Source organism: Streptomyces durhamensis, from assembly GCF_000725475.1.
Lineage (GTDB): Bacteria > Actinomycetota > Actinomycetes > Streptomycetales > Streptomycetaceae > Streptomyces > Streptomyces filipinensis.
In genome coordinates this window covers 395297-452967 of record NZ_JNXR01000003.1, presented here as the reverse complement: position 1 = coordinate 452967, position 57671 = coordinate 395297, and the positions used below count along the sequence as shown (strand labels likewise).

Genomic DNA, 57671 nt, shown 5'->3' with positions numbered 1-57671 from the left:
AACTCCCGCTTGAAGCCGACGTCCTCCGGTCCGTTCTCCTGGACGATGTCGGCATCGCGCACCGCGTCGGTGAGATCGTCGGCGATGTGCACCCGCTCGGCGAGGCCGTGGGTGTCCAGGCCCTGCGCGGCCAGCTGCCCGGCTGCTCGGTCGAGCGCCTCGGCGACCGCCTCGGCCAGGTCCGGCCGCGGGTCGGTGACGCGTACCCGCATGCCGTGGCCGGCGAAGAGCGCGGCCCAGGACAGGCCGATCGTCCCGGCGCCGACCACCGCGGCGGTGGTGAATGGCTCGGTCATCACATGTCTTCCTTCTGGCTGTGCGGCGGTGTTCACCGCAGGGGTCCGGCGGGGTGGGCCAGGTAGTCGTGGACGGGCTTGACCGGCGCCAGCGTCAGGTCGGTCACGATGTGGCTGGCGGAGACGATCTCGCGCACCGGAAGACCGGCCAGCGGCGCCAGCACGTGCTCGAACAGCTGCAGCCGGGCGGGGCCGGTCCAGGCGCCCTTCACCGAGATGTCGGTGGTCTCGGTGCGCACCAACTGCGCCACCTGCGGCGCCCCGTCGAAGCCGGGGACCAGCTTCAGCATGTAGGTCGGCACACCGACCTGGGCCACGGCCTCCTCGACGGACAGTTCGTGGTGCTTGTAGCCCATCGTGGCGGTCGCCACCCTCAGCGTGCCCACGTCGAGGACACCGACCAGCGCTCCGTGGTCGATGTAGAGGGCGGGCGATCCGGCGGTCTTGGGATAGGCCCCGGCCTCGCGGCCGGACGTGATGGCCGGAAGGTTGTCCAGGTACATCGCGTGCAGGTACTCGCCCCGCTCCCCCTCGTAGCGCACCGGGACCGCCTGGCCGGACTCGGTGTACGGTCCGTAGCCGCTGACGTCGCCCATGCGCATGACCTCGAAGCGCACCAGCGGCTCGTCGATCTCCAGCGGTTCGGGCACGACGGCGCGCAGTGCCTCGTGGTCGGTGCGGTAGACGATGTTGAGGTACTCGCGGTGGGTGAAGCGCGGTACGACCGGCGGATAGGCCGGGTTGGTGAGCGGCGTCGCGATGTGCCGGGGTACGTCGTACTGATGCATCGTGTGTTCTCCCTCGGGGGCTACCGGCCCTGCCAGACCGGGGAGCGGCGCTCGGTGAAGGCGGTCATGCCTTCGCGTACGTCGGCGGAGGCGGCGAGGCGGGCCATCTGCCGCGCCTGCACGGCGAACGCCTCCTCCTCGGGCGCGCCGTCGGCGGCGCGGACGAGTTCCTTGACGGCGGCCAGTGCCAGCGGGGCGTTCTGCGCGATCCGCTCGGCCAGTCGCAGGGCGGCGGCGACGGTTTCCCCGGCCGGCACGACCCGGTTGGCGATGCCCAGCAGGCCGGCCCGTTCGCCGGTGATTGGTTCGCCGGTCAGCAGCAGTTCCATGGCCAGGTGGTACGGGATGCGCTTGGGCAGCCGGATCACTCCGCCGCCCGCCGCGATCAGCCCGCGGCCGACCTCGGGAAGGCCGAACCGGGCGTCGGCCGCGGCGACGATCAGATCGCAGCCCAGGGCCAGTTCGAAGCCGCCTCCCACGGCCCAGCCCTCGACGGCGGCGATCAGCGGCTTGGCCGTACGCGCCCGGGTCAGGCCGCCGAAGCCGCGGCCCGGGATCTCGGGCGATTCACCGGCCAGCGCGGCCTTGAGGTCCATTCCGGCGCTGAACGTGCCGCCGGCACCGGTGAGCACGCCGGCCCGCAGGCCGGGGTCGGCCTCCAGCTGGTCGAGGGCCGTGGACAGTCCGGCGGCGACGGCCGCGTCGACCGCGTTGCGCGCCTTCGGCCGGTCGATGGTGATGAGCAGGCAGGAACCGATGATCTCGGTCCGCACCTCGGTGGTGCTGTGCATGGTGTGTGTCCTTGTTCGACGGCCGGTCAGCGGCCGGCGGCCAGTTCCTGGAAGACCTCTTCGGTGTGCTGTCCGGGCAGCGGGGCCGGCCGGCGGACCGAGCCCGGAGTGGCGGAGAACCGCACCGGGATACCGACCGAGCGGATGGCGCCCTCGCTGGGGTGTTCCACCACGTCGAGCAGCCGGCCGCCGCGCACGTACGGGTCCTCGGCGGCCCGGTCGAGTTCGAGCACGGGAGCCATCGGGATGCTGTGCTTGGCGCAGACCCGCTCCCACTCCTCGGTGGTCAGGCTCGGCGAGCACTGCCCCACCAGCTCCATCAGGGCGTCGACGTCGTCATCGGCGATGGACTCGCCGTTCACCCGCCGGTCCGCGGCGAGATCGGCGCGGTCGGCGGCGAGGAAGAAGTCCCGGAAGTTCCGCGGGTTGTACGGGATGACGCAGGCGAGGCCGTCCTTGGTGGGCACCGCGCGGTGGCCCCTCTTCATCGACAGCGGGAACCCGGTCGGCCCCTGCGGCGGTTCGAAGACATGGCCCGCCAGGTGCTCGACGAGGTTGAACGCGATGAGCGTGTCGGTCATCGGGATCTCGACGTGCTGGCCGACGCCGGTGCGGTCACGGTGGACCAGCGCGGCGAGCACCGAGTAGACGATGGTCAGCGCGCACACCTTGTCGCCGATGATCGTCGGCAGGTACGCCGGGGTGCCCAGCGCCCGGTTGGTCACGTCCACCAGACCGGAGGCGGCCTGTACGGTCTCGTCGTAGGCCGCGTTGCCGGCCCGGTCGGAATCGCTGCGGAATCCCTGGGCGTGGGCGTAGACCAGGCCGGGGTTGCGGGCGGCGACGTCGGCGTGGCCGAGGCCGAGGCGGGCGAGCGCGCCCGGGCGCATGTTGGTGACCAGCACGTCGGCGCTGTCGATCAGTTCGAAGGCCCGTGCGCGGTCGGCGTCGTCCTTGAGGTTCAAGGCCACGCTGCGCTTGTTGCGGTTGACGTTGAGGTTGAGCGGGGTCATGCCGGGTGTGGTGCGGTACGGACCCACCCGGATCGTGTCGGAGGGGGACTCGATCTTGATGACGTCGGCCCCGAGGTCGCCCAGGATCTGCGCCGCGTAGGGTCCCATCACCACCGTGGACAGATCGATCACCCGCACGCCGTCCAGCGGACCTGTGGTACCGGCGGCCGTGATGTCCATCATCACTCCTGTTCACGCAGTAATTTCATCGCGAATGTTTCCACCGACGACGTTAGGCATGAACAGCCAGGAAGGGAACGATCAACTGGCGAACAAGGGTATGACCACAGCGGTCACACCCATTCAGAATTCCACTGGGAAGGCTGCGTGAAAATCAGTCAGACGGTGATGACCTCACCGAAGATCCGGCGGCCCAGGACAGCGACCTCACCCAGGTCCCCACCGGCGTTCGCCCGATCAGCCCGGAACAACAGGCCGGTGATCAGGGTGGGTTGGAAGTCCTCGACCGGCAGCACGGCCACGTTGTCCAACCGGTAGCGGTGCATGGGGCTCTCCGGCGAGAGCATGGTCATCGAGAACGCGATGCCGGAGGAGATCAGTTCCGAGCTTCCGGAATAGTCCGCCATTTTTATACGGATTCTCTTCTTCACGCCGACTGAATTGAGACGGGCGTCGATTTCCTCGAAATATGCCGGGGTGGCGTCGTTCGGCGTGGCCACATACGACAGGTCGGCCAACTCCTCCAGGGTGACGGACGCCCGCCCCGCGAACCGGTCGGCCGGCACCGCGGCACCCAGCACCTCGCGCATCACCTCGATGACCTCCAGCGCCGGGTCGGACACCGGCAGCCGGACCAGTGCCATGGCCAGCCTGCCGTCGCGCACCGCCTCCGCCAGGTCCGCCGACGTGCCGGGCCAGCGCTTGAGTTCGCACACCTCACGACAGGCGTCCTCCAGCAGCCGGACCCGCTCCCGCAGCAGCGGGTGGACTCCCGCGGGCATCCCGATGAACAGCCTGTCCAGCCGCGGCCGCACCGCCTCGCTCAGCCGCCACGGGATCGAGTTGACGCGCTCCAGGACGTCGCGCGCCATCGGCAGCAGCGCGGCACCCGCCGGGGTCAGATCGACGCGGTGGGTGGTGCGCTCGAAGAGCTCGTGCCCGAGTTCGCGTTCGAGGTCCTTGATCCGCTGACTGAGCGGGGAAGCCGCCATGTGGAGTCTGCGCGCCGCCTGCGAGAAGTTGAGTTCCTCGGCCACGGCGACGAAGTAGCGCAGATGCAGCATGTCCACGCCTGTCACCCTACGGCAGGGTGTCCGATCTGCTGATCTTCAGCCCGGTGGAGCGGTGAGTGCCGCGCAGCCGCGGCCTGCTGGTCACCCGCTGAGCGGACGGACACGGAACCCGCGGTCGGAATCACCGGGCGCCGGTCAGGGGTTCGTCCAGGCCTCGGGGTCCTTCGTGAGGCTCAGGACATCGTCGGGCAACGTGGCCGCGGCCACGTGGGCCAGGGTGACCTCGCCGAGGATCTTGCGGACGTTGGCGCGTACGGCGATCCACAGCGGCAGCAGCGACTCCGCGGGACCGCAGTACGAGAGCTCGGGCGGGCGCACTCCCCGCACCGAGACCAGGGGGCCGTCCGCCACGCGGATCACGTCCGCGATGGCGATGGAGTCCGCCGGCCGGGCGAGCCGGTAGCCGCCCCTGCCGCCCCGCTGGCTGACCACGAGACCGCCCCGGCGCAGGTCGCCGAGGATGCCTTCCAGGAACTTGTGCGGGATGCCCTGCGCCGAGGCGATCGCCTCCGCCTTGAGCGAGGTGCCGTCCCCTGCGGCGGCGAGCTCCAGCGCCGCCCGCACCGCGTAGTCCGCCCGCGCCGAGATCCGCATGCCCCGATTATCCATCACTGCCGTGTCCGCCCGTCACCTGTTGCGCCGTCAGGCGGGAAGGGTGAACGGCGGGTGCGCACCGTTCAGGAAGTAGTCCCCGACCTCGCGCAGCCGGTGGGCGACCGGCTCGCGCAGGGTGTGCGTCCGGGCGTTGCGCCAGAAGCGGTCGAAGCCGTGCCGCGCCGAGGCGGCGTCGGCGCCGATGACGTCCAGGGCACGAGTGGTGATCTCCTGTACGGCCCGGGAAGCGGCGCTCTCGGCCACGCTCGCGACGACGGTGATCTCCGCGCACTCCTCGTCGTCGAGATCCTTGCCCTGTACGAGGCCGTGCAACAGGGCATCCACCGCCTGGTCGGCGAGGGCGGACGCGGCACGTGCGACGACGGCGAGCTCGCCGTACACGGTGAGGACGTACGGATCCTGCGGCGGGCTGCCCGGCCAGGGCTGGGGCGAGAAGGGCTGCCAGGGGGACTTGGTGACCCTCGCGTACTCGCGGACCTCGGCCAGCAGGCCCTCGGCCACGCCGAGACAGAACTGGACGGAGACCAGACGCGCGGTCGGTGCGGCCAGCGAGGCGAAGGGTGACAGGACGCCCTCGTCCGGCGAGAGGGAGCTGAGCACATCGCCGGTCCCGACCGGCACGGAGTCGAACTCCACGCCGCCTCCGGCCGCCAGCCGCTGGCCGAAGGTGTCCCTGCCGCCGCCGCTCACGACGCCCGGGCGGGCGGGGTCGACCAGGACGGCCAACGGCTCACCGGTGCCGTACTCGGCGGCTCGGACCACCAGCCGGTCGGCGATCCCGGCCCCGGTGGCGTACCTCTGGTAGCCGTTCAGCAGATAGCCGCCCGACGTGGGGGTCAGGATGAGCGGTGGTTCATGTGAGCCTATTCCACCTCCCCAGCACCACTGCCCGGCCGCCGAATCCCGCTCGACGCCGACGGCACGGGCGGGATCGGCGAAGAACCGGGGGCTGAAAGAGAGGAAGTAGTGGTTGCCCAGCAGCTGGCCGACGGCGCCGTCGGCCGCGGCGACGGTCCGGACGACCGCGCAGGCCGTGCGCCAGTCGGCGCCCCCTCCCCCGTGTTCGGCCGGCACCAGCAGCGTCAACAGCCCCGACTCGCGCAGCTGTGCGACCTCGTCGAGCGGTGCCTTGCCGGCCTGTTCACGCTCGACCGCGTCCGTGGCCAGGTCGTCCGCCACCTCACGGGCGATGTGCAGCCAGTCGACCTGCCCGGCCCCCGCATCGGTCACCTCGTCCGCCGTCACCGTCATACCCGCGCCCGCTTCTTGCGACTGCGGCTGTCGCTGCAGCTCAGTGCTGTGGTCATGGCGTCTTCCTTCAGGGGACCGAGGACGACGCGGTGCCCGGCGAGGCGGCGTGGAAGTGCGGCGGTGCGCGGTGACGCGTCGGCTTCATCATCCTCACCCCCCGCTTCGACCACCGTCAACGTTTCCCTAGTAATTCGATAGGAAAACTAGGGAATACTGGCGGAGTCTGGCTGATTCACGCTCTCGTACGGCGAGTTCGCGATGGCGGCCGGCCGGGCGGTCGTCCCTGACCGGGGCCGCCGGCGGCAACGGTGCGGCCGGTTGCCCCGCCCCCGGACCGGTCCGGCAGGCGGAGCAGGGGGCCGGGCTCCCGCCGCTTCGGGAAGTGGATGCGGCAGGAGTGCCGAGCGGGTCGGGCAGGGGAAGCGGTCAGGCCCGGACAGCGGGCGCGGCCCCCCGCCCCTCACCCCGTCAGGCCCCGCAGCGCGGCGCCCTCGGTCCGGTCGGCTGGACAGACCAAGCGGTCAGGTGCACCAGGCGACCTTGCGTCTGGACCTGCCGCGGTTCACCTGCCGCGGCGTCGAGCAGCCGGCCGAGCCGGATGTGCGGCCGCCGCCCAGGCAGGCCTGGACATCCCGTATGCCCTCCCGCCCCGCCTTGGTGGTCGGGTCCGGACATTGATCGGGGTCTGACGTCCGGAGCTTCAGGAGGAGGCGGCTTTGAGGAGGGTTTCGGCGGCGGTGGTGCGGGCGTAGAGGACGGAACGGCCGGCGCGATGGGCGCTGACCAGGCCCGCGGTGCGCAGAGCCGTGAGGTGTTGGGATACCCCGGCTGACGACAGGCCTGTTCGCCGGGCCAGTTCGGTGGTGGAGGCCGGGGTCTCCAGTTCGCTCAGCAGCAGGGTTCGTGAGCGGCCGAGGACGGGGGCGAGGGCACAGGCGCCGGTGGCAGGCCGCGATTCCCATAGTTCCCCGACACCACGTGCCGGATAGGCGAGTTGCGGCGGGTCCGGCGGTCGCACCCGGGTGCGCAGGCCGGGGCCGGTGAACGCGGACGGGATCAGCAGCAGTCCCGCGCCCGCGGATCGGCGGGGCATGTTGCGCTTCCGGCGGACCAGTCTGAGCGCGTTGCCGTCCCAGCTCACCGAGGCGTGCAGGTCGTTGAAGAGACGGCCCGCGCCGTGCTCGGCGACCGTTCGGGCCCGGTGGAAGATGTCGGCGTCCAGTACGGCCCTGATCCGTGCCCAGTAAGGGGCGAGCGCCAGCTCCCAGTACGTTTCCATCTCTTGTACGAGCTTGGTCAGGCCGGAGGGCGGGTCGGCATGCAGGATACGCAGCCGGGGGCCGAGATGTCCTTGGTGGCGGGCGAGATGGTCGAGGTCCTGGCGTACCCGGTCGGCGGGCGACGCCCGGATCGCATCCCACTCCGCCACCGGTGCGGGGGCCGGTTGAGCGGGGGCCGGGTTGAGGAAGTCGGGCACGTAGCCGGCGGGGCCGATCAGCTCGGCAAGCCATCCTCTGTCCAGGCCCGCGGCCATCACGCGTGGCCGCACCTGCTCGGCCCAGGACCGGTGGACCGGATGCGCCGTGTTCGATGTCAGCAGCCGGAAGCTGGGCGCGACCTCCCACATCGGCGAGACGGCGAACCGCACTTTCGCGAGATCGTTCGCTGAGAACGCCAGCTCCGCCACGACAGTCGCCCCTCGATGGATTCAGCCATGCCTTAAACAATGGCCCGTCAGGCTACCGTGCACCGATCATCCCGCCATGACCTCACAGACGATCACCGCAGCGGCATCGGGCACCTGGAAGCTCGGCGACCGCACGGTCAACCGGGTCGGCTTCGGTGCCATGCGCCTGCCCCAGCACGGCGAGGCGCTCGCGCCCGACGCCGTCCCGCGCGACCGCGACCAGGCGATCAAGGTGCTGCGCCGGGCCGTCGAGCTCGGCGTGAACCACATCGACACCGCCGCGTTCTACTTCTCGCCGCTGCGCTCCGCCAACGAGCTGATCAACCGTGCCCTCGCGCCCTACCGGGACGACCTCGTCATCGTCACCAAGGTCGGACCCGGCCGAGATCCCTCAGGCAACTGGCTGCCGCACGCCACCCCCCAGCAGCTCCGGGGCCAGGTCGAGGAGAACCTGCGCCAGCTCGGACGCGACCACCTCGACGTGGTGAACCTGCGCATCGTCGGCACCGATTCCATCGCCGACCGCTTCGGCGCGCTCGCCGAACTGCGCGACGCCGGACTCATCCGCCACCTGGGCCTGTCCAACGTCCGCCCCCACCACCTCGCCGAGGCCCAGGCCATCGCACCGGTGGTCTGCGTCCAGAACATGTACGGCATCGGCGCCTCGCCCGAACAGGAGGAGTTCCTGCGACGTTGCGGTGAACAACGCGTCGCGTTCGTGCCGTTCTACTCGATCGCCGGCAGCGGGCGCACGGCCGGCGCGCCTGCCGACGACAGCAGCAGTGTCCACGCCGTCGCCCGCCTTCGCGGGGTGAGCACAGCCCAGGTCCGGCTGGCGTGGACGCTGCACCGCGGTCCTCACGTCCTGGCCATTCCCGGCACCGGCGACCTCGGCCACCTCGCCCAGAACGTGGCGGCCGGCTCTCTGCGCCTTTCCGAGGACGAACTGGCCGTCCTGGACCCCCTCCACCACACAACCGCATGACCTGGTCACGGGGGGCCACCAAGGCGCCGTCCACGAACAGAATGGAGTGCACGGCCTTCCCAGGCAGCCTCCGCGGCCGGCCCGCCGCTTCGGCTCTGCACCTTCGCGACGCAGCACGGTGGCGCTCTTGCCTCTACTCGCCGACGAATCCGTCGATCGCTTCGCGCAGCAGGTCGGCAGTTCATGGCGAGGGTCGCCCGGTCGCCGCCGTCAGAACGGGCGGATCTCGCCTTCGCCGCTGTGTACGACGACGGGGCGGCCGGCATAGCGCTCGGCGATCGTCTGCGCCGTCGGCCGGTCCCGGTCCAGGGAGACGACCACCACGCCATGGCCGTCCTCCTCACCGACACCGACGGCGACCACCCCGCCGCGACCGAGCCACTCGCGGCTGATCTCCGTCTTGAGGGCGTCCAGATCCTCCGGCACGGCCTTCCCTCCCATCCATGCAGGACGGCGTGACACGGACTTCGAGCGCACGAAGTTCGTCGGACAGGTGCACGGTGAACGTGTTCTCGGCACCTTCTTTCAACGGGTCGACACGGCTCAGGTGTGGGTGGGGTGGCCTGGTGTCGACGGGCCACCGCCGTGCCCACCATGTCCCGGGCCCCCGCCCCCGTGGCCGGGCCCGCCCCCCGGGTGCGGGCCCGGACCGGTCACGGGCCCCGACGTGAGGATCGACACGTCGAGCGCGGCCGTTACTTCGTCGATCGGGTTGGCGAAGGTCGTCGTGCTACCGCCCGCGAAGAGCAGTCCCACCGCTTTCCCCGTCGCACGGTCCATGATGAGAGAGCCGGAGTCGCCGGCAGCGCTGAAGGGATGCCCGCCATCGCCCGTGATGGCGATCTGACCGGTGAAGGTGAACGTCCCGGTCTCGTAGGCAACGGCGGCGTCTGTGTTGACGCTTGTCACCTTACCGGTGGTGAAACCCGTGGTACGCCCCGACTTCTCGACCGCCTGGTGCAGCACGGCCGTGGCGGTTCCGGTAGGCGGCCCCGCCACCAGCTCGGCGACTGCCGCGACGATCTTCGGATCAAGCTGAGCGATGGCACAGTCGACCGTGTTGTTCTCCGGCTTGAGCGGGATGAAGCGAGTCAGCTTCGCCACTTCGTCGTTCGCCGGGTTGCCGCCGTCCAACAGTCCGGGCTGGTAGATCGGAGTACCTGGGTCCAGGCGGCTCTCGTCCGCGAGGACATGGTTGTTGCTCAGGATGAAATAGCCGGCGTGGTTGCTCACGATGGCGCCGAGCGTGCCCGCCATCACCACCTGGCCCTCCGGGTCCTCGTAGCCGACGCTGCTTCCCGGGTGCAACGGACGGTAGCGAAGTTTGGGGTCCGGCCCGAACGCGACGATCGTTCCGACCTGTTCTACGTCGACGTCCAGCCCGTCGAGGCTCGTGGGCAGCTGGTGCTCCTCCGGCACGTGGTCGAGCGGGAACTTGTGCCGTACGAACACCTTGACGGCGAGCAGTCCCGTGCTTCGCCCGGCCACGATCTTCTCGCCGATGCCTACACCGACCACGTTCTGGACCGGCTGCGTAGTGGCGGGCTGCCGGAGGACCTGCGCACGCGTCTCGGAGGACGGCCTCAGGAGACTCTCCGAAAGCTGAGACTTGGCCAGATCGGCGTCCCTCGCCACAGCGGATTGTGTGTACGAACTCAAACGGACCGGCATGGCGCACTCCAGAGTAACGGTGACCGGAAAGGGGGTGGACATGGACAACGTAGCCGGATTGCCACTGTCTTATGCCACTTTCATGCCATATAGGTGAATTCGCGCAGAGGATTACTGCAAACTGCTTCAGGCATAAACCTGAACGAGGTACGGATCAGTGCCTCCGCGGGCATCGACTCCGCCCGCGGCGGGCGCCGGCGCAGAAGGAGGCGAGAGCCGGCCAGGTCAGGTCACGTCGTCCGTCACGGGGTACGGCACGAAGGTGCTGGAGTTCTGGTCGATCCGGAGTGTGTGACCGAGGGGCGGGGCGGCACGCTGCGGGCAGTCCAGGCGTTCGCAGACGTGGCAGCCCATGCCGATCGAGGTGGCGGCGGAGGCGCTGGTGAGGTCGAGGCCGTCGGAGTAGACGAGGCGGTGGGCGTGGCGGATCTCGCAGCCGAGCCCGATGGCGAAGGTCTTGCCGGGCTCCCCCCAACCGCCACGGTGCCGGGTGACGGCTCGCGCGGTCCACAAGTAGCGCTGGCCGTCCGGCATTTCGGCGACCTGGACGTGGATGCGGCCGGGGGCGGCGAACGCCTCGTAGACGTTCCACAGCGGGCAGGTGCCGCCGGCGCGGGAGAAGTGGAAGCCCGTCGCGGACTGGCGCTTGGACATGTTGCCCGCGCGGTCGACGCGGACGAAGGAGAAGGGGACGCCGCGCAGGCGGGGGCGCTGGAGGGTGCTCAGGCGGTGGCAGACGGTCTCGTAGCCGAGGCCGTAGCGGTCGGTGAGGCGCTCGACGTCGTAGCGCACCTCCTCGGCGGCCGTGTGGAAGGCGCGGTACGGCAGGATCAGGGCCGCCGCGAAGTAGTTGGCGACGCCGATGCGGGCGAGGCGGTGGGCGGGCGAGCCGGACTCGAAGTCCTCGGCGGCCTGGCGGTCGAGTTCGTCGCCGTACTCGAGCAGGGCGAGCTGGGTCGCCATACGGAAGGCGCGCTGGCCCGGGCGCAGGCGACTGGACAGGCGCAGGGTGCGGGTTGCCTCGTCGTAGCGGTGCAGGTGTTCGCCCGTGTCGGCCGAGAAGCGGACGCCGTGGGTCCCGGTCAGGCGATCCGTCAGTGCCTGCACGACCTCGCCGGGCCGGATCCCGATCTCCTCGGCCAGGCGCTCGGCCGCGAGGTCGGTGTCGTGGAGGTAGTTCTGGCGGCGGTAGAAGAAGTCCCGGATCTCCTCGTGGGGTGAGCGGGGCGTCTGTCCCGCCGTGTCGCGGCCGTCGGCCGCTCCGGTGAGGCCCTCGGCCAGGAGTTGGTTGCGCCGGCCCAGGTCGAGGAGCACCTGGGCGACCGCGGGCAGGCGCGAGGCCAGTTCGGCGAGGTCGGACGCGGATATCCGGGCGGCGGCGATCTCCCGCGTCAGCGCTTCGCGCAGGTCGGCCACGAGGCGGGTCGTGTCGCGCTCGGAGAAGAAGCCGGGGTCGACGCCGAAGGTCTCGGTCAGCCGGAGCAGCACGGGCACGGTGAGCGGGCGGGAGTCGTGCTCCATCTGGTTGAGGTAGCTCGGGGAGATGCCCAGGACGCGGGCGAGTTCCGCCTGGCTCATGCGGCGCTCTTCACGCAGCCGCCGCAGGCGCGCTCCCGCGTAGGTCTTGCTCACCGTGTGTTCCTCCGGGTCCGGGTGATCGCGAGTGTAGGCCAACGGGGACCGGCTGACTCCTTCGCAAGATTGGCAAGAGTGGGGCGGGAAGATTCGCAGAAGTTGGCAGCCGTCCAAGGTTGTTGGCACTCAGTGCCAGTGCCAGAGTTTCAGTGCGGCCCGCCGGACCGGGCAGGCACCGCCGGAAACCGGGCCCGACTCACTGCCCTGACGTCGGAGATCCCGGCTCCGGCGGCGGGCTGCGTCGGCAGCATCGCTCGCTTTCGCCCTTCGCGGTTGCAGCGGGCCGCGTCCCACTGAGACGACACACAGTGCCACCCCGGCTGGAGCAGTTCGGGCTTGGCAGACGCCACAGATCGAGGAGACGGTGACAGTCATGGCAGAGGCGAGGACGCAGGCGGCCGAGGAACTCGCGCGGCGCTGGGCCACCGACCCGCGCTGGCAGGGCATCGAGCGCACGTACAGCGCGAAGGACGTGGTCCGGCTGTCCGGCAGTGTCCGAGAGGAACACTCCCTGGCCCGGCGCGGCGCCGAGCGGCTGTGGCGGCAGCTGCACGAGCAGGACTACATCCACGCGCTCGGTGCCCTCACGGGCGGTCAGGCCGTGCAGCAGGTCAAGGCGGGCCTGCAGGCCGTCTACCTGTCCGGCTGGCAGGTGGCGGCCGACGCCAACCAGGCCGGCCACACCTACCCCGACCAGAGCCTGTACCCCGCCAACTCCGTTCCGCAGGTGGTCCGTCGGATCAACAACGCGCTGCTGCGCGCCGACCAGATCGCCACCGCCGAGGACGCGGGCGACACCACCGACTGGCTGGCTCCGGTCGTCGCCGACGCGGAGGCCGGGTTCGGCGGTCCGCTGAACGCCTTCGAGCTGACCAAGGCGATGATCGCGGGGGTGCCGCCGGCATTCACTTCGAGGACCAGCTCGCCTCCGAGAAGAAGTGCGGCCACCTCGGCGGCAAGGTCCTGGTGCCGACCTCGCAGCACATCCGTACCCTCAACGCGGCTCGTCTCGCCGCCGACATCGCCGACGTGCCCACCGTGATCATCGCCCGCACCGACGCGCTCGCCGCCAGCCTGCTGACCACCGACGTGGACGAGCGCGACGCCGAGTTCGTCACCGGCGAGCGCACCGCGGAGGGCTTCTACCGGGTCCGCAACGGCATGGCCCCGGTCATCGCGCGTGGGCTGGCCTACGCCCCCTACGCCGACCTGATCTGGGTCGAGACCGGCACCCCGGACCTGGAGCAGGCGCGGGAGTTCGCCGAGGCCATCCACGCGCGCTATCCGGACCAGATGCTGGCCTACAACTGCTCGCCCTCCTTCAACTGGAAGGCGGCCCTGGACGACGACCAGATCGCCAAGTTCCAGCGGGAGCTGGGTGCGATGGGCTACCGCTTCCAGTTCATCACGCTGGCCGGCTTCCACTCCCTCAACCACGGCATGTTCGACCTGGCCCGCGGCTACGCCGAGCACGGCATGACCGCCTATGTCGACCTGCAGGAGCGCGAGTTCGCCGCACAGGCGCACGGCTTCACCGCCGTCAGGCACCAGAGGGAGGTCGGCACCGGGTACTTCGACCTGGTCTCGACGGCCGTCAACCCCGCCTCCTCCACCACCGCCCTGACCGGTTCCACGGAGGAAGAGCAGTTCCACTAGGCCGCTTCGGTACGTGTCCGGCCCGATCAGGCCGAGCGGGGACCGTACGACGGTCCCCGTGCGACCCCCGCTCCCGCTCCTGTCCCGCCCCTCCTCCAGGAGAAGCGATGTCCACCAGTGCTCTGACCCACCACGTCCGTGTTCTCGCGCCCCTGGGCGACCGGCACGACGAGATCCTCACGCCCGCCGCCCTGGACTTCGTCGGCAGGCTGGCCGCGGCCTTCGGCACACGCCGGCTGGACCTGATGAGGGAACGCCGCCGGCAGGTTCTGCGGCTGGCCGCCGGCTCCCCGCTCGACTTCCCGATGGTCACCTCCGCCGTCCGTGCCGACCCCACCTGGCGCGTCGCACCGCCCGCACCCGGCCTGACCGACCGCCGCGTCGAGATCACCGGTCCGCCGGACCGCCGTATGACGGTCAACGCTCTCAACTCCGATGCCCGCGTGTGGATGGCCGACTTCGAGGATGCCACGGCACCCACCTGGGAGAACGTCATCGGCGGCCAGCTCAACCTGCTCGACGCCATCGAACGCCGGATCGACTTCACCACGCCCGAAGGCAAGGAGTACCGGCTGGGCGAACAGCTCGCCACCATCATGGTGCGGCCCCGCGGCTGGCACCTCGACGAGGAGCACCTGGAGTACGACGGCCGACCCGTGCCCGCCGCACTCGTCGACTTCGGCCTGTACTTCTTCCACTGCGCCCGACGGCAGATCGACGCCGGGTACGGCCCCTACTTCTACCTCCCGAAGCTGGAGAACCGGTACGAGGCCCGGCTCTGGAACGACATCTTCGTCACCGCCCAGGACCTGCTCGGCATCCCCCAGGGCACGATCCGCGCCACGGTCCTCATCGAGACCATCACCGCCGCGTTCGAGATGGAGGAGATCCTCTCCGAGCTGCGCGACCACAGTGCCGGCCTCAACGCGGGTCGCTGGGACTACCTGTTCAGCCTGGTCAAGACCTTCGGCCACCGCACCGACTTCCTGCTGCCCGACCGCGCCAAGGTCACGATGACCGCCCCCTTCATGCGGGCGTACACCGAACTCCTCGTGCGCACCTGCCACAGGCGCGGTGCCCACGCCATCGGTGGCATGGCCGCCCACGTGCCGGGCAAGGACCCGGCCGCGAACCGGGCCACGCTCGCCGAGGTACGGCTGGACAAGGAGCGGGAGGCCGGGGACGGATTCGACGGCTCGTGGGTCGCCCACCCCGAACTCGTGCCCGTCTGCCGTGAGGTGTTCGACGGCGTCCTCGGCGAGCGGCCGCATCAGATCGGCCGGACCAGGGACGACGTGGACGTGACGGCCGCGGAGCTGCTGTCGGTGCGCCGGATCAGCGGGCCGCCCACGGCGGAGGGCGTGCGGACGAACATCGCGGTCGCCCTGCGCTACTTCGCCGCCTGGCTGCGCGGCCGGGGCGCCGTCGCCCTGTACGGCCTCATGGAGGACGCGGCCACCGCCGAGATCGCCCGCGTGCAGATCTGGCAGTGGCTGAGGCACCGCGTGATCGACCGGGAGACGGTCCTCGGACTGCTGGACGACGAGATCGCCGCGCTCGGCGCCGCACACCCCTGGGCACCCGTCGACGACGTCCGCGCCCTCTTCGAACGGACGGCGCTGACCGGCGAATTGCCGCTCTTCTTCACCCCGGACGCCTACTCCCGGCACCTCGTGCACCGGACGGAGGCGGTGGCATGAACGGGGACATCGGACGCGTCGGCGTGGTGGGCGGCGGCCAGATGGGAGCCGGCATCGCCGAGGTCTGCGCACGGGCCGGCCTCGACACCGTGGTGTGTGAAGTGGACGCGGTGGCGGCCCGCGCCGCGCAGGACCGAGTCGCGGCCTCGCTCGACCGCGCTGTACAGCGCGGCAAGCTGGAGAAGGCCGCCGCGCAGGACGCCTTCGCCCGGTTGGTCTTCACCGGTGACCTGGAAGACCTGGCCGACCGGCAGCTGGTCGTCGAAGCCGTCGTGGAGAACACGGATGCCAAGGCCGATGTGTTCGCCGCCCTCGACAAGGTCGTCGAGGATCCTGCCGCCGTCCTCGCCACCAACACCTCCTCACTCCCGATCATGCGACTCGGCATGGCCACGAGCCGCGCGGACCGGGTCGTGGGACTGCACTTCTTCAACCCCGTACCCGTGCTGCCGCTGGTGGAGGTCGTGACCTCGCTGCACACATCGGCCGCCACGTCCGCCACGGTCGAGGACTTCGCGGTCCGTGTGCTCGGCAAGAGGGTGATCCGGTCCCGGGACCGGGCCGGTTTCGTCGTCAACGCGCTGCTCATCCCCTATCTGCTGTCCTCGATCCGGATGGCCGAGTCCGGTTTCGCCACGGCCGCCGACATCGACACCGGCATGGAGCTGGGCTGCGCTCACCCGATGGGCCCACTGAAGCTCGCGGACCTGATCGGACTGGACACCGTCGCATCGATCGCCGAGGCGCTCTACGACGAGTTCCGCGAGCCGCTCTACGCACCGCCACCACTGCTGCACCGGATGGTGGAGGCGGGACTGCTCGGCCGTAGGACCGGCAGCGGGTTCCACACCTACGACCAGGACTGAGGGCCTGGTACGCCACGGGCTGAGGGGCCCGTACCGCCGGCAGGGCGAGGGTCCCGCGCGGCATCACAGGGAAGGGCGGGAAGCGCGCGTGCGGGCGCTTCCCGCCCAGTGGCCTTCGCCGCCGCCCATGCGCCGACCCGGATAGCGAGGGTGAGACGCAGGCACCAAGGCAGAGCCGACTGCACCGCCTGGTGCGCTGCCTCCCCCTGATCGCCCCCGTCCTGCTGCGGACCGTCCGCCCACACCGTCTTTGTTCGTCCGCACCCCATCGAGGCGCCGGCACGGGTGTGCGCGGCAAAGACGGCCCCTCACTCGCCATTGGGCATGACCCTCACTGTCTTGCCCTTGGAATCCGCCTGGAGGTAGCCGAGTTGGCCGTAGGCATTGCTGAGGTACACGGCCATTCCGACGGGCGTGCCGAAGTCGTCGTCCGCCAGTTCCAGGACGAGATAGCGCGTGGTCACGTGATCGACGTTCAGCTTCTTCTCGCCGTCGCGCAGCATTGCCGGCACCGCGTCCCAGTCGAATCCGTCGAGGGTGACGGGTTTGTCGCCGTCGAACAGCGTCGAACTGATGATGCCCTTCTCGACGGCCTGCCCGGGACGGTACGTGTACGTGTCGTACTTGGTGTCGCTGCCCTTCACCATCAGCTCGGCGGTGACGTACTGCGGATAGACGGTGAGGCCGCCGAAGCGGTCTCTGCCGGTCTCCTTCTTCAACGCCTCGACGGCGGTGCGGATACCGGCCGGTGTCAACAGGTCGGTCTTACTGGTCCGTTCCTTCTCCGCCGGCGAGGCCGAGACGGGAGCCGGTCCGCTCGATGGCGCTGCCCCGGTGGTGGAACCGGCGGACCGCGAGGGGCCGGACGAGCCGGAGGCATGGGTGCCGCCATCCGGCCTCAGCGCCCATATGAGACTGCCGGCGAGTGCCACTCCCGCCACGGGCAGGCCCACCCATATCCAGCGCCGGTGGCTCTGGTGTGCCGACACGGTTGTGGACCCGGGCCGCGCGTCGGCGGGGCCTGAGTCGGGGTCTGATGCCACGGTACGTCCGGGGCGGCTGTCGTAGGACCCCGGGAACATCACGGGTGCCGGACCGAAACCGTCCGTCGCCGTCGTGCCAGCGGGAGGCGGTACCGCGGGCACCGCCGACGCGGGGCCGGGAGCCGGTGGGGCAGACGTCTTCGGCTCGCGGACGGGAGGCGGCCCGCCGAGCGGGGGGTGCAGTTGGTACGAGGTGGGAGTCACGGCGTCACGGGCCGCGGCGTCCAGCATCCGCTCCAGCTCCGCGGCGCCGGGCCGTGCCGCAGGGTCGCGGACGAGAACCCGGGCCAGGACGTCCCGCAGCGCGCCTGCCCGGACCGGTGGCGGGATCTCTTCGCTCAGGACGGCGGCGAGCGTCGCGAGGGTCGTGTTCCGGCGCAGCGGGTGATGACCCTCCACAGCGGCGTAGAGCATCATTCCCAGCGACCACAGGTCCGAGGAAGGGCCGCCGTCGTGGCCCGACACGCGTTCCGGCGCCATGTAGTCGGGCGTGCCGATGATCGACCCGGTGGCCGTGAGGACGGTCGACTCGCGGATCGCCGCGATACCGAAGTCGGTGAGCACCGGACGGCCGTCGGGACGCAGGAGAACGTTGGCCGGTTTCACATCGCGGTGCTGGATGCCGACCTCGTGCGCCGCGCGCAGGGCGGCCAGCACCTCGCGTCCGACCAGCGCCGCTTCACGGGGTTCCATCGGTCCGCGGGCGAGACGATCGGCCAGGGAACCGCCGGTGACGAGTTCCATGACGATCCAGGGGTAGGTCTCCGGGCCGTCGTCCACAATGTGATGGATCGTCACCACGTTGGGGTGACTGACCTGAGCCAGGGCGCGAGCCTCCCGCAGGACCCGCTCCCGAAGCATCCGCGCGGCTTCCGGATCATATTCGGCGAGGTCCGGATCGGGCGGCCTGACCTCTTTGACGGCCACGCTCCGGTGCAGCACCAGATCCCGGGCCAGCCAGACCATGCCCATACCGCCACCGCCGAGCCGCTTCTCCAGCTCGAACCGTCGGTCGACAACCCGTCTGCCGCTGTTGTCGCCGGCCGCATCGCTCATGGACGGGAGCATAGTCGCCGCCGCTGACACCCCGGGCAGGCCACCCGCAGCCCCGCGGCGGCCGGCGGCGCGCCCCGGTCGACAGGGGGCCGTGTCGCGTCACGATCGCCCGCGCCGACCCAGCACAGATCTCCGTGGAAAACAGCGGTTCAGGCGGGTTCCGGGGCGCGGCGGGCTTCGCCGAAGTCCCAGAGGCAGACCACCGACCGGTCCCCGCCCGTACACCTCACCCGGACGTTGACGTCCGAGAAGAACTCCGTCAGATGGGGACGGCCGCGCGCCCACCGCCGCGCGAACCACTCGCCGAGATCCCCACGGAGCAGCAGCTCCGCCATCGGAGCGGTGCACACGGCCACGAGATCGTTCGGGTGTGTCTCGAACCGCGCCCAGCACAAGTCACCCGCACCGGTGGGAAGCCGTGCCTCGCGCATCCCGGCGAAGACCGTCTCCCACACGTCGTTCCTGAGCCGCAGGACGCGGGTGTCGCCGATACCGAACGCCACGTGTCGACGCCGCTGACGATCACCGAGCTCGGACAGCAGGGCCGTCAGCGCGACGTCCACCCCGGCGTCGGCTTCCGTCTCGGCGGCGTCGGCACCGATACTCGTAGCACCCCCCTCGTCACGTGCCACCAGATGGATGGAGTGCGCGACACCCTGCACGGCGGCGCGCAGCAGACCACCCAGCTCACCGTTCTCGGCCTCGTCCCCCGCCACGGCGCGCCCGGCCGGAGGCGTGGCGGTGTGCGGATCCGGATCACGGCCGCGATCGAGCACGCCGCCGAGACGCTCACCGTAGTGACCCAGCTGCGCGGCGAGGCTGTGACAGGCCCGCTGCGCGGCCGACTGCGACCAGAGCCCGCGCGGCGCTCCGGCCGCCACCACGCTGAGCAGGGTCGGTGCGGGGATCTCCTCGACCAGCCTCACCATGACGGCGTCCCGCCGGTGTTCACCGTCCTCGCGCTGCCGGGGTCCCCGCACGGAGGCGGCCCGCACGATCAGCGGGCCGAGGTCGGCACCGTCGACGGTGCTGTCGGCCGCGCAGTCGCGGCCGAGGGGCAGTTGGTGCGGTACGGCCGGCGACTGCGGTGGCGCGACCGGCGGTTCCCGCACCTGCCCGGTGTCACGAGGTGCGAACCGAGCCAGAGCCTCAGCCGACGCCTCCGCGAGCCGGGCCGCCACACCGGTCTCCACCTTCGCCTCCAGTACGGCGGCCACCCGCGCCTCCACAGCGGCTTCCCACCTCGCCTCCAGGGCGGCCGCCAGCCGTCCGTCCACCTCGGCCTCCACGCGTGCCTCCAGGCTTCCCTGCAGCTCGATGAGTTGGGAGTGCAGGTGCTGGTTGGCCGCGAGGGCCTGGTCCCGTTCCGCGAGCATTGCGGTGAGCCGCGCTTCGTACTGCCTACGGGTCCGGTCCGCCTCGGGTGGGAGCAGCTCATGAGACGGGTTCGCCGGTGCTGCGACGCTGTGGCGGCGTGACGCGCGGCGCAACGCGAGGCCGAGCGCCCCACAGAGCAGGACGGACGCCAGCAACAGCACGTACAGCACATCCAGGGCGAGCGGTTCAGTCTCCACGCGGCTCTGCTCCTTCCGTGGCCGACCGCCGGACGGTCCGCTCCGCGAGTGCGGAGACGGCGAAGGCTTCGAGGCGGTCCCACAGGTCGCGGCCGCCGCCCTCCCGGTGGACACCGGCTGCCACGGCCGCCGTGCCCGCGCGTGCTCCCCCGGGTGGGCGCGCTGCACCGCTGACGGCCGCCTGCCCTGCGGTGGGCATCACCGTCGGGGCGGCGGCATGTTCCTGGCGGGCCGTCAGATCGAGACAGCCGAGTCGGATGTCGCGGCAGGCGGCCCGCACACGCTGAGCGGTGAGCTCGGGGACGCGGCCGGGCGCCTCCTGGATCAGCGGCCGCAGTACGTCGTCGCACAGCGCCGTCAGCCCCGAGGCCGCACAGTCCGCCTCGGCCTGCCGCACGGCGTACCCGGCCCGTCGCGCCGAGCCGTCCAGCAGCCCCACCGCCCGTCCGGCCTCGGCCAGGGCCAGCGCCCGTACGGGCAGCCCTTCGGCCGCAGGCCCGAGGGTCCGTCCGCCACGGCGTCGCAGCCAGCTGCCCAGATCGGTCAAGCCGTCGGGTCCGCTCAACAGCCCGGTCACCGTCGCGACGAGCACCACGGCCGGCGGGTGGGGTGCCCGCCGGACACGGTCCAGCAGTCCGCCGAGCACGGCGACGGCCGGCGAGGGTGCCACATCCCCGCCGAGCTCGGCCGCCGGAACGACGGCCAGGACGAGGTGTGCGGCGTGCAGCAGCTCCAGGGCCGCCCGGCGCAGTGCCCGCGCGCTCTCCGGGCCGGTCCTGTCCGCAGAGGCGACGGGAAGGTCGACGACCTCCACCTGCAGGCCGTCGCGCCCCGGCGCAGGGGGCGTGAGCCTCCCGGGGGCCGCTCGTTGCCGCGCTCCGGGAGGACGGCGGTCCTGCGGCCCACCGGCGTCCGCAGCGGTCGGCGCGGGCCAGGGCAGGGGGGCGGCGCGCAGCTGCGCGCTGATCACCGCCGGCTCGCGGAGCAGTGCGGCCACCGCCGCGTCCAGTGTCGGCGACTCGGGAGCAGCGGCGGTGAGGTCATGGCAGCGGCGCAGCACACGCGCGACCGCATCGGTGCCCCCGCAGCCGGTGCCGAAGAGAGGACCGGCGGGCGCCTGGGACACGCGGATGCGGAGCCATGCCGCCGTGCCCGGGGCGGCATGGAGCAACGCCTGTGGCGGCTGTGTCCGGTGGGTGATCAGGAGGCGGGCGAGCCGGTCGAGCGCCATGGCCTGCCCCGGCGGCTGCCGCAGCTCGGGCCGGTCGACGGCGCAGTGGACGACGGCGACCGGCAGGAGGTCCGTGGCGAACGGCGGATCGGCGATGCGCACCCCGGTCAGCACCGGAACCAGGCCGGGCACTGTACGAGCCACCACGACCCGCACGGGAACCCGTCGCCCACCGCCCGGTTCCCCGCCGAGCATCGCCACGTCGGCGGCGACCTGTGGCGACAGCCCCGCGGCACGGCCCGCCCCGGACGCGCCGAGCACCCCACACGCCCGCACCCACCAGGGTCCGTTGCCCGCGCGGCCCCAGCCCTGCTCCACCGCTGTCACGGTACGGCCCGTCATGTGCCGGCCGGCCGGTCGGGCCGCCGTACCACCCGGCCGCGGAACGCGGTCCGCAGCTCGGGCGCATCGATTCGACGCAGGGGCGTCAGGAACACCCACTGCACCAGCCGCTCGTCCGGGTCCCGCGCGCCGGCGAGGTTGAGGGCGGTCTCGGTGCAGTTGTCGAGGTCGGTCTTCTGCCATTCCGAGGTCTGGTCGAAGACGACCTCGTGGTCGACGGCACGGGCCAGCGGTTCGAGGATGAGCGACACCTCCTTGCGCCACCGCCACCACCAGCTGCCTGGGGCGGCAGCGGGGCTGTGCAGCAATCCGCCCAGCACGGCGTCGAGTTGACGGGCGGCGCCCAGCTGGGTCTTCCCGTCGCGCTCGTCCCCGCGAGCATCCGCGGCGCTCGTCAGACTGGTCAGCAGCGCGGTCCGGAACTCCTTCCGATGCCTCTCCTCGGCAAGCGGGACGCGACTGGTGCGGGGGTAGTTGCGGGCATAGCTGACGGCCTGCAGTTCGGGATCGGTCCTCGCGAGCAGCAGAGCCTGTCCCGCCCGCGCGGCCCACGACAGCCGGAGGTCATCGGGCCGGACGGAACCGACGTCGATGACACCGGCTGCCTTGAGAACCTCCAGGGGTGCGGCTGACGCGGCCTGCTTCAGGGCATCGGCGTCGCTGAGATCCAGGGACACGGTGACCTCCGGGGCGATGCCGCCGGGTCCGTCGGGTGCACCGGGACCTTCGGGGGCGTGCAGGGCGGGCACGATGACGGCCGGGTCCTCCCAGCCGGGCGGCGGCCCGCCGAGGCACTCCTGCGCGGCCTGCGCCGCCTTCTCCCGCCAAAGGCGGCGGTCGGCGTCGGGCAGCCGGAGCAGGGCCATGTGCAGCGCCGTCCAGACCGCTCCGGCCCGCCGAGGGGCTGCCGCCTGCGGACGGTCCGTGGACCGGGCGTGCCGCCATCCGCTGAGATACCTGGTCTCTTTGCCGCCGAGCGCAGCACACAGCGCGTCCAGCCGCTCCGCCAACCGGGCTACGGGGGCGGGCCCGCGTTCGAATTCAGATTCCGGTTCCGGCTCGGGGTCCGGTTCCGGCTCGGGGTCCGGTTCCGGCTCAGGGTCCGGTTCCGGCTCAGGGTCCGGTTCCGGTTTCGGATCGGGGCCTGGTTCCGGGCCGGTCGTGGGAACCGGCTCCGGCTCAGTCGCCGGTTCACGTTCGGGATCCGCCGCGGTGTCCCCTTCGGACGGGGTGACGGCGGCCCTCCCGGGTCGGCTCGCCGTGTCGTGTCCGGGTTCGCCCCCGGCAGCCGCTGCACCCTCGGCCGCCACCGGCACGGCCGTCTCCCGTGCCGCCCTGATGGCCGAGCTGAGGGCGTCACGCGCCCTGCCCACGCGGATGGCGGTCTCCTCTGCCTCCCCGTTGTACGGCTCGGAGTGGCAGGCCACCTTGTTCAGTTCCCAGAAGCATGCGTCAAGGGCGTGCAGCACGGTGCTCCGGCTCGCCGACGGCCCCGACTCCAAGACATCGGCCAAAGCCCTCGCGAACGCGTTCCATCGCTCTACGACGACGGGGCGCCCCGTGGGCGGATCGGCCGAGGCGGCGGTGATCTCCTCCATCAATGCCTCCCGGTCGAGGGGTCCCAGTACTCGTTGAACTCCGTCAGGCCGCTGCTCATGGGCCGGCGCAGTACCCGGCCGGGGCGCTGCTCCACCTCCCGCAGGGTCTCGGCGGGCAGATACGGAACGGCGCCGCGGTGGACCCGCAGCCGTCCGTGGGCGTCCAGGGTGGCCCAGTGGTCGGCCAGACCCGGGGCGGGGAGCCGGCCGAGGACCTCCGGTTCGCCCGTCCCCTCGCGTACCAGATAGAAGTGGTACCCCCCGTGCACGGGTGGTGCGTCGAGGACCGCCGCCCGGCCGGGCACCGACTGCTGTTCCGAGTCGGTGGAGTCGTGGAAGAACTCCGGCAGATAGGTCGTCTCGGACCGGGGCGCCGGGAACACCTCCACCAGCTCCGGCTTGCCCGTGTGCGGTTCGCCCAACGACACGCAGATGCTGCCCGGCAGCGAGAACGTGTGCAGCCCGGCGTCGAAGGACAGGCCCTGCCGGGCGCCGTCCAGCTCCAGGGGCTGCCCCTTCACCAGCAGATGGGGCACACCCCGGCACAGCAGGATGTACGGGAACAGCTCCTGGTCCATCTCCAGCTGGTAGTTGACACCGGTGCCGTCCTTCCTGCGCCACACCTCTCCCAGTGGCTCGGGCAGCGACTCCGCACCGGCGGACAGCACCAGGTTGAAGCTGCCCCACTGGATGTGGTCCTTCGAGGACGTGGCTCGGTGCAGCATCACCACCTCCGTCAGCGGCTTCCAGCCGGTACGGACACCACGGCGGCCCACCGCGTCGAGCTCGGCGAAAGGCGTCCCTGCGCGCAGCACGGTGAGAACCCTGGCCTCGCCCGCCGCGACGGTACCGAAATCGCCGGGCAGACTGGAGAAGAGGCCCTGCGTCCGGATGTCCAGCTCGCTCAGGCGGATCACCGGGTCGGTGGCGGACAACCGGTTCCTCATCGCCAGCTGGCCCGCGAGCGCCTGCGTGGAATGCGCCCAGGCGGCGCCGATCGACGTCGCCTGTTTGGCGACGGAACCCTTCTCGACGGACAGCGCGGTGGGATTCCAGCCGAGTCGCACCTGGGAACCGGCGTCGGCCTGGGTGAGAACACTGACCACGGTCTGCCCCACCTGCTCCAGGGCGCTGCTGCGCCCGGACAGCACCACCTGGTCCAGGACGGGTTCGGGATGCGGTTTCAAGCCTTTGGCGATCCGCTTGGCGTTGTCCTCGTGGATCCGGGTGAAGACCGTGCGGACGAGATCCGCGCCCATCTCCGCGGCCCGCCGGAGCACCGGTTCGAGAAGTACACGGAATTCGGCCGGGTCGAGAGCGACCTCCTTGGCGGTGCCGAGCCGGTGGGAGCCGGAGTTGAGGATGCCCAGGACGTGCTCCTCCTCGATGGTGGCGTCCGGTGACGCGCTGTCGTCCTCGCCCCCACCGAGACGGCGCTTCTTCGACTCGGCCAGCCGCCACAGCAGATCGAACCGGGCCCGTCGGCGGGTGCGCTCGTCCTCGTCCTGGATGCCGTCCCAGCAGGTCGGCAGGAAGTGGTCGAGGGCCTGCCTCACGTCCGGGGCGACGATCGTCCTGAGCATCTCGGAGGCCTGCTCGGCGACCCTGGTGGAAAGCGGGCGCTCCTCGCGGTCGCCGAACACCCCCGAGCCCGCAGCGGAGGATCCCGGCCCGGACCTCAGCTGGTCCACCAGACATGCCTTGAGCCAGTAGAAGACCTGGAGCGTCAGCAGGTCCCCGCCCAGCTGCCCGTGCCCGGTGGAGCCGAGGAGTTGCGGTTCGAGCCGGTAGTCGCGGCCGGAGACGAACTCCTGTTCCTGCGTCAGGGGCGGCGTGGTGTCCACCAGGGCGAGCCGCAGCAGGGCGATGTCGGTCGTGCAGCCGCCGATGTCGATGGCCAGCAGAATGCGGTGCCAGGTCGGCGGGGCGTCACTGACATGACGCGACTGCGAACGCAGAGCCTCCAGACCGAGGTTCTGGTTGTCGGAGAGCTCCCGCATGACGAAGAACAGACAGGCGGCCAGCCCCTCGTCGTAGTCCATGACCACCTGCGGAATGCCGAGGCCGCAGCGCACGAGCTTCTGCAGCCGCTGTTTGATCTCCGGGAGGATGGTCGTGGGGTAGGTGATCACGGCGGTGCGTACGGTGGAGCGTTCGCGGCCCGGCCGGCGGTGCACGAGCTCCTCGGCCCGTTCCACCAGACGCAGATACAGGTGCTGGACGAGATGGACGGCGCTCATGTCGGAGCCGTTGACGGCCGGCGGCTGCTGCTGGAGCACGGATCGCTTGATGCCGGTGATCATGGTGACCTCCGGGCGGTTCTCGTCCTGGGACTCACCGGGCAGGGCGAAGCGCCGGTCCCCGGGCCGCGTGGCGTCGACGGCAGCGGGGCCGTCCGAACCTGGTGTCAGCCCCGGCGGGAGTCCGCCGTCGCCCACCGGCGCCTGCTCGATCAGTGCGCTCGCCGGTGCTCTGGTGCGCTCGCCGTTGACGTCGGGGTAGTCCACAGGCCGCAGTTTGTGCCGATCGAGCGCCGGGGTGTTCATGACGCGGGCGTAGCCCTCGAACAGGCGGGGCACCAGCCAGTCCCGCAATGCCGGCCGTCCGTCCTGGTGCAGGATCTGCTCCACCTTCACCATCAGCGCGTCGACGACGTCGGCGTCGTCCAGCCGGGACAGAGCCTGCCGCCCCGTGATCCGCAGCCCGCCCCTGCGGCTCAGCGCCAGCTCTCCGGCCGTGATCGACTCCACGGCCTTGCGCCACTCGGCAGGGGCGTCCACGGGCGGGCTCAGGAGTTCGCCCAGCAAACGGGCCAGGGCCGCCGTCTGGTCGGGGTCCACCAGCCGTTGGGTGATGGCGCCGAGATCCCACAGCGTCGCGGTCGACGCGGTGGAACCGAGGTCGACCGCGACGAACTGCTGGAGGTTCTCCCCGGTGGGCTGCGGGGGACGCAGCCTCAGGAACTCGTCCTCATCCTCGGACGCGAGGCCGGATCCCGCCGAGAACCAACCCTGGGCCGCAGGAGGCGGCTGCTCACCGAGCGGGGCGAACTCCAGGGCGACGGTGCTCGATGCGGTGTCGGCACCGATCGACCCCGTGTACTCGAGAGACCAGTGGACGTCGACACGCACCTCCGTGGGGTGGCCGGAGCCGAAGACGTCGGCCGTGCGCTGGTCGCCGTACACCAGACTCACCGGCAACCGGGAGTCCAGGGAGAGGATGCGGGGCCCGTCGACACTCGCGGCCGTGTAGTCCTGGGGCACCCAGATGGATTCCAGGGCGTGGGCCAGTTGCGCCGGGATGAGCACGCCGGGCTCGGCACGGACCTCGACGCGCGGTGGCAGATGGACGGTGACATAGCCGGGACTGCCGGGTTCGCGCTCCACCAGCACCTCCGGCAGCGGGAAGCCGGACTGGTCGGCGTAGACCCGGAAGTGCCGGCGGCCGAGCGCGACGACACCGCCGCGGGGCGGCGCGCCGGCCGAGGCCCCGGCCGGGTCGGGGACGCGGAAGGTGATCTCCAGTGTGCTCATGGTCAGTCGACGCTCCAGGTACTGATGAGACGGTCGATCGGCTGCTCGTCGTGGCCGGACCGGGCGCCGTCCTCGTGGTCGTCCGGCGAGTCACCGGACGGCCCGTGGGACGGGCTGCCGTGGCTGTCGTCCGGCGGCTCCTGCCGGGGCGGCACGATGTCGCTCTCGTCGAGCAGCGCCGCCGACGCCAGGTCGTACAGCGGAACGAGCTTGTCCGTGACCACGCCGAGGAGTTCGTCCAGCAGGTCGGTGACGGCCCGGGCCGCGGCGACAGCCGTGTGCTGGCGCAGCTCGATGATCCGCAGTGGGTGCCGTTCCCGCTCCTCGATGTGCTCCTCCAGGTCCCGCATCAGGTGGTGCCAGGCCAGGGCGTGGTGCGGCCGGGCCGGGAAGTGACCCTCCAGCTCCTCGTTGTCCCACTCCCGGTGGTCCAGCGCGGGTGTGATCTGTTCGATGGCCTTCCCGGGGTTGAGACAGGTCCACAGGTCGCCCAGCTGGCGTCGGGCCTTCGCCGTTCCACGGCGCCGTGAGTAGAGCTCGATCAGCAGCCGGCTCGTCCCCGGGTCCGCGAACCACTCGCGCAGCGGTGCGAACTCCTGCTGCCAGTGCGCGGCCCAGTCCTGGCACCACTCCCGCAGCGCCTGTCGGCCGTTGCTCCCCCACTCTTCGACGGTGTGCCCGAAATGCTCGATGAAGGCATCGGAGGAGTCCTCCGCCGGATCCTCGTCCCCCACGGCCCCGTCGGCACCTGTCGCGTCGCCGAAGCCCGGATAGTCGAGACGCATGCCGGTCTCGGACGTGGGCGGCCCGCTCTTGGTGACCAGGTGCTGCGGGTCCCGGTCGGCCCGTTCCAGCAGATGGTGCCACTCTTTCCACCGGAACACGGCCCGGTGCACGGCAGCCGCCGTCTCCGCGAGACCTGGGGGCGCCGCCGGCGCCGTGGCGCCCTCGCCGTCGCCGTGCGTCGGCACCTCGAAGCCGCCCCCGTCGAGCCGGTCGGGGCGCCGCAGCGCGTGCAGCGCCGGGCGTACCCGTTTGTCCAGCAGAAAGCGCAGCTCGGCGAAGGTCTCCGCGATCTCGCGGTATGCGGCGTTCCCGCCCGCCGCGGCGCGGTACACCTGGCGTCGCAGCGTGAGCAGCGCGGCGTCCAGCTTCCTCCGTGAACGTTCGGCGCGCTCCAGCTTCTGGCCCACGCCGTTCCTGCGTACGTGGTCCTCGATCGCGTGGCGCAGGTGGTCGATCCCGCCGTCCTTGTCGTACGCCCGCAGGCGCGGCGTCCACGGGTTGCCGGGGTCGGTGCTCTCCAGACGGGCCGCGATCGGTTCCCACGGGCGTTCTCCGGGCGGGGGCAGCTTGCCCATGGCGGCGCGTACCCGCTCGCGGGTTTCGTCGGAGAGGCGGGTGTACGACAGTTCGTAGGCACGGATCGCGGGTACCGCCGAGGTCACCACGATGCCGTCCTGGCGTCCCCGGACGAACTTGCTGCCGTAGACGTGGATCCCGTTGAGTTCGTCGGCGTGCCGCAGCAGGTCGGGCACGGCCAGGGCGGTGCCGGGGAGGGCCGCGAGAGACGGAAGATGCGTCCGGTCGAAGACGTTGGCGGCGACCAGCGCCGCCTGCCCCAGGGCATCGGCACTGCGGCCGTCCTCCAGCAGCATGTCCCAGAACTCCGAGGCGCCCTTGGACTCGGGGCGGGAGGACAGCACGACCAGCAGGATCGTGTGCACGTCGACCAGGGCGCGCCGGCTCAGGGACTTGTCCCTGCCGTACGAGCCGGCGGCGCCGATGCCGGGGAAGTCGAGCAGTTGGACGGGGTGTTCGGCCAGCAGGCCGCCGAGGGCCCAGTGGTCCGGCGAGACGGTGACCTTCTGCACCACGCGCTCGATCAGCGGGAAGCTGCGGCTGAGCGCGTCCTTGTCGCTCTCGATGTTCTCGCTGTTGAAGGGCTGCAGGGTGAACTTGGGCGGCGTCTTGGGAGTGACCTTGGCGGGGGGCAGTTTCAGCGCCTCGTTCACGATCTTCCGGGCGACGAGGGCCCGGTGACCCAGCACGCTGTACCGGCCACGCTGGCTGAGCAGGGCGTCCCGAATGCGGCACAGCTCCACCACGGTGTCCCGATGGGCGTCGTCGATGAGCTCGGGCGACACCGGGGCCGGGGACGCGTCGGCGGGCGTCGGCCACAGACACGGGTACCAGCTGTCGAACGGCGCCCAGCCACGCGGATCGGTCACCGGGTCGTATCCCGCGAGCGCGGCGCCGGCGCCCAGCTCGGGGTGTCTGCGGTCGAGTTTGGCGACGAGAGTCGAGAGGATGTCCCCGACGCAGCGGCTCAGCTGGGCTTCGCTCAGGTAGCGGATCTCGGTGGTGTCCGCTGCCCGCGTGGGGCTGCCGGACTCGCCCGCGGCCAGAGACAGCACGGTGATGTTGCCGGTGGTGGGGCGCTCCTCGACCGGCAGCAGATCGGGACAGCCGAGGAGCGTGCCCAGGAGCAGGGACTTGCCGACGCTGTACTCCCCGACGACACCGATGGTGACCGGTGAATCGACCCGGTCCAGCAGTTCCTGGGCGGTCTCCGCGACGCGCGCCCGGGCGGCGTGGCACTCCGGGACGTCGGGTATCTCCTGATCCTGGAGCATGGCCTGGGCGTCTTTGGCGTACCGCCGCAGATCGGCCAGAGCGGTGGGCGAAGCCGCTGGACTTGGGGCGGCTGAGGCGGATGTGTGGGACACGGCGACTCCGCGGTGAGTGCGGTGAGCGGGCGGTCTGACGATGAGTCGGTTTGCCGGTCCGGCGGTCGGATGCGAGCCGGCGTATCGGTCGGTCGGCCTGACGGCGGGTCAGTGCAGGAGGAAGAACAACTCGATCTCCGCGGTGCCGGACGGGATGCCGGGGTCGGTGTTGTGATAGCCGCGAATGATCTCTTTGTGGTACTGCGGAAAGAACTCCGGTGCAGCGGACGGCAGGAGCCGGGCCACGGCTTCGGCGAAGGCCGTACTGGTCCCGGTGTCGACCGCGCCGTCCGGGAACCGGCCGGCGTTGCCGAAGACCATCACGAAGGCCGCCCGCTTGTCCCGGAACTGCCGTATGCGGCGGGCCACTTGCCGGCGGATGCTCGCGGCGGCGCGGGCAGAGCCGCCGATGAGCGCCTCGGGATCCGTGCGCACCGTGATCGACCGGGTGTGGGGGTCCAGTCCGCCGCTCGGCGGCGGACTGGTCGGTGCGGAGGTGGAGGGACCGGGGAGCGTCGGCCGGGAAGGCGACGGTGTGCAGCTGGGGCCTGCCGCGGCGCAGGGAGGGGGCGGGTCGAACCGGTCCATCGTCTCACCGCCCAGGGTGACGACCACCATGACCAGCAGGAGATCGGCGAAGAGCCACCCTGCCGTCTGCGCCCCCGTCATCCTCGGCGGCCTCATCGGTCGGCCTCCGCGGCCGGCTCGGAGATCCGCGGATCGTCGGCGGGCACCGGACGGCTCAGGGAGACCGTCGGCGGTGCGGACGCCTGCGCGGAAGGCACGGGTCGCGCCTGTGGGCTGGAGGGCGCGGGCGACGGCTGCTGTACGGAAGCCTCAGGCGGCGCCTGCGGTCGGGAGGGGCCAAGCGGTTCTTGCGGTGCGGAGGGCGCCTGCGCTGCCGGCCCGGTGGAAGGGGTCCTGGGCAGCGCGTCCACGAGGGCCCGCAGGGCGTCGTGCACCTGCTCGGCGGTCCTCAGCAGCCGGTCGCGCGCCTCGCTCTGGTCCTCCCGGTGGGCGAGGGCCGCTTCCCGCATCTCCGTGATGCGGGCGGCCAGTTCGGCCGTGACCGTGCGGACCTCGTCGCGCAGGGAGACGGCCAGGGCCGCCACCGCCAGGTCGTAGGCGTCGCCGATGCGTTCGGCGCCCTCGGTCGCCGCCCTTTCGAGGGCCGACGGGAGGCCCGTCAACGTGCCGTGGAGACCGTCCAGCGTGGCGGCGAGGACCTGGGTGGAGTCGACGGTGGAGGCCCGCACGGCGGCGAGAGCTGCTGTCACTTCCCGTACGGCTTGACGCATCCACTCCGCGGCGCGATCGCCGGCCGCCTGGTCCCGCTCCTGTGCCTCGAGCGCGGCGCGGTCGATCCGTTCGGCGGTCAGCTCCCCGGCGGAACCGATCCGTACGGCGGCCAACTCGCCGGCGGAACCTATCCGCTCCGCGATGAGCCGGCCCGCCTTGTCCACGCCCTCCGCCATCGCGGTGCCCGACCTGTCCAGTTCCTCGGCCAGCCGACGGGTGCCCGCCGCGACCTCGTCGGCTGCCCGAGCGGCCGAGCCGACGGACGTCCGGACGTCCGTGGTGCCGGCCCGCAGTTCGGCTACGGCCGACTCCAGGGCCTGGACGGCCGCCAGATGCTGCTCCGCGGCCGTACCGGCCCCCTTCAGCAGGTGTCGTGCGAGCTCCTGGACACGAGTCGCCTCGGACAGCAGGTCCCGCAGGCCCGAGGCCGCACCCTGGAGCTCCTCGGCGAAACGCGCGGGGGAAGCCTGGGCAGTGCAGGCGGCCAGCGCCTCGACCTGGACGAGTGCCGCGGAGAGGCGGGAGACGAGCCGCTGCCGCTCGGTCTCCTCCGCCGCTTCCCTGAGGCGGCCCAGAACGGTCGTACCCATCAGCGCCAGCAGAGCCACGACGGTGTAGACGACCATCATGTCGAAGCGCAGGACCGGCCAGAGGTGGCCGTCGAAGCCCTGCTGCCACAGGGTCAGGAACGAGCCGGATGGCCCTGTCCTGTCCCGCCCGGTGGCTCCCGAGTCCCGCATCCGCTGGTATGCGTAGGCCGCGGCTCCGAGCCCCACCCACGTGACCAGCAGTGGGGCGAAGACGAGCACGGAAGGCAGTGCGGACAGCAGCCGTCGCCCTCGGGCTGCCTCGGCCGAGGGCGGAACGGGGAGGGCGTCGGGTCCGCAGTACGCGGTGACCAGTCCGCCGCCCGCCCACGGGCCCAGTTCGTCCTCGCTGCCCGACTGCACCGCGTCCGCGAGCCGGGCAAGGGCCCCCGCGTGCGCCCCGCAGCGCGGATGGCCGGCCAGAAGACGCAGCTCGGCGGCGAGGCGCTCGGGTTCGTGATACGTGGGTCCGGGTGTGGCGCGCCCCTCGTAGGCCAGGGCGCCGTGCCTGCGTCGGCGCGCCCGTGACCTCCCCCATGTCTCCAGCCACCCCATGCTGCTCCCCCCGGCCCTGCCTGGAACCGGTCTGAAATATGCCACTGGACAGCGGCACACAACCAGTCGTATTGCGGAATTTGTTTCGGGGGCGTGCGGTATCCAGTGTTGTGCGTCGCCGCCCGAGGACGGGGGCTCCGTGCAGGGGAAGAGTTCGCAGGTGACAGGCGTGAGAACTGATGCCAGAAAGGCAGTCACCGAGATTCTGAATTGTTTTTCAAAGTGTCACTTTTTGACCGTTCGGCCGATCAATATGTGTCAGGGGCGGCCAGTTGAACCGGCGGACATATTCCTGTCCGCCCCATGGCGGCTACGGTCGTCAACCTGGCGCCCCCGGAGCCGGCACCCAGGGGAGGGAGAGCCATGACCACACCTACGGAGAACGACGCCGAGGGGACCGGAACGGACGGGGAGAATCTCGCACGATTGACGGGACTCCTGCTCGTCGAGCAACGGGGGACCGACCCCAGCGCCGCCGCGCCCGGCGTACCGTCGGGGGCGACGGCCGCCGCACGGCTGGGGCCCTGGCTGGCCCCGGCGGCCGCACTGGCCGCGGGAGAGCCCAAAGCCGCACTGGCGCTTCTCGACGAGCAGCCACCGGACGCCTCCGGCCCCGGGTCCTCCTGTCTGTCCCCGCTCTCGCGGGCACTGCGGACCGCGGCGATCGCCATGGACGGCACCTGGCATCCGGGCGGGTCGCCGACGCACCTTCCGCCCGTCGCCCAGCAGGCGCAGTTCGCCGCCGGAGCGGGAATCGAGGCCGCCGTCGCGTCGGTCACCGACCCGGGCCTGAGGCTCTGCGCGCACCTCGCGGGACGCGTCACCCCCGTGCTCCTCTCCTCCCGTACGACCCTGGGGCACGCCATGTGCGCGTTGGCGGCCCAGGAGCGAGCCGCCGCGTACGGGGCGCGTGCCGACCGGGACCATCGGGATCTCTCGGCCGGGCTCAGCGAGCCGCTCGCCTGGTTCGACAGTCTGTACGAAGAGATCGCCGCCTCCCACCACGAGGAGGCCGCGGCCTGCCATCTGCTGCTCGCTGCCGACCTCCGTGTCCGCGCCGGCGACCCGCAGGCGGCCCAGCCACTGCTGCGGCACGGGCGGCGGTTCGCCTCCCGGAGCCAGGCAACCGCCGGACTGGACGCGCTGCTCGCCGGTGACTGGGAGCTGGGCACACCGGGAACCGCCGAGCAGTGCGCTCTCCCGGCCGCCGCGCCGGACCCACGGGCGTTGAGGCGGGCACAGGAGCACTATCAGCGAGCCGACGCGGCCTACCAGGCCGTGCTCTCGCGGCGTGGCCGTGCCGCAGCGCTTCTGCGCCTCGCCCATGTCGAGCGCCTCCGCGGCAGCCTGGACGCGTGCAGGGAAACCGTCGAGCGGGCGAGGGCACTGGCGGTGGTGGCCGGTGACGGCGCATGTGCCGCCCTGCTCCTGGTCCATCAGGCGCTCGACCTGATCCAGGCAGGCACCACGTGCCGGGGGCGAGCCGACCGGGCGGCCGAGGCGGAGACCGAGGCCGCCGAGGCCGCCGTCGCCTGGGCCACGACGGCAGGCAGCACGTCGTGGCTGCGAGGTCTGCGACAACTCGTCCTGAAGCGCTCCGAGTTCTGGGGCGGGCAGGGGGACGTCGTCCGTGCCAGGAGGGCCGACCTTCTCGCTGAGCGACTCTGCCCGGGACCCGGGCGGGACGACGCGTCGAACGCGCGGCCGGCGGGCATCGCGAGTGTCCCCGCCCCGGGCGCCTACGTGCGGGCCAGGCACCGCCTGGCAGGCATCGTACTGACCGACCTGGAGCAGCAGGACCACCTGCAGCGCGTTCTGCGCGGCGGCGAACAGGGCGAGCCGCCCGGCCTCGCGGACTGCCTGGGCCTCATCCAGGCCGCCAAGAGCTTCCACGATCAGGCGTCCGCGCTTCGGGATCCCGATGTGATGGCGGCCTCCCGCGCCCGCATCGAGCTCGCGCTGCGTATAGGCGCCGACTTCCTGGCCGACGTCGAGCCCGTGAGCGAGGTCCTCGACATGCTCGCCTCCGACCTCGCATCCTGCGCCGCACAGGAGGCGCTGTTCCGCTCTCGGCGCTCCCGTGCGGCCGGCCGGGAGGGGGAGGCCGACCTCCTCGCACGGCGGGCCCTGGACGCGGCCGAGCGGATCCCGGACGAGGCGTTCCGGCTTGTACTGCGCTGCGCGGCCCACGCCGACCTGCGTGAATGGCACCGGGCCAGGACTGAGATGACGGCGGTCGAACCACGCCTGACCGCCGTCCAGGCAGCCGCTCTCTGGCTGCGACTGCACCGCCCCGAACGCGCCGCTGCTCACGTGCCGTTCATCGACGCCGGCCCCACCCCCGGCGCCGCGGACCCCGATCACTCCTGGGAACGGGCGGCGATCCGGGCGGACCTCGCCCTGGCCCGGGGACTGTACGACCAGGCCGCCGGCCACGCCCGACAGGGGCTCGACGCGTATGAGGCGCACCAGGTCAGGCTGGCCCGCGACGCACTGCGCGCTTCCTTCGCCGACGACCCGGTGGTCGCCGGCCTGTACCACGTCGCAGTGCTCTCGTCCCTCCGCCCCGGTGGCCCCGACGCGGCGGCCGCCGCCTTCGCCCAGGCGGAGCGCGGCCGGGCCGGATTCCTGCACGCGCTCCAGGCCCTCGACACCGCCGGCACGGACCGGGCCGCCCGCACCGCCGTCAGGGAATGGCTGGCCGCGGAGGTCCACTGGTCGGCGGAGTTCGAGGACCACGCGGCCGCCCTGGGCGGCCGGGCGTTCCCGCTCGGGTCCCGGCCGGCACCGGACCTCGACGGTCTCCCCGCGCTGGGGCGTCCCGCGGAGCACGTCCCGGCAGTCCCCGGCGCGCGCGCACCTCACGCATCCGACGCGACCGCGGCAGCGGTCGGCACAGCCAGGAGCCGGGCCCGCACGGACCGGGCACCCCGGGAAGACCGACGCGTGCGCATCCAGGAGGCCGAGCGTGTCCTGGACGCCGCCGAGGCGCAGGTGCGCCGGCTCGTCCCGGCCGCGCTCACCGCATCGGGCACGGGCGCGCTGCCGGACGCCGCGTCCGTGGCCGAGGCCCTGCCCGGCGACACCGTCCTCCTCACTTACCACTCCTTCGACGACACCCTGGTCGGTTGGGCGATGACCCGGCGGACGCTGGTGAGCGACCGTCAGACCCGGTGGGCGCAGTCCACCGTGGCGGCCGTGCGCCGATTTCACAGCTGGTGCTCGTCGGCGGGTGGCGGGGGTGACGGCGAAGCCGACGGACGGGAACTGGCCGAACTGCTGCTGCGCCCCTTCGCCGCACTCCTGCGCGACCACAGGCGCGTGCTGGTGGTTCCCCCCTCCATGCTCTCGCTGCTGCCCTTCCACGCCCTTCCCTGGGACGGGGACGTCCTCGGCGCCGGCCACGAGGTGTCCTACCTTCCGTCGGCCTCTCTGGTCACCCGCCTGCGCCGCACGCCGGACAGGCCGTGGCCGACGCTGCACGCGCTGCTGGTCGGCGGTCCCGCCACCGACCCCCGGCACGGGCTGCGGACACTGCCGGGCACCGTCGCCGAGACCGCGGAACTCGCGCGGCTGCTGCCCCGCCACCGGCTCCTGACCGCGACGGAGGCGACCCGCAACCGGGTGCTGGAGGCCGCTTCCGACTGCCAGGTGCTCCACCTCGCCACCCATGGTCTCGTCGATGAACTCGCCCCCCACCGCAGTCGGCTGTCCCTTGCCGGTGACGATGTCCTCGGCATCGCCGACCTCCTGCGTGCCGCCCACGAGCCGCAACTGCTCGTGCTCTCCGCCTGCGACACCGGCCGGGGCACCGCCACCGCGGGCGGCGACGTCCTGGGACTGACCCGCGCCGCCCTGATCACGGGAGCCCGGCATGCGGTCGTCTCACTGTGGCCGGTCCACGACCGTACGGGCTGCCTGGTCATGACCAGGACCTACCGGTGCCTCCTGGAGGACCCCGCTGTCTCCGTCGGCTCGGCGCTGGCGCGCGCCCAGCGCGCGGTGCGCGACCTGTCCCGCGCCGAACGCGACGAGGAGTTCGACGCGCTGGTCCTCCGGGCCGGGGCCCACCCCGGACAGCCCTCCTGGGCCCGCTCCTCGGATGCGGCCAGGGACAGCGGCACGCTGGGCACGGAAGCAGACGACCGGCATCCGTATCACTGGGCGCCCTTCATCCACGTGGGGGTTTGAGATGACGTTGCGAGCGCTGCTGATCGGCGCCCAGACCTACGGCCTGACCGGTGTGGACACGGACGTGCGGGTGATGGCGGACGTGCTCGGGGCCCGCGGCTTCACCGACCTGCGGAGGTGCGTGAACGGCGACGCCACGTACGGGGGCATCACCGAGGAGATGAACCGGCTCCGGGCGGACACCCGGCCGGGTGACGGCGTGGTGGTGTACTACTCGGGGCACGGGGCACTCCTGGGTGAGCTGCAGTACCTCGTCCCCGTCGACATGGGTGACAGCACCCCCACCGACTTCCGCGGATATCTGGCCGAGGAACTCACAGCAGCCGTCCGGGCGCTGAGGGAGCAGACGCCGAATCTCACCGTGATCCTGGACTCCTGCCATTCCGGCGGAGCCGTGCGGGAGGCGGCGTACGAGTCCGGGCGGTGGGCCCTGAAGTCGGTCGAGCTGCCCACCGTCCACCGGGACGCGGGACTCATCCGCGCGGCTCGACTCGCTCGGCCCGGGGACCCGCTCGTCCCCGGTGTCGTCCGGTTGACAGCATGTCAGGAGCACGGTTCGGCGTACGAGGCCGAACTCGTGTACGGCAAGGGACGGCAGGGCGTCTTCACCGCGGCCCTGGCCGAGTTCCTGCGCCCGCGCGCCCACCTCCGTGTGCCCTGGTCGGTGCTGATCGCCCGTGTCCGCGACCGCATCAAACAGCAGCAGGTACGCCAGTGGCCCGACGCGGGTGGGCCGTCCGGGCGGCTGCCGTTCTCCCTCGACGAGCCCGCCGAGCCCGAACGGCTCCCGCTGGTGCGATGCGACGGCCGGTTCGCCGTACCGGGCGGCGCCGTCTTCGGTCTCGGCGTCGCGGACCGGGTCAGCATGGTGTTCCCCGGCAGTGGCACGCGGCACGGCGGCGCCGGGACCTCCATACCCGCGACCGTGGACGAGATGAAGGCCGGCGACGCTCTCCTGCGCCCGGCGCCGTCCGCCCTTTCGAGCCCTGCTGCCGGAGACCTGCGCACCGCCATGCTGCCCCCCGGCGCCCATGCGCTTGCCGTACGCGTCCACGACCGCCGCCATGTCCTCATCGACGCCGAAGCCCTCTTCGCCGACGCGCTGCGAGAGGAACTGGCCCGCTGCCCACGGCTGGCGGAGACCGACGACGCTCAGGAGGCCTTCGCCACCGTCCGCGTACACGACGGAACCTGCGAGATCCTGAACGCGGAGGGGCTGCCCTTCCGGGACCTGTCCGAAACGGCCCACGCCGGGCCCTCCGGGCTGATCGCTCTGCTGGAGGAGCTCGCCCGGGGTGAACGCGTACGCCGTCTTGGCGATCCGCAGGGACCGAGCCGTCTGGAGGCGGGCCTGGACGTCCTGATCGAGGTCCGGCAGCCCGCCACGAGCGGGCACTGGCGCGAACTGCACGCGGTCGGCGAGCGGCTCCACCACGGCGACCACTACCGGGTCACGGTCACCAACCGTTCCGGCGCCCCGCTGTACTTCTGGGTGATCGGTGTCGGACTGAGCGGCCGCACCACTCTGGTGACCAACGACCAGCCCAGCGGCTGTCGTCTGGAACCCCATGGCGCCGAGCACCGCGGCACGCGCACCACCCCGCCCGTCACGATCTACTGGCCGCACGACGTACCCAGGCAGGGTCCACGGCCGGAGACCATCCACGTCCTCGTCGGAGACCGCGCGATGGACCTCAGCGCTCTGGCGTCGCGCGAGCGGTCCCTGCACACCGCCGATCCCACCCTGAGCGCGCTGCTGCAGGAAGTCTGGGAGGGCACCCGCGACCAGATGCTGGAGGTGGGTCAGGAGTTCCACTACCGCGTATACACCGTGCACGCGGACGCGCTGCCGGAGCCGGAAGGCAGGCGTCCATGATTCACCTGCCCCCGACACTGCGCCGGATCCAGGCGGACCGCAGCGCCAAGCAGCAGCGGTGGGCCGGAGCGTACGGCCTGTACCGCGAAGCCGCCCGCGCCTACCCCCAGCGGGTGCTCGCCGCCGCCTGCTGGCAGGATGCCGCCGGCATGGCCGGCCGGCTCGGCCGCTACTCGGAACAGGCGGACTGCAGCAGGCGCAGCCTCGCCCTCCTGAACGGCACGGTGCTCCGTACCCCTCTGGTACGCAGGACGCGGATCAGAGCCCTGCTGGCCCTGGCCGAATCCCTCTATCGCACCGGTGACCTCGCCGGCGGGGAGGAGGTCGCCCGCCGGGTCTACGGCATGGCCGCCGGGGAGGACGCCGACTTCGCCGCCGAGGCCTTCCACCGGCTCGGCCAGGCGCTGATCCTGCGCGGACAGGTCGGCGGCGCCCTGACGGCCTTCGCCCACGCCGTCGAGACCGCACGGGCCGCCGGAACCGGGCTGGAGGTGGCCCAGGAACTGGTGAGCCTGGGCGTCGCCGCCGCGACGGTGGGCGACAACGCCACCGCCCGCGACTGCGCGGCCGAGGCCGAACGGCTGGCGCGGGCGTCGACCCGACGAGAGCGCACCACGGTGCTGGCCTCCGCCCTCGGCTTCCGGGCCGTCGTGCTGCGGCGCGAACTGCGGGGTGAGGAAGCGGTCGCGCACGCCCGCGAGGCCCTCACACTGCTGTCCGGCCCGGTCGGCCGGCAGGACGTCGCGGTACTGGCGCAGTCCCGTGAACGGCTCGCGACATGCCTGCTCTCCTGCGACGAGCCGCAGAAGACGGCCGAGGCGATCGATCTGCTGCGCCACAACCACGCGGAGGCGGTCGAGCGCGGCGACGCCCTCCTCATCGTCTCCTCCGCCGCCAACATCGCCGGCGCCCATGCACGGGTCGACGCCATGGAAGAGGCGCTCGCCTGGGCGGAGCGAGCCGTGGACGCCGCGCGGAACGCCGGTCAGGGGCCGCACATGGCCGCTTCCGCCCTGCTGGCCCTGGGGACGATGCTGCAGGTGCGCGGAGAGCACGCCGAGGCCGACCTCCGCCTGCTGGAGGCGGTCACGCTCTGGGAACAGGTACGCGCCACCACCCGCAACGAGCTCGAGCACATCGAGCTGCTCGGTGAACAGGCCCAGGTGTACCGGGCCCTCCAGCGCTGCCGGGTCGCCCGCGGCGACACCGACGGCGCGCTGGAGGCGGCGCTACGGGTCCGCGGCCTGCTGCTGGAACAGCGGCTCCTCGCGGGACGCTCCCCCGGCCCCGTCATGTGCCCTGGTCCACCGACGGCGCCCGTGACCGCGCGACACCTGTCCGAGCAGGCCGCCCGCACCCACACGGTCACGCTCGTGTACAGCCTGCCCGGGCCCGCCCGCCCCGGCGTTCGCAGCGGCACCACCACCGCCTACATCTGGGTGATATCACCCGATGGAACACGAAGGCATCACGAGGCCGGCCTTGCCACCGTGCGCAGCGCGATGCCGAGCGCCGTCGCGGCCCACTCCGGCGGTACGGACGGGGCCACCGCCCCCGAGCCTCCCGAGAAGCGGCTTCTGCGGGCCCTGTCCCAGGGCACCGCGGTTCCGGACGCAAGCACCCGCGACAGCAGCCCGCTCGCCGAGCGGGACTCCCGCGGGATCACTGACGCGCAACTGCGCCTGCTCGCGGATGTGTTCCTGCGGCCGGTCGAGGACGACCTGACGGCAGCGGGGACGCGGCGGCTGGTGGTCGTACCCGACGGATTCCTGCACCACCTGCCGTTCAACGCGCTGCCCCTGAAGGACACCACCCCGCTGGTGGACCGGTTCACCGTGGCGGTGGCGCCCTCCGCCCGGCAAGGCCCTCGGGCCACCGCGCGCGGCCGGCCCGTCGAAGTCCCGGCGTCCAGGGCCCTGGTGGTGGGAAACCCCGACCCGCCGACGCAACCTCTCCTGCCCGGGCTGCCCGCGCCCGTCCTGCGGGCCCTGCCCGCGGCCGAACGGGAGGCCCGGGACGTCGCCGCCCTCTACGGAGCCCGCGCACTCCTCGGCCCGGAAGCCACCCGCGAGACCGTTCTCGCCCGGCTGCCGCAGGCCCGGTTCGCGCACTTCGCGGCACACGCCTTCGCCGGTGAGGAAGTCCTTCGGATCCCGGGCGCGCTCTGCCTCGCCCCGAGCGGTACGCCCGATCCGGCCCGCGAGAAGTACGGGGCCGGCGCGGACAGCTCGTACCTGCGGGCCGACCACATCGAGCCGCTCGACCTCACAGGCTGCCCGCTCGTCGTGCTCAGTGCCTGTGAGACCGGCTGGGGCAAGCCTTCACCGGAGGGCAACCTCGGTCTGGCCCGTACCTTCCTGGCCACCGGGGTGGAATCCGTGGTGGTCTCCCTGTGGCCCGTTGACGACAGGGCGACGGCCGATCTCATGACCGCGTTCCACCGGCACCTCGTCACCGGGTCGACCACGGGAGAGGCCCTGCGCCTGGCCGTGTGCGAGACCAGGCGACGTCACCGCCGGCCGGAGGACTGGGCGGGGTTCAGCCTGCTGGGCAACGCCGATCTCCGGCTCTCTCCGGTGGCGCGGGCGTGAACTCCTGCACGGACGAGACCCTGGGAGGAACGGGTGGCGGGGGCCCGGTGGCCGCCGACGGCCGCCGGGTCCCCGCGCTGTCCCCCGTGCAGCCACCGTGCAGCACGCACGAAGACCACGTCCCCGCAGTAGTGCGGAATCCTGCGGGACGGCGTCAACTTCCGTTGGAAAAGCGACTGTTCGCCCTTGCGCGGCGACTACGATGCCGTACGTCACAAGTGCCGGAGAAGCCCGAGAAGCCGGAGAGGTGCTGTGATGCCGGGCAGGTACACGCAAAGCACGGACTCCGCCGAGCGCTGGCCGCACGGCACTTTTCTGGCGGAGCTGGCCGGCTCGTCGGAGGCCGCCAAAACCCTGCTCTCCCTGGGGACCCTGCGGTCGTACGAGGCCGGCGAGACGCTGCTGACCGAAGGGCTGCACGAGACGTTCGTCCTGTTGCTGCTGAGCGGTGTCACCAAGGTGACCGCTCTCACGGGGGACGGGGACACAGCGCTGCTGGCCGTACGGATCGGCGGGGACCTCGTCGGAGAGTTCGCGGCCTTCGACAACAGACCGCGCTCGGCCACGGTCACGGCCGCCGGCCGGGTGACGGCCCGGCGTATCGGGCAGCGGGACTTCCTCGACTGCCTCGACCGTCGTCCTGTGGCCGCGCTGGCGGTCAGCCGAATGCTCGTCCGCAAGAACCGGTGGTCGGTGCGGCGCCGCGGCGACTTCAGCGGCTGCCCGGTGGCGACGCGGGTCGCCAGGGTGCTCGTCGATCTGGTCGAGGACTACGGGCAGCCGTCGCACGGCCGGTCTTTCCTGATCGGGCCGCGGCTCACCCAGGCGGAGATCGCCGGACTGGTCGGAGCGAAGGAACGACGGGTCCACCACGTGCTGGGCGCGCTGGCCGAGCAGGAGATCATCCAGGTCGGCTACAGCCGCATCACCGTCGTCTCCCCGGCCGGACTGCGCCGGGCGGCACGGTTGACGGAACCGGACGACTGAGTGGACGACTGAGTGGCCCCGCTGCCGGGACGTGCGACAGAACGGAACGGCCGGCCCTGGCACAGGACATCGAAGGGGAAAGGGACATGGGGGACCACGAGCACGACGCGGAGAGGCAGCACGATCGAGGAGACCGGCACGACTCGGGGCACCAGGACACAGGGCACCGTGAGGCAGGGAAACGGGACGTGGCGCACCCGGACGCGGGACACCGGGACACCGGGCACGGCGACCACGACGACGTACTGGCCACCACGGACCTGATCGCCCTCGACAGCGTGGTGGCCAAGGGGGGAGGGCACCCTGTGCACGACCGCGTCGCCAGTGCCTCCCTGGGGCGGCCCCTCGGCTACGTACTGCCCGGGGCCGTCGGTGGGGGCGGGGGCGGGGGCGCAGTGCACCGCGACATGCTTCTGTGCTTCCCCTTCGACCTGGAGGAACTGCCGGGCGGCCGCGGATATCAGCAGGTCACCCTCGGTGTACGGTTCGACGACGGGACACACGCCCTGGCCCTGCAGCCGGCGCCCGGCACGATCGCTGCGGACGGAACGGAGATCGTCGCGTTCGGGCTCGGCCGGGACCGGCTCCGCTGGACCTTCCGTGCCCCGGGCCGGGGTGGCGCCCTGCGCCCGGACGGCCGCTGGGTCCAGGCCGTCGTCCGGGTATCGGCGACCGCGGAAGAGGTGTCCGGCCGGCTGAGCCTGACCACGGTGACTGTGCAATCGGTGCTGGGCGGGGCCTTCGTGCGCAGGGAGGCGGCGAGTCCGCAGGACACACGGTTCCGCCTGAGGCTCGCCGACGCCTGGCCGGCCGCCGCACCGCTCGCGCCCCAGGGGGCACTCCCCGGGTCATGGGCGCTCGCAGGATACGACGACGGCGCCATGCCGGGCGGCGACGGCGAGAGCGGCAGAGAGGTCCACAGCGATGTCGACGGCGCTTCCTCCGACGGCGAGGAACTGCCCCCGGGCCTGCGGCGGCTCTGCCTCGCCGTCGACATCGAGAAGTACAGCGCCCGCGACAACGCCGACATGGTCCGGCTGCAGCGTGTCCTGCTGCGGACCCTGCGGGCCGCCTGCGCAGAGGCAGGCATCGACTGGCAGCGCTGCGGCCGCCAGGCCCAGGGAGACGGCTACCTGCTCGTGCTGGAGCCCGGCATCGACGAGGTCAGGGTCGTCCCCAAGCTGCTGGACGGACTCGCCGCAGGTCTGGCAACCGCCAATGCCGCAGCCGCCGCCCACCGGCCTCCTGGCACGGAGTCGGACCGGGGCCCCGCCGCCCCCCGCGAGGTGCGTATGCGGGCCAGCCTGCACCAGGGCATCGTGCACGAGGCGGACAGCGGCTACGCGGGGTCGACGGTGGTGGCCCTCTTCCGCGTCCTCGACTCCGGCCCCGTCCGCCGCAGGCTCGCCGACAATCCCTCCTCCCATCTGGCGGTCGCCTTCTCCGACACGCTCTACAAGGATCTCGTGGCCACCGGTTACGAAGGACTGTCGGGGAACGGCTTCGAGCGGGCGGAGATACACGTGGAAACCAAGGGCTACACCGGGGTGGCATGGATCCAGGTGAGGCCGACGGGCCGTGGACGCGTCGGCGCCGTGTGAGCCCCCACCGGTCCGCCGGCGCGCCGACGACTCAGCGGGTCACAGCTGAGGTTGCTGCATCCGCTGCCAGCTGAAGGGGCCGTAGGTGGTGCCGGTGACGGGGTAGTTGGCGTTCGGATCGGCGGTCAGTTTCAACCATTCCAGCGGAGTCGTGCTGCCGTGCACGACGAGCCGGTGAAAGTTCGGGACGTTGTAGTACGGGTGCTCGTTCCACGCGCTGTTGTCCGGGTCGTGGGCGCACACGCTGGCGCCGGTGGCCGGGTCCGTCTCGCCGGAGCACGGCGCCGTCGGCGACAGCGGGTTGTCCGAGCGGTACAGATGCGAGTCACCGTTGAGCATCAGCACCGGGCGGCCGAACGCGGTCGTCTTCGCTGCCACCTGGTTGATGATCGGCTCGTAGTTCGTCAAGTGGCCCTTGGCCTTGCCGTCGAGGTCCCACATGTCGGCCTGCACCGAGATCACCACAGCCTTGGCGTGTCCGGCCTGCGCGTCGGCGAAGGCGGCACCGAGCCAGCGGACGTCGGCGGCGGTCCGGTTGGTGCGCTCGTCGATCTGTGCCTGAGTCGCGGTCGGCACCTTGTACCAGGGGTCGGCGTCGTTGTTCGAGCCACCCGGCGCGTTGATGGTCACGAAGACGATGTCGTTCTGCTCCCACCTCACGTTCTCGACGTACTGCGCGTCGGCCGGGTGACTCGGGTCGTGAGCAGTGGCCTGGGACACCACGTCCAGTGTTCCGCTGCCGAGGGTGTGACCGGGCTGCGCGAAGAAGTCCTTCCGGACTTCGGCGAGGTTGTCGAGCGGGTTGCCGCAGTGGTAACCGGCGCAGTCCGCCGGGTCTGCCGACAAGCCGTTCGTGCCGATGTAGCTGATCCCACCGGAGGCCGAGTCGTAGAAGCCTCCGCCTTGACCGGGTGAGGTGAGGCTCGACGCCTTGTGGCAGTCGGCCCACTCGTTGTCGCCCGGCGTGTAGACGAGCGGCTTCGTGAAGGTCTGCCACGCGGATGCTATCGAAGCGTCGTAGTCCTCGGTGCAGAACTCCTTGCCTGAGTGGATGTCGCCCACGTGGATGACATCGCCGATCGTCGGATCACTGTTGATCGTGCCGATGAACGCCGGGGTCTTCTGGAACTGCGACGTGTCGGCGCTCTGGCCCGCGGGCGCGTACGCGGACCTGCCGTACGGCGAGTCTCCGAACACGGCGACTGTCAGTGGGCCGCCGGCCGCCGATGCCGCGGTGGTCGACATCACGGAGCAGGCAAGGCCGACGGCCACGAGCGTGATGAGCCCGCGCCTTGGCGTTCGTCTGGGCATGCGTCCCTCTTTCAGGTCCGGTTGAGGGGGGCGCTCCAGTGAACTGGCTCATGGCTGGCGCACCGTGGTCTCCAGGACGGCCTGGAGATGACGAGCAGGCGAAATTGCCGCAGCGCCGGCAGACGGAATCGCTCGCCGCGTCCGCAATCACCACCAGCGATCCGCCCGGCTCGGCTGTACGGCCGTGACGGCCAGGATCGAGGGCCGTAGGGGCGGCCGCGACCTACGCCGAAGAAGCCGGAGACAGTCCATGCGTGTGTATTCCGCACGGCGCAGACCGCGCCGCGGGGCGGAGAGAAGCAGCAGAAGGGCACTCGCCACCGCAGCCGCCGCACTCGTGACAGCGGGGTCGGGACCCGTCGCCGCGTTCGGGGCGAGCGACACGGACTCCAGCCGCCATGACGTGGCGGGCGAGGAGTCCCATGAACTGATGGAGTCCCTCGACGCGTTCATCAGGTCGGACAGGTCCAAGATCAGATGCTGGTGCCGGTGCCGCGCGTGGACGGACGCCGCGAAGTCACGCAGTTCCCGAGCCGTGGCCGTGTCCAGGACACCTTTGATCTCTATCACGGCCCGGCCGTTGTGCCAGTGCGCCGCGAGGAACGGTGCCATGATCCGCACCCGCTCTCTGGGTCTCAGTGTCTGCGCGGGCCGCCCACGGCCGGCGCCCTTGGATCTCTGCTTCCACTCCTTCGCCGACTGGGCCACTCTGCGTTGCACGCAGTCACGGGAGTACCGCGGACACCTCCCCTACACCTCGCCCGAACTTGACAAGGCAAGACTCAAGTTTTATTTCAAGAAGGTAGGCAAGTGGGTATGAAACCGCAGCTCAGGATGAGCGAGGAGGTGGCCGGACGTGCGGGTACGGAAGCAGGAAACGGACCTGTACGCGGTGCTGGGGGTGCAGCCCTCGGCGACGGCCGAGGCGATCATCTCGGCCTTCCGAGCCCGGGTGCGGGAACTGCGCCCCGACACTCGAGTGGACGCGGACACCGCCGCACGGTTCGGTGAGGTGCGGTCGGCGTACGAGACGCTGCGCGATCCCATCCTGCGGGCGGCCTACGACCAGCGCCTCGAGCACACGCTGCCGGCGCCTGATCGAGGAGCTGTCCCCACCGTGCCGGCGCGGTCCGCGTGGCGGTACGCGGTGGTGCTCGGGGACGTACGTCCCGAGCCGCCACTGCGTGCGGGTCCGGTCCGGTGGATCCCCGGCCGGTGAGACCCGGTGAGACGAGAACGAGGTGAGGACGAGGAGGAGAGCACAGATGGCACGTGCGGTTGGTATCGACCTGGGAACGACGAACTCGGTGGTCTCGGTGCTGGAGGGCGGCGAGCCCACCGTCATCACCAACACCGAAGGCGCGCGGACGACCCCGTCGGTGGTGGCGTTCTCCAAGAACGGTGAGGTGCTGGTCGGCGAGGTGGCCAAGCGGCAGGCCGTGACGAACGTCGAGCGCACCGCGCGCTCGGTCAAGCGGCACATGGGCGACCACGCCTGGCGCTTTCCCGAGCGCGGGGACGTCGACGGCAAGCGTTATACCGCGCAGGAGATCTCCGCGCGCGTGCTGCAGAAGCTGAAGAGGGACGCGGAGTCCTACCTGGGCGAGGACGTCACCGACGCGGTGATCACCGTGCCCGCGTACTTCGACGACGCCCAGCGGCAGGCGACCAAGGAGGCCGGAGAGATCGCGGGCATGAACGTGCTGCGCATCATCAACGAGCCGACGGCCGCCGCGCTGGCGTACGGGCTGGACAAGGAGAACGACCAGACGGTCCTCGTCTTCGACCTGGGCGGCGGCACCTTCGACGTGTCGCTGCTGGAGATGGGCGAGGGCGTCATCGAGGTGAAGGCCACCAACGGCGACACGCACCTGGGCGGTGACGACTGGGACCAGCGGATCGTCGACCACTTGGTGAAGCAGTTCAAGAACCACTATGGCGTCGACCTGTCCAAGGACAAGATGGCCGTGCAGCGCCTCAGGGAGGCGGGGGAGAAGGCGAAGGTCGAGCTGTCGTCGTCCACCGAGACAACCATCAACCTGCCCTACATCACCGCCTCGGCCGAGGGTCCGCTCCACCTGGACGAGAAGCTCACCCGCGCCCAGTTCCAGCAGCTCACCGCCGACCTGCTGGAGCGGTGCAAGGCGCCGTTCCACAACGCGATCAAGGACGCCGGGATCAAGGTGTCCGACATCGACCACGTCGTCCTGGTGGGCGGCTCGACCCGGATGCCGGCCGTGACCGAGCTGGTGAAGGAGCTGACCGGCAAGGATCCGCACAAGGGCGTGAACCCGGACGAGGTAGTGGCCGTCGGTGCCTCACTGCAGGCCGGTGTCCTCAAGGGCGAGGTCAAGGACGTCCTGCTCCTCGACGTCACCCCGCTGTCCCTCGGCATCGAGACCAAGGGCGGCATCATGACCAAGCTGATCGAGCGCAACACCACCATCCCGACCCGCCGTTCGGAGATCTTCACCACCGCCGAGGACAACCAGCCCTCCGTGACGATCCAGGTCTTCCAGGGCGAGCGGGAGATCGCCGCGTACAACAAGAAGCTCGGCATGTTCGAGCTGACCGGCATCGCCCCGGCTCCGCGCGGAGTGCCGCAGGTCGAGGTGACCTTCGACATCGACGCAAACGGCATCATGCACGTCTCGGCCAAGGACCTGGGCACCGGCAAGGAGCAGAAGATGACGGTGACCGGCGGCTCGGCGCTGCCCAGGGACGACATCGACCGCATGGTCCGCGAAGCCGAGAAGCACGCCGAGGAGGACCGTCGGCGCCGGGAGGAGGCCGAGACCCGTAACCAGGGCGAGCAGCTCGTCTACTCGACCGAGAAGCTCCTGAAGGACAACGCCGAGCGGATCCCGGTGGACGCCAAGTCCGAGACGGAGACGGCGCTGTCCGAGCTGAAGGAGAAGCTGAAGGACGAGAACGCGGACACGGCCGCGATCCGGCAGGCCGTCGACCGCACCTCGCAGGCCGCGCAGAAGATCGGCACCGCCCTGTATCAGCAGTCCCGGTCCGAGCAGCCGGCGGGTACGGCCGGCGCGTCCGCGGGCGGTGGTACGAGCGGTGGTTCGTCCGATGATGACGTGGTGGACGCCGAGATCGTGGACGATGACAGGCCGGAGGCTGGTTGACGATGACCAGGAGCGGTCCGCAGAGCGCCGAGCTGGACAGGCTGCGGCGCCTGGTGGAGGAGCGGACCGCCGACCTGCAGCGGGTCAAGGCCGAGTACGACAACTACCGCAAGCGGGTGCGGCGGGACCGCCTGGCGGTGCGCGAGATCGCGGTGGCCAACGTGGTGCGGGCGCTGCTGCCCGTGCTGGACGCCGTCGACCGGGCGTTGGCGCACGAGCCGCTGACGCCCGGTCTGAAGGACATCGGCGACAGCCTGCAGGAGCAGCTGGGCTCGCTGGGCGTCACGTCGTTCGGTGAGGTGGGCGACCTGTTCGACCCCGCGTGCCACGACGCTCTCACCCATCATGTCTGCGCCGCTGCGGACCGCCTGGTGTGCTCGGCGGTTCTGCGTCCCGGCTACCGTCTGGGCGAGGACCTGCTGCGCCCGGCGGCTGTGGAGGTCACCGGGCCGGCCCCGCCGGCGAGGAGTGCACCGGGGCGGGAGTGCGGTGTCCGGGGGTCGTCCGCCCCGGCGGACAAGCCGCCCTGGCCTGTCGCGCGCGGCTGACAGGCTTGCCCCTGCTTGGGTACCGAGGGCGCCTTCGATGCCCTGAGATCGGTGGTAGGCGGAGGTGACGAAACGACGCAGCACCATGAGTTCCTCGCGCGCGTGCGTGAGCTCGGCGAATACGACAGCCAGGAGGTCACCGACGCGGTGCTGAGCCATGCTGGCCCAGCGGTGACGGCGCCGCTTTGTGGTTCGTTGAGATCGCAGCAGGGCAGATCAGCAGGATCGAACCGGATGGCAGAATCAAGGAGTTCCCACTCCCCGACCGCACGGCCAAACCCCACGTCATCGTCGCGACCGCCACCGGGGACTGCTGGTTCACCGAATGGGGAGCCAACCGCATCGGTCGCATCACCGCGAGCGGCGAGGTCGCCGAGTACGACCTGCCGTCGCCGTCATCTGAGCCGCACAGCATCACCTTGGGTCCCGACGGCGCTCTCTGGACGGCCCTCGAGACGGGAGGAGTCGCGCGGTTGGCGTGAACAGCTTCTCGCGGTGCACGCCATGGCAGGTGATGGACGGAGGCAAGCGGTACAGGTTCACCGGTGCCAGGCTGTAGGCGCGTCCGGCATCCATGCACACGCCGTCGCCGATCGCTGCCGCAATCCCGATCACAGCCCAGCGGGCGGGCCGCAAGGGCTTCCTTGTACGCGGCGTAGTCAGCGCCCTAACCAGCACGGGAGTCGGCACGGCGCCTTCAGATCATCCCTGACAGCGCAACTCGGGCAGCGCCCTTCGCGGCCTCATTGCGGCCGTCACCGAGGCTCTGGCAGCGCCTTCATGGGGGACGCGCGCACTCCCACGCCCAGAACTATGCTGTCCCACCACATACGCCTCTGACCTGCACGTTCCTACGGTGTGGCGACTCGCAAACGTCCCCGTCGAACGCCAGGAAGTGGTGCCGATGTCGTCGCCAGCAAGCGCTCCACCAGCCCCGTCCAGCCTCCCCCGCATCGTCCCCGCCAGCCTCATCGGGACCACCATCGAGTGGTACGACAACTCATTCGATCAGAGCTACGACCCGCGGTTTTCCCGCTATTGACCCTCCAAAGTCAGCACCAGACCAGCACCGGGAAATCTCGTGCTGGGCGGGGAACGCGAACGCACCCGGCCTGACCAAACTCAACACCGACGACAGGCACTAAGCATGGTCACTCACAGTAGCGAGCGCTCTGTCGCGGTACTGAGATGAAGCTACGGTCTCGCAGCAGCTGCACTTCGACGACTGCTCGCGACCGCCCGTCAGCAGGTCTGCCCCACCTATCGCTAGAAGGATCCGGTTCATCTGGTGACATCGGCTGCTGCCGGACCGGCGCGGCAACGACCACGACGCCTCTCCCGTGGGGGGCGCCAGGGTGCTGCTCGGTGGCTGAAGGGGAACCAAGATCGACCGGTCCAGCGACGAAACGGCTTCTACGCCCGCCGAAGACCGGCTCGAGCCGGCTGGAAATGGCCTTTCAGCCCGACGCCGGCATCGACCTCGCCTCCCTGAAGACACGCGTCCTACGGGACGGCTACGCCTCCGCCGTCAAAATCTACGGCTCCGAGGCCCTCCGGGACGTTTCAGCCTTGCTCATGGAGGGCGTCGCCGCCGCCGACCTGCTGAACAAGGGCTCCGCGGGCGCCGCCCTGCACGGCGAACTGGAGCTCGGCTACCACTCGGCGGCGATCTCCACCTTCGGCGACGTGCGTACGGCGGTGACCCTCGTGCGCGCCTGTGCCGTGGACGCCCCGGACCTCTGGGGGCGCAGCCGCGGCAGACGGCGACGGTGCATGGGATCGGCGCCGACGCTCCGAGAGCGGTGGCGAGAACCCTGCAGGCGCTCGCCCTCCCGGCTGCTGATCCGCGCCCCGCTGCGCGAAGGCGCCCTGCCGGCCACCGAACTGGCGGCGACCGACCGGGTCCACCCTGACCGCCGACGCCGACGCCGCCCGCGCCCGCAGCGGATTCCAGCTGGATCCGCCGGGGACGGCATCGCCGAGCATTTCAGGCGGGGCGGGTGCGAAGGAGCGTCGAGCCGAGGTACTGAACGGCCCGCAGCGCGACCTCCAAATCGCTGTGCCCTTTCTGGACCGGGTGTCCCATGATTGTTTCGGCTTTCCGGATGCGGTACTGCACGCTGTTCCTGTGCAGTATTTGCGCACTGGCGGTAGCCGTATAACTGCAGGCGGTGTCCAGGAAGATCCGTGCGGTCTCTCGAAGCCGCGCGCTGTTCTCGTCATCGACGGCCAAAGCCCCGAGGATGTCCCACACCCAAGCACGCATGTCATCGACGTCCGTAGCCATCAAGGCGATGGGAGCAACGGTGGAGAAGTCGGTGAACTGGGGGACCGGACTGGCCGCTGCCGCAAGTTCCTGGGTGCGCAGTGCCTGCCGATGCGTGGAGCGGAATCCCTCGATGCCGTACCCGACGCTCCCGGCGCACACGTGCACGGGTGGATCGCTGCGCTCGACCACTTCCGCAAGCTGTTCCGAGGAGACCTCGTTGCGCGAGCCGAACGGCAGCCATGCCCAGGACAAGACCGCGTCTCGGGGGACGAACAGCGGTCTGGCAGAGCAGTCGAGCTTCCGGACTGCCTCGTTCGTGATCCGGTCGAGTCGAGCAAGTCCCTCGCCCTCCCCCGTCAGCGTGGGCAACCAGGCCACCAGCCCGAGGTGGTTCTGCCGGAGCCGGTAACCAAGAGCTGGTTCAGCCCAGTTGAGGTCGACGTCCTTCTCCGTGAGGATGTCTCGCACGCGCGCGGCGCGCGCGGCGGTCTGGCCGAGCAGCCAGTGATCGCGTTCCTGCTGGTAGACCATGGCGGCATTTTCAGCTATCCGGTCGCCGTAACCGAAGCTCAGCTGCAGCATGCGCCGGTTGGTCGCGGTGAAGAGCTCGCAGTCGACGTCCTGTCGGTCGAGCTCGTCCAGACACCACTCCAGAAAACGCAACTGGCCGAACCTGTGGGCCCTGGTCATCACAGTGAGGGGAATGTCCCTCTGAGCCAGCCTCCTGGTGTACTCAAGACTGGCTGCAGGCGCCTCGACGTTGTCCAGAGATATATCGTTCTCGAAAACGTGCAGCGCCGTGGCGATATTTTCCGTGATGCTCGCCTGCAGGACTTTGATGACGGTGGTGTCCCTCCCGAGCTCGGGGACCTTGGCCGTAACATGCTCCACGATGTCGCGGCTGACCTCCGAGAGGTGTGACCCTTGGTTCTCCGCGACCACGGACAGTTGTTTCGCGGCCTCGGGATGCTCCGCAGCCATACCTCAATCCTACAGAGCGGTTCGTGACCTATCCGCTTCCAGGGTGCGCGATAAGACGGACTCGGAAAGTCTGCGCGATTACTGCCGCCGGAAGAGTCCATCGGCGCCAGTTCCAATCCGAAAAACGCTCCAGGACATAGTCGAGGAACTGGATGGCGGTCTTCTGATCGCACCGCGGGTAGATGCGTAGCACCCGCAGCCGAGTGCAGTCGTCTATGGCAGTGAACTGGTAGTACTTGGCCCGGCGCCGCACCTTTGGGGGCTTGCCGTGACGGGGGCCTGGGAGGCGGTCTTGGCTGGGACGCCGACCGGTTCGATGAACTTGACGTCGATCTGGGCCCGGTTTCCGGGCAGCTGCTTCTCGTAGCGGGTGTAACGCATGTCGTGGCGCTTGTAGCGCTGGGAGGCGGGCAGCCGGTTCATGCCCAGCTTCTTGAGGATGCGGTAGACGGCGGAGCAGGCGATTTCGGTGTCGTGGTACCTCTTGAGGTACATCTTGATCTTCATTGGGCCGAAGTGGTAGTTCTGCCGCAGGTAGACGATCTTGTTGACGATGTCGGCCTGGGTGGCGTGCGGGCAGTGGTGGGGCCTGCTGGAGCGGTCGCGCAGACCGTCAAGGCCTTCTTCCTGGTAGCGCCGCTGCCACTTGTAGAAGCAGTTCCGGCTGATCCCGTAGTACCGGCAGGTCAGTGAGACGTTTCCGGTGACTTCCTCGGCGTGGCGCAGGATCGCCAGGCGCCGCTGGGCTTGGCGATCCTGCTGCTGTCTGACGGAAGGGGGCATGTCGGATCTCCATAGTAGTCGGAGACCCAGGTGTCAACAACGTCCGGCAGCTTTATAGCCAGGCCCTGATCGGCGGCGTCGCCAACGCCGAGTCGAGGGAGGATCAGGTGCTGACCGGTGCCGACCTTCCAGGCATCATCGCAGTGACGACCGGTCCGTGGCCTGCCGCGTACGGGTCCGCAGAGTTCCTCAGAGCGTGGACTGAACAGCCCGGTTTCCGGCTCCTGAAGTAGCCGGAAACACGTCCAGCCGCCTCAAGCCGGCAGCCCGCGCTTGTGGAGGAGTGCGAACCCGGCACGGCCCGTACTCCCGCCGCCACAGCCTGGGGGCTCGGCTGCGGCACGGCCGCCCTGCGCTGCGCGACGAGGGGTACAGGGTCACCCGCGGGGGGGACGGCGGCGCACAGCGGCGCGACGCGAGCGCACCCAAGTACGGTGGCGGGCTACTGTTTCCACGGCGCTCAGCGGCGGGCGGCGGCTTCGATGTCGGCGATGAGCCGGTGGAGGCGCAGTGCGTGTGCGAAGTCGGGAACCTCATGGGTGTCCTTGGCCAGGTCCTCGGCGAGTGCCGCGTAGACGGCGGCGACATTGCGTGCGGGTCCGGCGCGTACGGCGGCCAGGTCGGCGTACGGGTAGGTGGGGACTGTCAAGGGGCTCACCTCGGTCGCGGTCCCGTTGCCGCCGGAGAGGGTCAGCTCGGTGCTCTGGAGGTTGCCGTCGGCGGATGGACTGGTCAGCAAGAGATCGCCGGAGGTGCCGTTGATCTCCCACGAACGCACGCCACGGCCTGACGCCCGCAGCGCGTCCGGCCATGTGTGGTGGGGCCGCGGGGGCTGCCCAAGAGGTCCTGGCTCGGTGGGGACCGAGGAGGCGGCCGACTCGGTGCTGCTGCCCGTCTCCGAACTCGTCACCACCGCCGTAGAGCACGCTCAGCCCCCACTCCGCCGACACCCGCAGGGGGCGTCGGCGCGGTTTCCGTCCAGCGTCACCTGTCCGTAGTGCACCTGCGAGGGGCCCGACTCATCCGCCTTCGCCCTGGGGGCGGGCTCAGCTGCTCACCGACCGGTCGAGCGCGGCGATGAACCGGCCGAGGTCATGGCGGTGCGAGTCGGCCGGCCACACGGCCCAGATGCGCCGCCCCAGCGGATATCCGACCAGCGACGACCAGGTCACACGGTCGGGCAGCGGCTGCTGCCACTCGGGCAGAGCCAGCGTGAACGCCTGCCCGGGCGCCACCGCCGCCAGCTTCACCTCCGCGATCAGCGCCTGCCCCTGTGGAGCCCCCGGGCCCAGGCCGTGGACGTGCCCGCGCAGGATCGCGGTCGGTTCGTCGTACCTGGCGGGGCTGCCAGAGCGAGGAAATCCGACCGGCTGCAGGCCGACGAGCGCATCCAGCGCGATGCCGCCCGGTCCGGCGGACTTCGGCGGCCTGCTCCGCAGCCAGCAGCACACCCAGCTTCTCCCGTACGACGAGCAGAGCGTCGAACCGAGGACCCGACGGACGCTCCCGCAGGACGCCGACGTCGGGCTCACCGGAGTGCAGTGCCACCAGTTGCTCGGCCGTGGAGAGGTGCCGGGCCTGCACGCGTGTGTCCGGATGCGCCTCGCGCAGCTCCGTCAGCGCCGGATCGAGCAGTCCCGTGGGCAGTTCGAGCGGGATCCCGATCCGCAGCGCCCCGCCACCCGGGCCGGTGTACCGGGCCATCGCGCGCAGGGCCTGATCGTGCCGGGCGAGTACCGCGCGCGCCTCCGCCAGCAGCGCGGTTCCCGCCTCGGTGGCCCGTACCCCAGTGCTGCCGCGCACCAACAGCTTCACCCCGAGTTGCCGGTCACGTCCGCTCACCGTTTGGGAAAGGGCCGGCGCCGGGGCGGCGAACGGGAGGGGAGACGGGAGCACCGCGGCTGCCAGTCGGTGGCCGTTCGCGGTACGGGCCGCTTGAACCTCCCCCGGGACGACTCGTTGCATCGTGCTTCCTTCGGTGACCAACGTTGGGTCCCGAGTACGAACGGTGCTGCCTTTCTCGTGTTCTGCGTCCGAGGGATTGATCCACGCCCGTCCGTAGCGTGATGGACAGCACGGAGGAACTTGATACTCAGATCTGAAAGGGGAACATCATGAGTGCACATGTGTCCCGCATGGGCCGCCTGGCTGCCGTCACCTCTGCCGCAGTCGTCCTCGCCTGCACCGGTATAGGGGTCGGCACGGCGTCTGCGGCGGAGCAGAGCCACGAGGTCGGCTACTCGGCTCACGGCGGCGGCGGCCACGGCGGTGGCGGCGACCACGGCGACGGCGACCACGGCGACGACGGCGACAGCTGGGGTGGGGGCGGTTACTAGAAACAGGTCAGGCGTTCCCGGCCGGGGCTTCCCGGTCGGGAACGCCTGCTGTGTTGCGAGCTGTTGAGGGCCAAATCGACGATGAAAGGCCGATTGGCCCGCTGGTACCAACTTCAAGTGAGAGGTGGTGTCCCGCGCCCAGTGGCTGTCGTGCCCCGCAGGCCTAGCGTCGAGTCAAGGGATGCGATCCGATCCCACAAACACACAAGGAGCGGGAAATGAACGCGACTACGTCCGCGGACGCACCACAACCGTCAGCCCTCGAGACGCCCCGCGACTCCCGGAGCCCGATCGCCCAGCACGCTGTCGACGTGGCCGTGCGCTATCGGCCTGCATGATCGGAGACATCGGGCGACTGGATCGAGCTCATCGCGCTGTCCGAGAATCGCGTGGCCATGGCCGTGGGCAGTGTTGTGGGCTGCGGCCCGCGTGCCCGCGCCTGGATCGGCCGGCTGCGCGGCGCAGTACGCAACCTCGCCTCGACCGGCCTGCCGCCCGACGAACTCCTGGGCCGTCTCGATCATCTCGCGACCCGGTGGGGGCGGGGTCCTGACGAATGGCAGGGCTTCTTCAGGGGGGCGACTTGTCTCTATGCGATCTACGACCCGGTCTCCCGGCACTGCGCGGTGTCCCGGGCCGGGCATCGGCCGCCCGCCGTGATAAGCCCCGATGGCCGGGTGGACTTCCCCGACGTGCCCGCCGGGCCGCCCCTCGGCCTGGGCAGCGGCTCCTTCACCACTGCGGAGTGGGAGGTGCCCGAGGGCAGCCAACTGGTGCTCTACGGCCACGGCCTGATCCAACGCCGACGACAGGGCACCGATGCCGGTTGCGAACTGCTGAGGAGGCTCCTGCGCCAAGCCGCCACCCGGAACGGCGTTGTGGGCCCGGAGGAGACCTGCGCGGCCGTGTTCGACGCACTGCTCCCAGTCCGCCCCGGCGGCCCCGTCGCGCTGATGGTCGCCCGCACTCGCGGCATGCAACCTGACCAGGTCGCCGACTGGGATGTGCCCGCCGAGCCGACCGCGGTGGCGGACCTGCGTGCCGCTGTTACGCGCCAGCTTGCGCATTGGGGTCTGAGCGATCTTGTCTTCACGACCGAACTGATCCTCAGCGAGCTGGTGAGCAACGCTATGCGCTACACCACTGGACCGATCCACCTTCGGCTGCTCTGTGACCACGCCCTTACGTGTGAAGTGTTCGACTCCAGCACCGCAATTCCCCATCAGCATCAGGCGTCCACCACGGACGAGAGCGGACGCGGTCTGTTTCTTGTCGCCCGGCTCGCCGAGCGTTGGGGGGCGCGACACACGCAGGCCGGCAAGGTGATCTGGACCGAGCAGCCCCTGCCGCAGACGCCGTCAGCCGGGATGGACGCGCGGCCAGTTGCTATGACGGGCCACCCCTCCCAAGGCAGTCGGGCAGGTCATTACGCCCCCTGCCCGGTGTGAGGAGAGGGCTAAGGGGACAGCAACCCGCGCGGGGGCTGCGACGGCCTTGTGGTCGGCCCGGCCCCCGTTCGTTTGCCCCGCTACCGACCAGACAGCCCCGGCAACGCGACGGGATCGCCTGATGGTTGGTCGTGCCGGCGCAGACGGTCCCCTTCGTTCTCCGCACGGTTCTTCTCACAACTGCGCGGATACGCCGTTGCAGACTCCGGCGTATCCGCGTCTCCAGCTGTGGTTCTCACGGACCCTGCCGAAAGCCGATGTTGTCGTCGATGACGGTGCGCGGCGAAACGGGCAGTTTCTCGGAATGCTCAAGGTCGAGCGCGGTGAATTCGATCCCGCGACTCCACACCGTTCGCAGGAACTCCTTGACGAACTCCGTCGTCAGTTGCTCGCCGCCGCATCGCCGGTAGCCGAATCCGAACGGTGCATAACCGGCCGTGTCACAGACCGGGTACGCGGTGCCGTCGACGACTCCGTACACGGCTCCGAAAACGCTGTTGGTCATCTCTGCCCGGCGGCCGTCCATGACGGAGAACGGTGTGGGTGGGAAGGGACAGCGCGCAAACCCTGCTTGGCGGCTTCTCGTCTCCGCGTCGTCGGCGGTCGTCGGCGCTGCCCGGTACCTGTCGGGATCGAACTCATCCGGGTTGCGCCACTGCCGGGGATCTCGGCTCGCCGAGGGGTGCAGGGTGAGAACATTGCCCAGGCGAGGATCGGCACCACGTTCGGTGCTCACGGTCGACAGGCTGCCTCCGTTCGGTGAAACCGTGCGGAAGAGCTCCATCACGTAGCGGTCGAGTGGGGTGAACGCGCCGCCGTCCGCCGTGTCCGGGCTGTTCGTCATCGTCCGCTGGAACCACGACCTGACGGCCTTGTCACCGTGGCCCGCGTCCAGCAGGGCCATGGTGTGGTAGATCATGTTGCCCCACTGGCTGAACGCCAGGAAGTTGTGGAAGCACTCGAAGACGATGTCCTCGCGGCGGAAGTGCTCGCCCCCTCGGCCGTTCTTGAGCCAGTAGTGGACGAAAGTGCCCTCCGGGTCGTCGACGTCGCCGTCGATCACTCTCTGCACCCGCTGGTCGATCCACTCCTTGAGCCGCGGGCGCAGTTCGCGCACCCGCATGATGTTCTCCCGCACGATGTCCTCGGTGGGATACCAGTGGCCGAGGACGGCGGTGAAACTGGCGCCGATCGTGCATACCTCGGGCGGGATGGCCTCGCCGGTGACGCCGAGGTGAAGGTCCCAGTAGAGGTCGAAGTAATTCTGGTAGTACTCGTGCATCAGGGGCTTGCCGGCGTTGGTCTCGGCGAAGAGCCGGGCGAGGAAGCCGTGGACCTTGGGGGCGTACTTCGCTGCGTAGAGGTCGGGCGTGGTCGCCGAAGCGTAGATCTTCTTGCGCTCGTTGTCCGGTCCTCGCTTGTCGTAGCCCGTGATGAAGACCGTGGTGCCCTCCTTGGGGTCGGGCGCCCACCCGTCGTAGAGCATGCCCCAGAAGTGCGGCGGAGCCGCGTTCTCCTTGCTCAGGGCGAGATCGATCATGGGAAGTGCGGGCCGTTCGCCCACGTACTCGCTGCTCTTGAGATAGGGCACCACGGCGCGCTCGATGTAGTCCGGGTCGAAGTCCGGTGGAAGCAGTCCGACCCATGCGTTGGGTGTGCTCATGTCTGTTTCCTCTGATCGTCGGGTCAGCTCGGGCAGCCGAGGTGGCGCGGCGGCTCTCCCCGGGCCATGGTGCAAGGCTGGCGCGCAGGCACTACCGGGCGAATTAGGTCAAGAGCACCAATTTAGATGTAAATATGGTGTTCCGGGCCTAATGGTCGCGCCGCTGCTCGCTCCTAGCGTCGTTCTCACTGA

The 57671-nt window shown here is 70.8% G+C and carries 40 protein-coding genes and 4 pseudogenes (1 of these 44 cut by a window edge); 17 read left to right on the top strand and 27 right to left on the bottom strand.

Going from position 1 to position 57671, the window contains the following annotated elements:
* The 8 genes from IO33_RS0105720 to IO33_RS0105685 all read right to left on the bottom strand — a co-directional run.
* A protein-coding gene (locus tag IO33_RS0105720) for a 3-hydroxyacyl-CoA dehydrogenase NAD-binding domain-containing protein (protein WP_342448260.1) crosses the window boundary here: on the bottom strand, positions 1-332 show its start. 661 nt of this gene lie to the left of the window's left edge; the window shows 332 of its 993 coding nt (coding positions 1-332); the start codon lies at positions 330-332; its stop codon lies beyond the left edge, outside the window.
* The gene (locus IO33_RS0105715) at positions 329-1084 is read right to left on the bottom strand and encodes an acetoacetate decarboxylase (RefSeq protein WP_031160919.1); all 756 of its coding nucleotides are present in this window, start codon (positions 1082-1084) and stop codon (positions 329-331) included. The genes IO33_RS0105720 and IO33_RS0105715 overlap by 4 nt, the downstream gene beginning before the upstream one ends.
* Before the next feature lie 20 nt (positions 1085-1104).
* Positions 1105-1875: a crotonase/enoyl-CoA hydratase family protein gene (locus tag IO33_RS0105710; RefSeq protein WP_031160917.1), complete on the bottom strand. Its 771-nt coding sequence runs from the start codon at positions 1873-1875 to the stop codon at positions 1105-1107.
* A gap of 26 nt (positions 1876-1901) precedes the next feature.
* On the bottom strand, positions 1902-3071 hold the full coding sequence (locus tag IO33_RS0105705; protein ID WP_031160915.1) for a CaiB/BaiF CoA transferase family protein: 1170 nt from the start codon (positions 3069-3071) through the stop codon (positions 1902-1904).
* Between the two features lie 155 nt (positions 3072-3226).
* On the bottom strand, positions 3227-4132 hold the full coding sequence (locus IO33_RS0105700; RefSeq protein WP_245235711.1) for a LysR family transcriptional regulator: 906 nt from the start codon (positions 4130-4132) through the stop codon (positions 3227-3229).
* A gap of 144 nt (positions 4133-4276) precedes the next feature.
* Positions 4277-4735, bottom strand: a complete 459-nt coding sequence (locus tag IO33_RS0105695; RefSeq protein WP_031160911.1) for an RrF2 family transcriptional regulator — start codon at positions 4733-4735, stop codon at positions 4277-4279.
* 48 nt (positions 4736-4783) lie between these two features.
* The gene (locus tag IO33_RS0105690) at positions 4784-6007 is read right to left on the bottom strand and encodes an acyl-CoA dehydrogenase family protein (RefSeq protein WP_031160909.1); all 1224 of its coding nucleotides are present in this window, start codon (positions 6005-6007) and stop codon (positions 4784-4786) included.
* A gap of 700 nt (positions 6008-6707) precedes the next feature.
* Positions 6708-7685: an ArsR/SmtB family transcription factor gene (locus IO33_RS0105685; RefSeq protein ID WP_031160908.1), complete on the bottom strand. Its 978-nt coding sequence runs from the start codon at positions 7683-7685 to the stop codon at positions 6708-6710.
* Positions 7686-7770: 85 nt separating this feature from the next.
* Here IO33_RS0105685 and IO33_RS0105680 point away from each other — a divergent pair, with 85 nt between their 5' ends.
* Complete coding sequence (locus IO33_RS0105680; RefSeq protein WP_031160906.1) at positions 7771-8679, top strand: oxidoreductase; 909 nt, start codon at positions 7771-7773, stop codon at positions 8677-8679.
* A 210-nt stretch (positions 8680-8889) separates the two neighbouring features.
* Here IO33_RS0105680 and IO33_RS0105675 read toward each other — a convergent pair whose 3' ends face one another.
* The 3 genes from IO33_RS0105675 to IO33_RS0105665 all read right to left on the bottom strand — a co-directional run bounded on the left by IO33_RS0105675 (position 8890) and on the right by IO33_RS0105665 (position 11982).
* Positions 8890-9105 (bottom strand): hypothetical protein, encoded by a 216-nt coding sequence (locus tag IO33_RS0105675; protein WP_031160903.1) that lies wholly within the window; start codon positions 9103-9105, stop codon positions 8890-8892.
* A 117-nt stretch (positions 9106-9222) separates the two neighbouring features.
* Positions 9223-10392 carry a chymotrypsin family serine protease gene (locus tag IO33_RS0105670; protein ID WP_157857802.1) on the bottom strand — a complete coding sequence of 390 codons (1170 nt, stop codon included), beginning with the start codon at positions 10390-10392 and terminating at the stop codon, positions 9223-9225.
* A 183-nt stretch (positions 10393-10575) separates the two neighbouring features.
* Complete coding sequence (locus IO33_RS0105665) at positions 10576-11982, bottom strand: short-chain fatty acyl-CoA regulator family protein (protein ID WP_031160899.1); 1407 nt, start codon at positions 11980-11982, stop codon at positions 10576-10578.
* Between the two features lie 376 nt (positions 11983-12358).
* On the opposite strand from IO33_RS0105665, the pseudogene aceA reads away from it, so the two are divergent.
* The 3 genes and pseudogenes from aceA to IO33_RS0105650 all read left to right on the top strand — a co-directional run bounded on the left by aceA (position 12359) and on the right by IO33_RS0105650 (position 16207).
* Positions 12359-13641: pseudogene (aceA, locus tag IO33_RS43830) on the top strand (isocitrate lyase).
* A 107-nt stretch (positions 13642-13748) separates the two neighbouring features.
* Positions 13749-15341, top strand: coding sequence for a malate synthase A (aceB, locus tag IO33_RS0105655; protein WP_031160896.1), 1593 nt, complete (start codon positions 13749-13751; stop codon positions 15339-15341).
* The gene (locus IO33_RS0105650; protein ID WP_031160894.1) at positions 15338-16207 is read left to right on the top strand and encodes a 3-hydroxybutyryl-CoA dehydrogenase; all 870 of its coding nucleotides are present in this window, start codon (positions 15338-15340) and stop codon (positions 16205-16207) included. The genes aceB and IO33_RS0105650 overlap by 4 nt, the downstream gene beginning before the upstream one ends.
* 308 nt (positions 16208-16515) lie before the next feature.
* Here the strand turns inward: IO33_RS0105650 and IO33_RS0105645 are convergent, their stop codons facing one another.
* The 8 genes from IO33_RS0105645 to IO33_RS0105610 all read right to left on the bottom strand — a co-directional run bounded on the left by IO33_RS0105645 (position 16516) and on the right by IO33_RS0105610 (position 31754).
* Entirely contained in the window at positions 16516-18306 is a 1791-nt protein-coding gene (locus IO33_RS0105645) for a serine/threonine-protein kinase (protein WP_037684960.1), read from the bottom strand.
* Positions 18307-18455: 149 nt separating this feature from the next.
* Positions 18456-19880: a hypothetical protein gene (locus IO33_RS0105640; protein ID WP_031160890.1), complete on the bottom strand. Its 1425-nt coding sequence runs from the start codon at positions 19878-19880 to the stop codon at positions 18456-18458.
* Positions 19870-21429, bottom strand: a complete 1560-nt coding sequence (locus IO33_RS0105635) for a hypothetical protein (protein WP_031160887.1) — start codon at positions 21427-21429, stop codon at positions 19870-19872. The genes IO33_RS0105640 and IO33_RS0105635 overlap by 11 nt, the downstream gene beginning before the upstream one ends.
* Positions 21430-21449: 20 nt before the next feature.
* Positions 21450-22463 carry a hypothetical protein gene (locus IO33_RS49210; protein WP_157857801.1) on the bottom strand — a complete coding sequence of 338 codons (1014 nt, stop codon included), beginning with the start codon at positions 22461-22463 and terminating at the stop codon, positions 21450-21452.
* Between the two features lie 587 nt (positions 22464-23050).
* Positions 23051-26584, bottom strand: coding sequence for a hypothetical protein (locus tag IO33_RS0105625; RefSeq protein WP_031160884.1), 3534 nt, complete (start codon positions 26582-26584; stop codon positions 23051-23053).
* 2 nt (positions 26585-26586) lie between these two features.
* Positions 26587-29220: a P-loop NTPase family protein gene (locus IO33_RS0105620; protein WP_031160881.1), complete on the bottom strand. Its 2634-nt coding sequence runs from the start codon at positions 29218-29220 to the stop codon at positions 26587-26589.
* A gap of 201 nt (positions 29221-29421) precedes the next feature.
* Complete coding sequence (locus tag IO33_RS0105615) at positions 29422-29982, bottom strand: hypothetical protein (RefSeq protein WP_031160878.1); 561 nt, start codon at positions 29980-29982, stop codon at positions 29422-29424.
* Between the two features lie 11 nt (positions 29983-29993).
* Positions 29994-31754, bottom strand: a complete 1761-nt coding sequence (locus IO33_RS0105610) for a hypothetical protein (protein ID WP_031160877.1) — start codon at positions 31752-31754, stop codon at positions 29994-29996.
* 363 nt (positions 31755-32117) lie between these two features.
* Between IO33_RS0105610 and IO33_RS0105605 the strand changes: the two genes are divergently transcribed.
* From IO33_RS0105605 to IO33_RS0105585, 5 genes are all read left to right on the top strand, one after another.
* Positions 32118-35945 carry a CHAT domain-containing protein gene (locus tag IO33_RS0105605; RefSeq protein WP_031160876.1) on the top strand — a complete coding sequence of 1276 codons (3828 nt, stop codon included), beginning with the start codon at positions 32118-32120 and terminating at the stop codon, positions 35943-35945.
* A gap of 1 nt (position 35946) precedes the next feature.
* Complete coding sequence (locus IO33_RS0105600; RefSeq protein WP_031160874.1) at positions 35947-37821, top strand: caspase family protein; 1875 nt, start codon at positions 35947-35949, stop codon at positions 37819-37821.
* A complete protein-coding gene (locus IO33_RS0105595; RefSeq protein ID WP_031160872.1) occupies positions 37818-40412 on the top strand; it encodes a CHAT domain-containing tetratricopeptide repeat protein in 2595 nt (864 codons plus the stop codon). Before IO33_RS0105600 ends, IO33_RS0105595 begins: the two co-directional genes overlap by 4 nt.
* A 255-nt stretch (positions 40413-40667) precedes the next feature.
* Positions 40668-41399, top strand: coding sequence for a Crp/Fnr family transcriptional regulator (locus IO33_RS0105590; protein WP_031160869.1), 732 nt, complete (start codon positions 40668-40670; stop codon positions 41397-41399).
* Between the two features lie 188 nt (positions 41400-41587).
* The gene (locus tag IO33_RS0105585) at positions 41588-43000 is read left to right on the top strand and encodes a hypothetical protein (RefSeq protein WP_031160867.1); all 1413 of its coding nucleotides are present in this window, start codon (positions 41588-41590) and stop codon (positions 42998-43000) included.
* Between the two features lie 39 nt (positions 43001-43039).
* On the opposite strand, the gene IO33_RS0105580 is transcribed toward IO33_RS0105585, so the two are convergent.
* On the bottom strand, positions 43040-44311 hold the full coding sequence (locus tag IO33_RS0105580) for a hypothetical protein (protein ID WP_031160865.1): 1272 nt from the start codon (positions 44309-44311) through the stop codon (positions 43040-43042).
* 147 nt (positions 44312-44458) lie between these two features.
* Complete coding sequence (locus IO33_RS0105575) at positions 44459-44923, bottom strand: STAS domain-containing protein (RefSeq protein WP_157857800.1); 465 nt, start codon at positions 44921-44923, stop codon at positions 44459-44461.
* A 244-nt stretch (positions 44924-45167) separates the two neighbouring features.
* Here IO33_RS0105575 and IO33_RS0105570 point away from each other — a divergent pair, with 244 nt between their 5' ends.
* From IO33_RS0105570 to IO33_RS49200, 5 genes and pseudogenes are all read left to right on the top strand, one after another.
* Positions 45168-45530, top strand: a complete 363-nt coding sequence (locus IO33_RS0105570) for a J domain-containing protein (RefSeq protein WP_031160860.1) — start codon at positions 45168-45170, stop codon at positions 45528-45530.
* A gap of 46 nt (positions 45531-45576) precedes the next feature.
* Entirely contained in the window at positions 45577-47451 is a 1875-nt protein-coding gene (dnaK, locus tag IO33_RS0105565) for a molecular chaperone DnaK (RefSeq protein ID WP_031160857.1), read from the top strand.
* Positions 47452-47453: 2 nt separating this feature from the next.
* Entirely contained in the window at positions 47454-47999 is a 546-nt protein-coding gene (grpE, locus tag IO33_RS0105560) for a nucleotide exchange factor GrpE (RefSeq protein WP_031160855.1), read from the top strand.
* Between the two features lie 170 nt (positions 48000-48169).
* Positions 48170-48481 (top strand): annotated as a pseudogene (locus IO33_RS43815) (Vgb family protein); the annotation flags it as partial.
* A gap of 1036 nt (positions 48482-49517) precedes the next feature.
* Positions 49518-49682: pseudogene (locus tag IO33_RS49200) on the top strand (acyl-CoA dehydrogenase); the annotation flags it as partial.
* 304 nt (positions 49683-49986) lie between these two features.
* Here IO33_RS49200 and IO33_RS0105545 read toward each other — a convergent pair.
* Both IO33_RS0105545 and IO33_RS43810 read right to left on the bottom strand, forming a co-directional pair.
* Entirely contained in the window at positions 49987-51249 is a 1263-nt protein-coding gene (locus IO33_RS0105545) for a PucR family transcriptional regulator (RefSeq protein WP_051926415.1), read from the bottom strand.
* A 213-nt stretch (positions 51250-51462) separates the two neighbouring features.
* Positions 51463-52032, bottom strand: a complete 570-nt coding sequence (locus IO33_RS43810; RefSeq protein WP_051926414.1) for a helix-turn-helix domain-containing protein — start codon at positions 52030-52032, stop codon at positions 51463-51465.
* Positions 52033-52037: 5 nt separating this feature from the next.
* Between IO33_RS43810 and IO33_RS54435 the strand changes: the two genes are divergently transcribed.
* The gene (locus IO33_RS54435) at positions 52038-52265 is read left to right on the top strand and encodes a DUF6368 family protein (protein WP_483414655.1); all 228 of its coding nucleotides are present in this window, start codon (positions 52038-52040) and stop codon (positions 52263-52265) included.
* Positions 52266-52492: 227 nt separating this feature from the next.
* Here IO33_RS54435 and IO33_RS0105535 read toward each other — a convergent pair whose 3' ends face one another.
* From IO33_RS0105535 to IO33_RS54425, 3 genes and pseudogenes are all read right to left on the bottom strand, one after another.
* The gene (locus tag IO33_RS0105535) at positions 52493-52810 is read right to left on the bottom strand and encodes a hypothetical protein (protein WP_031160850.1); all 318 of its coding nucleotides are present in this window, start codon (positions 52808-52810) and stop codon (positions 52493-52495) included.
* Between the two features lie 268 nt (positions 52811-53078).
* Positions 53079-53483, bottom strand: a complete 405-nt coding sequence (locus tag IO33_RS54430; protein ID WP_051926413.1) for a hypothetical protein — start codon at positions 53481-53483, stop codon at positions 53079-53081.
* A 16-nt stretch (positions 53484-53499) separates the two neighbouring features.
* Positions 53500-53736, bottom strand: a pseudogene (locus tag IO33_RS54425) (LysR substrate-binding domain-containing protein); the annotation flags it as partial.
* 410 nt (positions 53737-54146) lie between these two features.
* Here IO33_RS54425 and IO33_RS0105525 point away from each other — a divergent pair.
* Positions 54147-54368: a hypothetical protein gene (locus IO33_RS0105525; protein ID WP_157857799.1), complete on the top strand. Its 222-nt coding sequence runs from the start codon at positions 54147-54149 to the stop codon at positions 54366-54368.
* A gap of 389 nt (positions 54369-54757) precedes the next feature.
* Positions 54758-55816, top strand: a complete 1059-nt coding sequence (locus tag IO33_RS43800; RefSeq protein WP_051926411.1) for an ATP-binding SpoIIE family protein phosphatase — start codon at positions 54758-54760, stop codon at positions 55814-55816.
* 235 nt (positions 55817-56051) lie between these two features.
* On the opposite strand, the gene IO33_RS0105515 is transcribed toward IO33_RS43800, so the two are convergent.
* Positions 56052-57479, bottom strand: a complete 1428-nt coding sequence (locus IO33_RS0105515) for a cytochrome P450 family protein (RefSeq protein ID WP_037684904.1) — start codon at positions 57477-57479, stop codon at positions 56052-56054.
* Positions 57480-57671 lie beyond the last annotated feature (192 nt).

What these genes read in the sequence shown, in the direction of transcription:
- IO33_RS0105715 (WP_031160919.1), bottom strand. Translation starts at nt 1,084, where the DNA reads ATGCATCAGTACGACGTACCCCGGCACATCGCGACGCCGCTCACCAAC.
- IO33_RS0105710 (WP_031160917.1), bottom strand. Translation starts at nt 1,875, where the DNA reads ATGCACAGCACCACCGAGGTGCGGACCGAGATCATCGGTTCCTGCCTG.
- IO33_RS0105705 (WP_031160915.1), bottom strand. Translation starts at nt 3,071, where the DNA reads ATGATGGACATCACGGCCGCCGGTACCACAGGTCCGCTGGACGGCGTG.
- IO33_RS0105700 (WP_245235711.1), bottom strand. Translation starts at nt 4,132, where the DNA reads ATGCTGCATCTGCGCTACTTCGTCGCCGTGGCCGAGGAACTCAACTTC.
- IO33_RS0105695 (WP_031160911.1), bottom strand. Translation starts at nt 4,735, where the DNA reads ATGCGGATCTCGGCGCGGGCGGACTACGCGGTGCGGGCGGCGCTGGAG.
- IO33_RS0105690 (WP_031160909.1), bottom strand. Translation starts at nt 6,007, where the DNA reads ATGACGGTGACGGCGGACGAGGTGACCGATGCGGGGGCCGGGCAGGTC.
- IO33_RS0105680 (WP_031160906.1), top strand. Translation starts at nt 7,771, where the DNA reads ATGACCTCACAGACGATCACCGCAGCGGCATCGGGCACCTGGAAGCTC.
- IO33_RS0105670 (WP_157857802.1), bottom strand. Translation starts at nt 10,392, where the DNA reads ATGTCCACCCCCTTTCCGGTCACCGTTACTCTGGAGTGCGCCATGCCG.
- aceB (WP_031160896.1), top strand. Translation starts at nt 13,749, where the DNA reads ATGTCCACCAGTGCTCTGACCCACCACGTCCGTGTTCTCGCGCCCCTG.
- IO33_RS0105650 (WP_031160894.1), top strand. Translation starts at nt 15,338, where the DNA reads ATGAACGGGGACATCGGACGCGTCGGCGTGGTGGGCGGCGGCCAGATG.
- IO33_RS0105645 (WP_037684960.1), bottom strand. Translation starts at nt 18,306, where the DNA reads ATGAGCGATGCGGCCGGCGACAACAGCGGCAGACGGGTTGTCGACCGA.
- IO33_RS0105625 (WP_031160884.1), bottom strand. Translation starts at nt 26,584, where the DNA reads ATGAGCACACTGGAGATCACCTTCCGCGTCCCCGACCCGGCCGGGGCC.
- IO33_RS0105620 (WP_031160881.1), bottom strand. Translation starts at nt 29,220, where the DNA reads ATGCTCCAGGATCAGGAGATACCCGACGTCCCGGAGTGCCACGCCGCC.
- IO33_RS0105615 (WP_031160878.1), bottom strand. Translation starts at nt 29,982, where the DNA reads ATGACGGGGGCGCAGACGGCAGGGTGGCTCTTCGCCGATCTCCTGCTG.
- IO33_RS0105610 (WP_031160877.1), bottom strand. Translation starts at nt 31,754, where the DNA reads ATGGGGTGGCTGGAGACATGGGGGAGGTCACGGGCGCGCCGACGCAGG.
- IO33_RS0105605 (WP_031160876.1), top strand. Translation starts at nt 32,118, where the DNA reads ATGACCACACCTACGGAGAACGACGCCGAGGGGACCGGAACGGACGGG.
- IO33_RS0105600 (WP_031160874.1), top strand. Translation starts at nt 35,947, where the DNA reads ATGACGTTGCGAGCGCTGCTGATCGGCGCCCAGACCTACGGCCTGACC.
- IO33_RS0105595 (WP_031160872.1), top strand. Translation starts at nt 37,818, where the DNA reads ATGATTCACCTGCCCCCGACACTGCGCCGGATCCAGGCGGACCGCAGC.
- IO33_RS0105590 (WP_031160869.1), top strand. Translation starts at nt 40,668, where the DNA reads ATGCCGGGCAGGTACACGCAAAGCACGGACTCCGCCGAGCGCTGGCCG.
- IO33_RS0105580 (WP_031160865.1), bottom strand. Translation starts at nt 44,311, where the DNA reads ATGCCCAGACGAACGCCAAGGCGCGGGCTCATCACGCTCGTGGCCGTC.
- IO33_RS0105575 (WP_157857800.1), bottom strand. Translation starts at nt 44,923, where the DNA reads ATGGCACCGTTCCTCGCGGCGCACTGGCACAACGGCCGGGCCGTGATA.
- dnaK (WP_031160857.1), top strand. Translation starts at nt 45,577, where the DNA reads ATGGCACGTGCGGTTGGTATCGACCTGGGAACGACGAACTCGGTGGTC.
- grpE (WP_031160855.1), top strand. Translation starts at nt 47,454, where the DNA reads ATGACCAGGAGCGGTCCGCAGAGCGCCGAGCTGGACAGGCTGCGGCGC.
- IO33_RS0105545 (WP_051926415.1), bottom strand. Translation starts at nt 51,249, where the DNA reads ATGGCTGCGGAGCATCCCGAGGCCGCGAAACAACTGTCCGTGGTCGCG.
- IO33_RS43810 (WP_051926414.1), bottom strand. Translation starts at nt 52,032, where the DNA reads ATGCCCCCTTCCGTCAGACAGCAGCAGGATCGCCAAGCCCAGCGGCGC.
- IO33_RS0105525 (WP_157857799.1), top strand. Translation starts at nt 54,147, where the DNA reads ATGAGTGCACATGTGTCCCGCATGGGCCGCCTGGCTGCCGTCACCTCT.
- IO33_RS0105515 (WP_037684904.1), bottom strand. Translation starts at nt 57,479, where the DNA reads ATGAGCACACCCAACGCATGGGTCGGACTGCTTCCACCGGACTTCGAC.